At 61.1% G+C, this 57,671-nt stretch carries 49 protein-coding genes (2 of these 49 running past the window's edge); 24 read left to right on the top strand and 25 right to left on the bottom strand.

Features of this window, described 5'->3' with window-relative positions:
• A protein-coding gene (locus J2045_RS17270; RefSeq protein ID WP_307374996.1) for a transcriptional regulator NanR crosses the window boundary here: on the bottom strand, positions 1-280 show its start. It extends 437 nt beyond the left edge of the window; 280 of the gene's 717 nt are visible here — the first part of the coding sequence; it begins with the start codon at positions 278-280; its stop codon lies beyond the left edge, outside the window.
• A 148-nt stretch (positions 281-428) separates the two neighbouring features.
• On the opposite strand from J2045_RS17270, the gene oiaX reads away from it, so the two are divergent.
• From oiaX to derI, 4 genes are read left to right on the top strand one after another with little or no spacing between them, the layout of a single operon-like run.
• Positions 429-1,685: a 3-oxo-isoapionate-4-phosphate decarboxylase OiaX gene (gene oiaX, locus J2045_RS17265; RefSeq protein WP_307374994.1), complete on the top strand. Its 1,257-nt coding sequence runs from the start codon at positions 429-431 to the stop codon at positions 1,683-1,685.
• 3 nt (positions 1,686-1,688) lie between these two features.
• On the top strand, positions 1,689-3,041 hold the full coding sequence (locus J2045_RS17260) for a four-carbon acid sugar kinase family protein (RefSeq protein WP_307374992.1): 1,353 nt from the start codon (positions 1,689-1,691) through the stop codon (positions 3,039-3,041).
• Positions 3,038-3,805 (top strand): triose-phosphate isomerase, encoded by a 768-nt coding sequence (locus tag J2045_RS17255; protein ID WP_307374990.1) that lies wholly within the window; start codon positions 3,038-3,040, stop codon positions 3,803-3,805. The genes J2045_RS17260 and J2045_RS17255 overlap by 4 nt, the downstream gene beginning before the upstream one ends.
• A gap of 13 nt (positions 3,806-3,818) precedes the next feature.
• Positions 3,819-4,274, top strand: a complete 456-nt coding sequence (gene derI / locus J2045_RS17250; protein ID WP_166599811.1) for a D-erythrulose-4-phosphate isomerase — start codon at positions 3,819-3,821, stop codon at positions 4,272-4,274.
• A 141-nt stretch (positions 4,275-4,415) separates the two neighbouring features.
• Here the strand turns inward: derI and J2045_RS17245 are convergent, their stop codons facing one another.
• The gene (locus J2045_RS17245; RefSeq protein ID WP_307374987.1) at positions 4,416-5,255 is read right to left on the bottom strand and encodes a hypothetical protein; all 840 of its coding nucleotides are present in this window, start codon (positions 5,253-5,255) and stop codon (positions 4,416-4,418) included.
• A gap of 482 nt (positions 5,256-5,737) precedes the next feature.
• Here J2045_RS17245 and J2045_RS17240 point away from each other — a divergent pair, with 482 nt between their 5' ends.
• The 9 genes from J2045_RS17240 (at position 5,738) to J2045_RS17200 (ending at position 15,816) form a co-directional block, all read left to right on the top strand.
• Positions 5,738-7,012: an MHYT domain-containing protein gene (locus J2045_RS17240; protein WP_307374985.1), complete on the top strand. Its 1,275-nt coding sequence runs from the start codon at positions 5,738-5,740 to the stop codon at positions 7,010-7,012.
• A 174-nt stretch (positions 7,013-7,186) separates the two neighbouring features.
• Positions 7,187-8,053 carry an FAD binding domain-containing protein gene (locus tag J2045_RS17235; RefSeq protein ID WP_307374983.1) on the top strand — a complete coding sequence of 289 codons (867 nt, stop codon included), beginning with the start codon at positions 7,187-7,189 and terminating at the stop codon, positions 8,051-8,053.
• 11 nt (positions 8,054-8,064) lie between these two features.
• On the top strand, positions 8,065-8,565 hold the full coding sequence (locus J2045_RS17230) for a (2Fe-2S)-binding protein (RefSeq protein ID WP_069041398.1): 501 nt from the start codon (positions 8,065-8,067) through the stop codon (positions 8,563-8,565).
• A complete protein-coding gene (locus J2045_RS17225) occupies positions 8,562-10,991 on the top strand; it encodes an aerobic carbon-monoxide dehydrogenase large subunit (protein ID WP_307374981.1) in 2,430 nt (809 codons plus the stop codon). The genes J2045_RS17230 and J2045_RS17225 overlap by 4 nt, the downstream gene beginning before the upstream one ends.
• Positions 10,992-11,005: 14 nt before the next feature.
• Entirely contained in the window at positions 11,006-11,887 is an 882-nt protein-coding gene (locus J2045_RS17220) for an AAA family ATPase (protein WP_307374979.1), read from the top strand.
• A 1-nt stretch (position 11,888) separates the two neighbouring features.
• A complete protein-coding gene (locus J2045_RS17215; RefSeq protein WP_307374977.1) occupies positions 11,889-13,076 on the top strand; it encodes a vWA domain-containing protein in 1,188 nt (395 codons plus the stop codon).
• Positions 13,077-13,078: 2 nt separating this feature from the next.
• Complete coding sequence (locus J2045_RS17210; protein WP_307374975.1) at positions 13,079-13,897, top strand: XdhC family protein; 819 nt, start codon at positions 13,079-13,081, stop codon at positions 13,895-13,897.
• Positions 13,898-13,910: 13 nt separating this feature from the next.
• The gene (locus tag J2045_RS17205) at positions 13,911-14,468 is read left to right on the top strand and encodes an SRPBCC family protein (protein ID WP_307374973.1); all 558 of its coding nucleotides are present in this window, start codon (positions 13,911-13,913) and stop codon (positions 14,466-14,468) included.
• 484 nt (positions 14,469-14,952) lie between these two features.
• Positions 14,953-15,816: a GNAT family N-acetyltransferase gene (locus tag J2045_RS17200; RefSeq protein ID WP_307374971.1), complete on the top strand. Its 864-nt coding sequence runs from the start codon at positions 14,953-14,955 to the stop codon at positions 15,814-15,816.
• A 48-nt stretch (positions 15,817-15,864) separates the two neighbouring features.
• Here J2045_RS17200 and J2045_RS17195 read toward each other — a convergent pair whose 3' ends face one another.
• Positions 15,865-17,181, bottom strand: a complete 1,317-nt coding sequence (locus J2045_RS17195) for an NAD(P)/FAD-dependent oxidoreductase (RefSeq protein WP_307374968.1) — start codon at positions 17,179-17,181, stop codon at positions 15,865-15,867.
• A 209-nt stretch (positions 17,182-17,390) separates the two neighbouring features.
• Between J2045_RS17195 and J2045_RS17190 the strand changes: the two genes are divergently transcribed.
• The gene (locus tag J2045_RS17190) at positions 17,391-17,867 is read left to right on the top strand and encodes an Lrp/AsnC family transcriptional regulator (protein WP_166599821.1); all 477 of its coding nucleotides are present in this window, start codon (positions 17,391-17,393) and stop codon (positions 17,865-17,867) included.
• A 53-nt stretch (positions 17,868-17,920) separates the two neighbouring features.
• On the opposite strand, the gene J2045_RS17185 is transcribed toward J2045_RS17190, so the two are convergent.
• The 7 genes from J2045_RS17185 to J2045_RS17155 form a co-directional block, all read right to left on the bottom strand.
• Positions 17,921-19,597 (bottom strand): ABC transporter ATP-binding protein, encoded by a 1,677-nt coding sequence (locus J2045_RS17185; RefSeq protein WP_307374965.1) that lies wholly within the window; start codon positions 19,595-19,597, stop codon positions 17,921-17,923.
• Positions 19,597-20,436, bottom strand: coding sequence for an ABC transporter permease (locus J2045_RS17180; RefSeq protein ID WP_307374963.1), 840 nt, complete (start codon positions 20,434-20,436; stop codon positions 19,597-19,599). Before J2045_RS17180 ends, J2045_RS17185 begins: the two co-directional genes overlap by 1 nt.
• Entirely contained in the window at positions 20,433-21,386 is a 954-nt protein-coding gene (locus J2045_RS17175; protein WP_307374962.1) for an ABC transporter permease, read from the bottom strand. The genes J2045_RS17180 and J2045_RS17175 overlap by 4 nt, the downstream gene beginning before the upstream one ends.
• A 72-nt stretch (positions 21,387-21,458) precedes the next feature.
• A complete protein-coding gene (locus tag J2045_RS17170) occupies positions 21,459-23,072 on the bottom strand; it encodes an ABC transporter substrate-binding protein (RefSeq protein ID WP_307374960.1) in 1,614 nt (537 codons plus the stop codon).
• A gap of 358 nt (positions 23,073-23,430) precedes the next feature.
• Positions 23,431-24,345, bottom strand: coding sequence for a 2-hydroxyacid dehydrogenase (locus tag J2045_RS17165; protein ID WP_307374957.1), 915 nt, complete (start codon positions 24,343-24,345; stop codon positions 23,431-23,433).
• A gap of 3 nt (positions 24,346-24,348) precedes the next feature.
• Complete coding sequence (locus J2045_RS17160) at positions 24,349-25,725, bottom strand: aspartate aminotransferase family protein (protein WP_307374955.1); 1,377 nt, start codon at positions 25,723-25,725, stop codon at positions 24,349-24,351.
• Positions 25,726-25,773: 48 nt separating this feature from the next.
• Positions 25,774-26,631: a GNAT family N-acetyltransferase gene (locus tag J2045_RS17155; protein WP_307374953.1), complete on the bottom strand. Its 858-nt coding sequence runs from the start codon at positions 26,629-26,631 to the stop codon at positions 25,774-25,776.
• Between the two features lie 342 nt (positions 26,632-26,973).
• On the opposite strand from J2045_RS17155, the gene J2045_RS17150 reads away from it, so the two are divergent.
• Both J2045_RS17150 and J2045_RS17145 read left to right on the top strand, forming a co-directional pair.
• Positions 26,974-27,639 (top strand): haloacid dehalogenase type II, encoded by a 666-nt coding sequence (locus J2045_RS17150; protein WP_166599829.1) that lies wholly within the window; start codon positions 26,974-26,976, stop codon positions 27,637-27,639.
• A gap of 39 nt (positions 27,640-27,678) precedes the next feature.
• Entirely contained in the window at positions 27,679-28,956 is a 1,278-nt protein-coding gene (locus tag J2045_RS17145; RefSeq protein WP_307374951.1) for an NAD(P)/FAD-dependent oxidoreductase, read from the top strand.
• 69 nt (positions 28,957-29,025) lie between these two features.
• Here the strand turns inward: J2045_RS17145 and J2045_RS17140 are convergent, their stop codons facing one another.
• Genes J2045_RS17140 through J2045_RS17130 form a run of 3 tightly spaced genes read right to left on the bottom strand, consistent with a single transcriptional unit; the run spans position 29,026 to position 33,016 of the window.
• Positions 29,026-30,501, bottom strand: a complete 1,476-nt coding sequence (locus tag J2045_RS17140) for an NAD-dependent succinate-semialdehyde dehydrogenase (protein ID WP_370873156.1) — start codon at positions 30,499-30,501, stop codon at positions 29,026-29,028.
• A 10-nt stretch (positions 30,502-30,511) separates the two neighbouring features.
• Complete coding sequence (locus J2045_RS17135) at positions 30,512-31,546, bottom strand: tartrate dehydrogenase (RefSeq protein WP_307374949.1); 1,035 nt, start codon at positions 31,544-31,546, stop codon at positions 30,512-30,514.
• A 6-nt stretch (positions 31,547-31,552) separates the two neighbouring features.
• A complete protein-coding gene (locus J2045_RS17130; protein ID WP_307374947.1) occupies positions 31,553-33,016 on the bottom strand; it encodes an aldehyde dehydrogenase family protein in 1,464 nt (487 codons plus the stop codon).
• A gap of 272 nt (positions 33,017-33,288) precedes the next feature.
• On the opposite strand from J2045_RS17130, the gene argE reads away from it, so the two are divergent.
• Positions 33,289-34,455, top strand: coding sequence for an acetylornithine deacetylase (gene argE, locus J2045_RS17125; RefSeq protein WP_307374945.1), 1,167 nt, complete (start codon positions 33,289-33,291; stop codon positions 34,453-34,455).
• 18 nt (positions 34,456-34,473) lie between these two features.
• On the opposite strand, the gene J2045_RS17120 is transcribed toward argE, so the two are convergent.
• Positions 34,474-34,827 (bottom strand): cupin domain-containing protein, encoded by a 354-nt coding sequence (locus J2045_RS17120; protein WP_307374943.1) that lies wholly within the window; start codon positions 34,825-34,827, stop codon positions 34,474-34,476.
• A gap of 670 nt (positions 34,828-35,497) precedes the next feature.
• Between J2045_RS17120 and J2045_RS17115 the strand changes: the two genes are divergently transcribed.
• The 3 genes from J2045_RS17115 (at position 35,498) to J2045_RS17105 (ending at position 38,615) form a co-directional block, all read left to right on the top strand.
• Positions 35,498-36,574, top strand: coding sequence for a sensor histidine kinase (locus tag J2045_RS17115; RefSeq protein ID WP_307374941.1), 1,077 nt, complete (start codon positions 35,498-35,500; stop codon positions 36,572-36,574).
• A gap of 135 nt (positions 36,575-36,709) precedes the next feature.
• Positions 36,710-37,516: a transglutaminase-like domain-containing protein gene (locus tag J2045_RS17110; protein WP_307374939.1), complete on the top strand. Its 807-nt coding sequence runs from the start codon at positions 36,710-36,712 to the stop codon at positions 37,514-37,516.
• Positions 37,517-37,568: 52 nt separating this feature from the next.
• Positions 37,569-38,615 (top strand): AI-2E family transporter, encoded by a 1,047-nt coding sequence (locus J2045_RS17105; RefSeq protein WP_307374937.1) that lies wholly within the window; start codon positions 37,569-37,571, stop codon positions 38,613-38,615.
• 139 nt (positions 38,616-38,754) lie between these two features.
• On the opposite strand, the gene J2045_RS17100 is transcribed toward J2045_RS17105, so the two are convergent.
• The 5 genes from J2045_RS17100 to J2045_RS17080 all read right to left on the bottom strand — a co-directional run bounded on the left by J2045_RS17100 (position 38,755) and on the right by J2045_RS17080 (position 44,483).
• Complete coding sequence (locus J2045_RS17100; protein ID WP_307374935.1) at positions 38,755-39,828, bottom strand: ABC transporter ATP-binding protein; 1,074 nt, start codon at positions 39,826-39,828, stop codon at positions 38,755-38,757.
• Between the two features lie 18 nt (positions 39,829-39,846).
• Positions 39,847-41,361 carry a DUF5060 domain-containing protein gene (locus J2045_RS17095; RefSeq protein ID WP_307374933.1) on the bottom strand — a complete coding sequence of 505 codons (1,515 nt, stop codon included), beginning with the start codon at positions 41,359-41,361 and terminating at the stop codon, positions 39,847-39,849.
• A gap of 22 nt (positions 41,362-41,383) precedes the next feature.
• Complete coding sequence (locus J2045_RS17090; RefSeq protein ID WP_307374931.1) at positions 41,384-42,256, bottom strand: carbohydrate ABC transporter permease; 873 nt, start codon at positions 42,254-42,256, stop codon at positions 41,384-41,386.
• The gene (locus J2045_RS17085; RefSeq protein WP_307374929.1) at positions 42,253-43,152 is read right to left on the bottom strand and encodes a carbohydrate ABC transporter permease; all 900 of its coding nucleotides are present in this window, start codon (positions 43,150-43,152) and stop codon (positions 42,253-42,255) included. Before J2045_RS17085 ends, J2045_RS17090 begins: the two co-directional genes overlap by 4 nt.
• An 86-nt stretch (positions 43,153-43,238) precedes the next feature.
• A complete protein-coding gene (locus J2045_RS17080) occupies positions 43,239-44,483 on the bottom strand; it encodes an ABC transporter substrate-binding protein (protein WP_307374928.1) in 1,245 nt (414 codons plus the stop codon).
• A 292-nt stretch (positions 44,484-44,775) separates the two neighbouring features.
• On the opposite strand from J2045_RS17080, the gene J2045_RS17075 reads away from it, so the two are divergent.
• On the top strand, positions 44,776-45,969 hold the full coding sequence (locus J2045_RS17075; protein ID WP_307374926.1) for an ROK family transcriptional regulator: 1,194 nt from the start codon (positions 44,776-44,778) through the stop codon (positions 45,967-45,969).
• 177 nt (positions 45,970-46,146) lie between these two features.
• Here the strand turns inward: J2045_RS17075 and J2045_RS17070 are convergent, their stop codons facing one another.
• The 5 genes from J2045_RS17070 to J2045_RS17050 form a co-directional block, all read right to left on the bottom strand.
• A complete protein-coding gene (locus J2045_RS17070; RefSeq protein ID WP_307374924.1) occupies positions 46,147-47,127 on the bottom strand; it encodes an ABC transporter ATP-binding protein in 981 nt (326 codons plus the stop codon).
• 4 nt (positions 47,128-47,131) lie between these two features.
• The gene (locus J2045_RS17065) at positions 47,132-47,956 is read right to left on the bottom strand and encodes a carbohydrate ABC transporter permease (RefSeq protein WP_307374922.1); all 825 of its coding nucleotides are present in this window, start codon (positions 47,954-47,956) and stop codon (positions 47,132-47,134) included.
• Entirely contained in the window at positions 47,953-48,816 is an 864-nt protein-coding gene (locus J2045_RS17060) for a carbohydrate ABC transporter permease (protein ID WP_307374920.1), read from the bottom strand. Before J2045_RS17060 ends, J2045_RS17065 begins: the two co-directional genes overlap by 4 nt.
• Positions 48,817-48,880: 64 nt before the next feature.
• Complete coding sequence (locus J2045_RS17055) at positions 48,881-50,131, bottom strand: ABC transporter substrate-binding protein (protein ID WP_370873159.1); 1,251 nt, start codon at positions 50,129-50,131, stop codon at positions 48,881-48,883.
• A 91-nt stretch (positions 50,132-50,222) separates the two neighbouring features.
• Positions 50,223-52,547 carry a family 78 glycoside hydrolase catalytic domain gene (locus tag J2045_RS17050; RefSeq protein ID WP_307374916.1) on the bottom strand — a complete coding sequence of 775 codons (2,325 nt, stop codon included), beginning with the start codon at positions 52,545-52,547 and terminating at the stop codon, positions 50,223-50,225.
• Between the two features lie 151 nt (positions 52,548-52,698).
• Between J2045_RS17050 and J2045_RS17045 the strand changes: the two genes are divergently transcribed.
• Entirely contained in the window at positions 52,699-53,724 is a 1,026-nt protein-coding gene (locus J2045_RS17045; protein ID WP_370873155.1) for a LacI family DNA-binding transcriptional regulator, read from the top strand.
• Positions 53,725-54,080: 356 nt separating this feature from the next.
• On the opposite strand, the gene J2045_RS17040 is transcribed toward J2045_RS17045, so the two are convergent.
• Positions 54,081-55,274: an alginate lyase family protein gene (locus tag J2045_RS17040; RefSeq protein ID WP_307374912.1), complete on the bottom strand. Its 1,194-nt coding sequence runs from the start codon at positions 55,272-55,274 to the stop codon at positions 54,081-54,083.
• Positions 55,275-56,052: 778 nt separating this feature from the next.
• Here J2045_RS17040 and J2045_RS17035 point away from each other — a divergent pair.
• The gene (locus J2045_RS17035) at positions 56,053-57,369 is read left to right on the top strand and encodes a nucleotide sugar dehydrogenase (protein ID WP_307374910.1); all 1,317 of its coding nucleotides are present in this window, start codon (positions 56,053-56,055) and stop codon (positions 57,367-57,369) included.
• Positions 57,370-57,375: 6 nt separating this feature from the next.
• On the top strand, positions 57,376-57,671 hold the start of the coding sequence (locus J2045_RS17030) for a glycosyltransferase (RefSeq protein WP_307374908.1). It continues 1,234 nt past the right edge of the window; the window shows 296 of its 1,530 coding nt (coding positions 1-296); it begins with the start codon at positions 57,376-57,378; the stop codon falls past the right edge of the window.

The raw sequence follows: 57,671 nt of genomic DNA, 5'->3' as shown, positions 1-57,671 counted from the left end.
GCTTTGCCGGAAGGTCGACCTGGCGGATGATGGATTCCGCCGTGATGCGCAGCACCTTGGCGCGTTCGCCTTGAGAAATTTCCACCAGTCCCTTGCTGGCCAGCGCCTGCATGGCCTCGCGGATCGCCGGGCGACCGACGCCATAGCGTTCCATCAGCTCGCGCTCGGACGGCATTTCATCGCCGGCGCTCAGCTCGCCGCTTTCGATCAGAAACTTGAGCCGGGCAAAAACCTCGTCGGCAATTTTCCTGCGCAGGATGGGTTCGGAAACGATGCTCATGGGCCACCTGATGTCAACGCTTCTGAATAGCAGTTGAAGCCACTGGCGCAACGACTTTTTCTTGCCGCAGCTTGCAATCACATAAATACTCATTATACCAGTTGATAAGCTTCTACAAGCTGAGTGCAGGGATACGGAGGAGGAAGACGTGATCCGTTTGACATACCGGATTGAAACGGCAGGCTCCGCTGAAGCCATGGGCACCAAGATCGCCAGCGACCAGTCCACCGGGACATTCGTTGCCCTGCCGGGAGAAACCGAGGAGCTGAAGGCGCGTGTTGCCGCTCGCGTCACGGCAGTGCGTCCACTGTCGCCCGTATCCGTTGCCTCTTTGCCCGATGAGGCCGGTACGGCCACGAGCTTCAACCGCGCCGATGTCGAAATCGAGTTTCCCTTGGATGCGGTGGGCACCGATCTTTCCGCGCTGATGACGATTGCCATCGGCGGTGTGTTTTCGATCAAGGGCATGACGGGCATCCGCATTGTTGACATGCAGCTGCCGCCGGAATTTGCTGCAGCCCATCTGGGCCCACAATTCGGCGTTTCCGGCAGCCTTGCGCTGACCGGCGTCAACGGACGGCCGATCATCGGTACCATCGTCAAGCCGGCGCTTGGCCTTCGTCCGCACGAGACGGCGGAGATGGTCGCAGAACTGCTCGAGGCGGGCGTCGATTTCATCAAGGACGACGAGAAACTGATGAGCCCCGCCTATTCTCCACTGAAGGAGAGGGTGGCGGCCATCATGCCGCGTATTCTCGATCACGAGCAGAAGACCGGCAAGAAGGTGATGTATGCCTTCGGCATCAGCCATGCCGATCCGGACGAGATGATGCGCAATCACGATCTGGTTCTGGCTGCCGGCGGCAATTGCGCCGTCGTCAATATCCAGTCCATCGGCTTCGGCGGCATGTCCTTTCTGCGCAAGCGTTCCGGTCTTGTGCTGCATGCGCATCGCAATGGCTGGGATATCCTGACGCGCCACCGGGGGCTCGGCTTCGAGTTCTCGGTCTGGCAGCAGTTCTGGCGCCTGCTCGGCGTCGATCAGTTCCAGATCAACGGCATCCGCGTCAAATACTGGGAGCCGGACGAAAGCTTTGCACGCTCCTACCACGCGGTGACTACGCCGATGTTTTCGCCGGATGATGTCGTGCTGCCGGTGATTGGCTCCGGCCAATGGGGAGGGCAGGCGCCGGATACGATTGCCGTGACCGGCGGCTCGACGGATCTGCTCTATCTCTGCGGCGGTGGCATTGTCAGCCATCCTGGTGGTCCGGGCGCGGGGGTTCGGGCGGTTCGTCAGGCCTGGGAAGCCGCGGGCGCCGGCATTCCACTTGCGGTTTACGCCAAGGATCATCCGGAGCTTGCCCAATCCATCGACAAATTCTCCGACGGCAAGGCGGCATAACCCATGACCCGTCCGCTGATTTCCTATTATGGCGATGATTTCACCGGTTCGACCGATGTGATGGAGGCGCTCGCCTCGCATGGTATCGAGACGGTGCTCTTTCTGCAAAAGCCAGATGAGGCGTTGATGCAGCGTTTTGCCGGTGCGCGCGCCTATGGTCTGGCTGGCACCAGCCGCAGCCAGTCACCGGACTGGATGGACAGCCACCTGCGCTCAGGCTTCCAGTGGCTGAAGACGCTGAATGCTGAACTCTGCCACTACAAGGTCTGCTCCACGTTCGATTCCTCGGTGCAGGTGGGAAATATCGGTCGGGCCATCGAGATCGGCAGGGCGGTCTTCGGGGCAGGGATGGTGCCGTTGATCGTCGGCGCACCGCAGATCCGGCGCTATACGGCGTTTGGCGAATTGTTCGCCGCCTATCAGGGCCGCAACTATCGTATCGACCGGCATCCGGTCATGTCTCGCCATCCGGTAACGCCGATGCAAGAGGCCAATATCCTGCTTCATCTTGCGCAGCAGACCGGGCTTTCATCCACGCTTCTGGACAATGTGGCGCTTCTGGCGGGCGAGGGGCCGGAAAAGGCCGATATCCTGCTCATCGATGTCCTCGATACAGCAACGCAAAGGGCTGCCGGATCCTTGCTCTGGAACCAGCTGCGCCAGACGGGCAGTGCTTTCGTCTGCGGTTCGTCCGGCGTGGAATATGCCCTGATCCCGGCCTGGAGCGCGGCAGGGTTGATCGGAGAAAAGCCAGTCTTTGCGTCGCCCGGTCCCGTCGATCGGCTGGCCGTGGTGTCGGGCAGCGTATCGCCCACCACCGAACGGCAGATCCGCCATGCGCTTGGCCATGGTTTTGATGGCGTCGCGCTCGATCCAGTGTCGCTCTCCGGTGAGGACGGCGAGGCGCGGATCGCCGATGCCGTTCGCGCCGGGCTGGCGTCCCTCGACGCGGGCAGAAGCGTCGTTCTCTACACGGCCCTTGGACCTGCGGCGGACCAGGGGGCCGTGCTCGATCAATCCGGTGATGCCCGCCATCGGCTGGGGCGGGCTCTCGGGCGTATCCAGGTGGAGCTGGTTGCCCGTGCCGGTCTTTCCCGGGCCGTGGTGGCGGGCGGTGATACGTCGAGCCATGCGCTCGGGGAAATGGGCATTGCCGCACTCACCTTGAAACTGCCTTTGCCGCAGACCCCCGGCTCGCCACTCTGCGTGGCGCATGGCGGACCCGTCGATGGGCTCCAGATCGCGCTCAAGGGCGGGCAGGTGGGCAATGACGATTATTTTTCAATGATCCGGGCCGGGGGATCCTCCCATAACCCACTGGACGAACGCGCAAAACAATCGGGAACCGCCGCATGACCCAAGCGCATCTTTGGATCGGCACCAGCTGGAAGATGAACAAGACACTCGCTGAGGCGCAGGCCTTTGCCGAGGGCCTGAAGGCTGCCGATGCCGGGCGTGATCCGCGCATCCAGCGTTTCGTCATTCCGCCCTTCACCGCCGTGCGCGAGGTGAAGGCCATGCTTGCCGGGTCCTCCGTCAAGGTCGGCGCACAGAACATGCATTGGGCCGATGACGGCGCCTGGACGGGTGAGATCTCACCGCCGATGCTGAAGGATTGCAACCTCGAGATTGTCGAGCTTGGCCATTCGGAACGCCGGGCGCATTTCGGCGAAACGGATGAAACCGTAGGGCTGAAGGTCGAGGCTGCGGTGCGCCACGGGCTCGTCCCGTTGATCTGCATCGGGGAGACGCTTGCCGAACGGGAAGCCGGTCGCGCCATAGAAGTTCTCGAAACGCAGGTTCGCGGCGCGCTCGCCAGACTCACCGGGCCACAGAAACAGGCCGAAATTCTGCTGGCCTATGAGCCGGTCTGGGCGATCGGCGTCAACGGCATTCCCGCCACCTCGGAATATGCCGATGCTCGCCAGGCCGAGATCATTGCGGTGGCGCAAGATGTCCTCGGGCGCAAGGCGCCCTGCCTCTATGGCGGCTCCGTCAATGCGCAGAACTGCGAAGAGCTGATCACCTGCCCGCATATCTACGGGCTTTTCATCGGGCGCTCTGCCTGGAATGTCGAGGGTTATCTCGACATCCTCTCCAGATGCGCCGCCAACTTGTGAGGAGGAGCATATCATGAAGATCGCAGTTGCAGGAGACAGCGCCGGGGAAGGGCTGGCCCGGATCCTTGCTGATCACCTCAAGGACAAGCATGAGGTGTCTGAAGTCTCTCGCACCGAAGCTGGTGCCGACGCCTTCTACGCCGATATTTCAGACCGCGTGGCAAGCGAGGTTCTTGCCGGAAAATACGACCGTGCCATCCTCGTCTGCGGCACGGGCATCGGCGTCTGCATTTCTGCCAACAAGGTACCTGGCATCCGCGCAGCATTGACGCATGACACCTATTCGGCAGAACGGGCGGCCCTCTCCAACAATGCGCAGATCATCACCATGGGTGCGCGTGTCATTGGTTCGGAACTGGCCAAGACCATTGTCGATGCCTTCCTGGCGCAGGTGTTCGACCAAAACGGTCGCTCCGCATCGAATGTTCAGGCGATCAACAATGTGGATGCAAAATACCATCTGCGCTGAGACGACGGGTCTGAACGGGGATCATTAAGCCACGGACGGAGCCAGGCTTTGCCGCGGGTTGATCTGTTTCAGGCGAGCAAGACTGCGCAAGTGCAGCTTGCGCAGTCTTGCTGTTGAACTGGGCCTTGTTGGGGCTGGCATCTACTGCCAGAGGGGCGGCGTATCAGAGGCATTGTCGGGTTTCGGCTTGGGTTTTGGTTTGTTCTCGGGCATGCCGAGATGGTGGGCTTCGTGCCCTGTCGCCTTGTGGATGCCTTCTACCTCGCGGCACCCGACGAAGCAGCGGACTGCGCAGCTCATGACCGGCGTCCCTGAACCGATGTCTTCTGATGGTTTTGGCGTGTCTTCCCCGCCTTCATCAGCCTCGCCGGCAAGCCGTGGCTCAAATCCCCACAGTGTTTCGATCACCTTGCCGATGTCGCCAGCTGGTTCCCAGGTGATGATGCTCTGGCCCTTGGCCTCGTCTGTCACTTCTATCATCATCGCGCCGACATCCCCGGCGTCGAAGAAGGTTTTGTTGCGAAAACCGATCGCCAGAACCGACTGCAGTTCGGCGGCCATGATAAGCTTGCGAATGGCAGCCAGAACGGTCTGCTGTTCAAGGATTTCGGCAATTCTCTCAGGCGACGTGAAAACGGATGTGCGCGAATACTCCGCACTTGCCAGCCCGAAATCTGTGACTGCAAGCATGTTCGGCAGGACATCGGAGGCCGCTTCGCGTGGTGCCGGTGCCGTGATCAGCGCCCTGCCGCCAGCGGCGCGAGCTTCGAATTCCAGCATCATCACTCCCGGTTCCAGCAGGTGATGCCGGTGCAGGAGACGCAAGCAGAGCACATCCTGCAGCCCCGCCATTACCACCAGGCGGCCAATTTCCTGCATCACGGCGCTCGTTTGGTCGAAATTGGTCCAGAGTTCTCTGTCGGCTTCGATCGGCCCGGCAAACTGGTTATAGCTTTCGGGTAGTACTTGCCTGATCTCCATGCGTAGACTCCCTTTGGTGTCAAACCGAGTTGGTGCTTAAGGTGTCCGTCTCATCTCCGCTGTTCTGCTCCCATCGTGCCTCACGTTTTAACAGTAGCTCATATTTGCCTTTGCCACCATGTTGTCTTTCTGATGCGACATCGGGCAAAGGGGTGAACCGGGTGGGCGGACTGAGATCAGCCACTGATGGAGAGTGTAGAGGTTTTGACAAAGCTCTTTTTGAGCGGGTCGGCCATACCCTTCGCCAGGGGGAGAGCATGCTGAAGGCCTGATCTCGATGGTCCGCGATACATTTTGGTCGGCTGCCGGGTCCGCGCCTAATGATTGTTATCTGGCTCGACAAAACAATCGGCGAATGGATAGATTGATGCGAGGTCGTTTGGAGGAGAACCGAACGCAGGTCAGCAAATGTCGCAGTATCGATCCATTTGTGTCATCGCAAGTGGGGCGCATCTGCATTTCTGAAGGGTGCAGTGGCAGCTATGACGGAACTTATCGCTTCGTTTAGTTACAGTCCTGTGCTTGTCGCTCTTTCGGTGGTGGTGGCCGTCCAGGCGGGTTATGTCGGCATCAGCCTTGCTCTTCTCATCCCCGGTGCATTCGCCAACCGGCGCCGCCTGTTGATCGCCGGTTCGGCGATGACGCTTGCGGTCGGCATCTGGAGCATGCATTTCATCGGCATGCTGGCAATTACGACCTCTGTCGCCATCGCCTACGCCGTCTTGCCAACACTTCTCTCATTCCTCATTTGCAGCCTCGTGATTGGCGTCGCCATTTACCTGGCGAGCCTGCGCTCGCAGCGCCTGCTGGTGATTGCAGCCGTGCTCATGGGGATCGGCATCACCACGATGCATTATGTCGGCATGACCGCCGTGCATTCGGTCTATCATCTGACACACGATCCCGCCTATGTGCTTGCCAGCATCATGATTGCAATCGCGGCATCCGGCCTTGCGCTCTGGCTTGCTTTCTCTGCCGACCGGCGACCGCCGCTTCTGCTCTGTGCCGTGGTGTTCGGATGCGCGGTGTCTGGCATGCACTATATGGCAATGGCCGGGACGGCACTGCAGCCGGCCGTTGCCGAGGCTGCAAACACAGAATCCTTGATGTCCCGAGACATGTTGGCAGCCATTGTCAGCGTGGTCGCCTGTAGCATCTCGGCTGTGTTCATGCTGGCGCTGATCCCGACGCAGGCGAAGGATGCCAGCAGCGAAACAGCCTCGCATGCGGTACCGTCCGTGCCAGACGCCGTGGCAGCGGACAGCCTCCGCTCGGGCAATTTACCACTCGACACCACACCACCCCCGCTACCGGCGATTCGGGTGATGACGGATACGGATCAAACGAGCGATGCCACGTCGCCGGTTGTCCCGAACCTGTCTACGGGCGCTCTTTTGTTGCCGATCGAAAAGAACGGCAAGCGCTTTCACATTTCGGCGGATGATATCGTGTCGGTGCATTCCAACGCGCATTACACCTATGTTTTCAACGGTCGCGACGACCTTTTCTGTCCATTGTCGATCTCCGACATCGCAGCGCGTTTGCCTGAGGCCATGTTTCCCCGGATTCATCGCAGCTATATCGTCAACCTCCGCTTTGTCGTCCGTATCAAGAAGGCCGGAGATTCGGGCGTGGTCGAACTGGATACGCCCATCAGGCGTACCGTGCCGGTGAGCCGGGCGAGGCTGACGGCTTTCCGCTCGGAGCTGGCCGCCTTCAAGGCGTCCACCAGCAGTGAGTCTGAAAGCGCGAGTTAAGTCAGTTATCCTGCCGCAGTTCGTGCGCCTTCTGCTGCATTTCGTGCAAATCGGGGCGATTGGTGCGCTTGCCGTTGTCTCGCAGGACCAGTCATCGCCTGCTGTCAACGCGCGGCGCGGTTCATTGTTCTTCGATCCCTGTCGCTTGAGACGAAGCTTTGGGAGGAGCGACGGATGATACCTGGCACGTTCGATTACCATCGGCCGACGACAGTCGAAAGCGCTGTCGCATTGTTGTTGCAACTCGGCGAGGATGCCCGGCCGCTGGCTGGCGGTCACAGTCTGATACCGTTGATGAAGACACGGCTGGCGGCGCCAGAGCATCTGGTCGACCTTTCGGCAATCGAGGGACTTCGCCGTCTGGAAGTGGTCGGCCCTGACGTGATCATCGGCGCGATGACAACGCAGCATTCGGTCATCACCAGCACCTTGCTCGCAGAACTCGTTCCAATCCTGCGCGAGACAGCCCTCGTCATCGCCGACCCGCAGATCCGTTACAAGGGCACGATCGGCGGCAACTGCGCCAATGGTGATCCCGGCAATGACATGCCGGCGCTGATGCAGTGTCTCGGGGCCAGCTACCAGCTGACCGGCACCGGTGGCAGCCGCCAGGTCCCGGCGCGGGAATTCTATCTCGGCGCCTATGAGACCGCTCTGGAACCCGGCGAGATCCTCACCGAGGTCCGCATTCCGATCCCGCCTGCGGGTCATGGCTACGGCTATGAGAAACTCAAGCGCAAGGTCGGAGACTATGCGACGGCGGCGGCGGCGGTGGTGATCACCATGGCGGGAGGCACCTGCACCAGTGCCTCGATCGGCCTGACCAATGTGTCGGAAACGCCGCTCTGGGCGTCCGAGGCAGCTGGCATTCTGGTTGGCAGCACGCTCGATGCGGCAACCGTCAATGCGGCAGTCGCTGCGGCCGAGGCGATCACCAATCCGGCCTCTGACATGCGTGGGCCTTCCGAATACCGCACCAAGATGGCCGGCATCATGCTGCGCCGGGCACTCGAGCGGGCACAGACCCGCGCCAAGGGTTGAGGAGGGAAACCATGACAAAGTCGCATATCAAGGTCACCATCAATGGCAAGGCTGTCGAGGCTCTTGTCGAACCGCGCACCCTCCTGATCCATTTCTTGCGGGAGCAGCAGAACCTGACGGGTGCCCATATCGGCTGCGACACCGGCCATTGCGGTGCCTGCACGGTCGATATGGACGACATGTCGGTGAAAAGCTGCATGACCTTCGCAGTCCAGGCCGATGGCGCCAGCATCACCACGATCGAAGGTGTGGCCAATCCGGACGGAACGCTCAGCGCTCTGCAGGAGGGCTTCCGCATGATGCACGGCCTGCAATGCGGATATTGCACGCCGGGCATGATCTTGCGCGCCCATCGCCTGCTGCAGGAAAACGCCAACCCGACCGAGGAGGAAATCCGCTACGGCATCGCCGGCAATCTCTGTCGTTGCACGGGCTATGTGAACATCGTCAAGGCCATCCAGTATGCGGCGGCCAAGATCAATGGAACACCGTTTCAGGAGGCCGCGGAATGAACGAGCAAGTCAAGATTGACACCGATCGCGCCGAGCGGACCGAAAAGCTGCAGGGCATGGGCTGCAAGCGCAAGCGCGTCGAGGACATCCGTTTCACACAAGGCAAGGGCTCCTATGTCGACGACCTGAAGCTTCCGGGCATGCTGTTCGGCGATTTCGTCCGCTCGCCCCACGCCCATGCGCGCATCGTCAGCATCGACACCTCGCGGGCGAAAGCCCTGCCGGGCGTGATTGCCGTGCTGACAGCGGCGGACCTGAAGCCGCTTGGCCTGCACTACATGCCGACGCTTGCCGGCGACGTCCAGGCGGTTCTGGCTGAAGAGAAAGTGCTGTTCCAGAACCAGGAAGTCGCTTTCGTCATCGCTGAGGATCGCTACATCGCCTCTGATGCGACCGAACTCGTGGATGTCGTCTATGAAGCGCTGCCCTGCATCGTAGACCCGTTCAAGTCGATGCTGCCGGATGCGCCGATCCTGCGCGAGGACATCCAGGACAAGATGGTGGGCGCCCATGGGCCGCGCAAACATCCCAACCACATCTTCGAATGGCAGATCGGCGACAAGCAGGCGACCGACGACGTCTTTGCCAAGGCGGATGTGACGATCAAGGAAATGCTGGTCGATCACCGCACCCATCCGTCGCCGCTCGAAACCTGCCAGTCGGTCGCCTCGTTCGACAAGGTCAAGGGCGAGCTGACGCTCTGGGGCACCTTCCAGGCCCCGCATGTCATCCGCACCGTCGTTTCGCTGATTTCAGGCCTGCCGGAACACAAGATCCATGTGATCGCGCCGGATATCGGCGGCGGTTTCGGCAACAAGGTCGGCGCCTATGCCGGCTATGTCTGTTCGGTCGTCGGATCGATCGTCCTGGGCGTGCCGGTCAAATGGGTGGAAGACCGCATGGAGAACCTCTCCACCACGTCCTTTGCCCGCGACTATCACATGACCACGGAACTGGCCGCCACAAAGGACGGCAAGATCCTCGGCATGCGCGTGCATGTTCTGGCCGATCACGGCGCCTTCGATGCCTGCGCCGACCCGTCCAAGTGGCCGGCCGGTTTCATGAACATCTGCACCGGCTCTTATGACATCCCGGTCGCACATCTGTTGGTCGATGGTGTCTATACAAACAAAGCGTCAGGCGGTGTCGCCTATCGCTGTTCGTTCCGGGTAACGGAGGCGGTGTTTGCCATCGAGCGCGCCATCGAAGTCTTGGCCCAGAAGCTTGGCATGGATGCCGCCGAGCTGCGGATCAAGAACTTCATCAAGGCCGAGCAGTTTCCCTATCACTCGGCGCTCGGCTGGGAATATGACAGCGGCGATTATCACACCGCCATGAAGAAGGCGATGGACGCCATCGACTATAAGGCCTTGCGTGCGGAGCAGGCGGAAAAGCGGGAGGCTTTCAAGCGCGGCGAAACGCGCGAGTTGATGGGTATCGGCATCTCCTTTTTCACCGAAATCGTCGGTGCGGGACCGGCCAAGAACTGCGACATTCTCGGCATTGCGATGTTTGATTCCGCCGAGATCCGCATCCATCCGACCGGCTCCGTGATTGCCCGGATGGGCACCAAGAGCCAGGGGCAAGGGCATGAGACGACCTATGCCCAGATCATTGCCACCGAACTTGGCATCCCCGCCGATGACATCATGATCGAGGAGGGCAATACCGATACGGCTCCTTACGGTCTCGGCACCTACGGCTCGCGCTCGACCCCGGTTGCCGGCGCTGCCACGGCAGTGGCTGCCCGCAAGATCAAGGCCAAGGCGCAGATGATCGCCGCCCATATGCTCGAAGTGCATGAGGGGGATCTAGAGTGGGATATCGACCGCTTCCGCGTCAAGGGCCTGCCGGAGAAGTTCAAGACGATGAAGGAGATCGCCTGGTCGGCCTACAATGCCCCGCCGCCGAACCTCGAGCCCGGCTTGGAGGCGGTGAACTATTACGAACCGCCGAACATGACCTATCCCTTCGGTGCCTATTTCTGTGTCATGGATATCGATGTCGACACGGGCGTCGCCAAGACACGGCGCTTCTATGCGCTGGATGATTGCGGCACGCGCATCAATCCGATGATCATCGAGGGGCAGGTGCATGGCGGGCTGACGGAAGCCTTCGCCTGTGCCATGGGCCAGGAGATCCGTTACGACGAGATGGGCAATGTCATGGGGGCGTCCTTCATGGACTTCTTCCTGCCAACCGCAGTGGAGACGCCGAAGTGGGAAACGGACTTCACCGTGACACCTTCGCCGCATCATCCGATCGGTGCAAAGGGCGTGGGTGAAAGCCCGCATGTCGGCGGCGTGCCGTGCTTCTCCAATGCGGTCAACGACGCCTATGCCTTCCTCGATGCCGGCCATATCCAGATGCCGCACGATGCCTGGCGGCTGTGGCAGGTCGGCGAACGTCTCGGGTTGCACGGATAAGGCCGGATCAGTCAATGGCAGTGACACTTCCACAGGAGAGGATTGCCGCGCAGATGGCCGCGGTCGGGTATGTTCCCGACCGCGACCTGTCGACAGCACTTTGGCTGATGGACAGCCTGTCACGGCCGCTGCTTCTCGAAGGCGAGGCAGGTGTCGGCAAGACGGAGGTTGCGCGCGCCTTGGCGCTCGCTCACGATACCAAGCTGATCCGGTTACAATGTTATGAAGGACTGGACCAGAGTTCGGCCCTCTATGAATGGAACTACCAGCGGCAGTTGCTGGCGATCAAGGCGCGCGAGGGCCTCAATGCCGATGAGGTCGAAGAGGCGATCTTCTCCGAAAAATACCTGCTTGAACGGCCTCTACTGGCCGCCATCCGGCAGGCCAAGGCACCGGTTCTCCTGATCGACGAGGTGGATCGGGCGGACGAGGAGTTCGAGGCCTTTCTTCTGGAGCTTCTGTCGGATTTTCAGGTGTCGATACCGGAATTCGGGACGATTGCGGCGACGACCATCCCGCGGGTTATCCTGACGAGCAACGGGACCCGCGAATTGTCCGATGCGCTCAGGCGGCGGTGCCTCTACCACTATGTCGATTTTCCCGATGTCGACCGCGAGGCGCGGATCATCCTGTCGCGGCTGCCGGGCATTGATGCGGCACTGGCGCTGCAGATCGCTTCGATGGTCGGCCTCATCCGCAAGGAGGACCTGCGCAAGACACCGGGTGTCGCCGAAACGCTCGATTGGGCCGCAACGCTTGCCGGCCTCGACATCCGGCATCTGCATGACGAGCCCGATGCGGTTCATGAGACATTGATGTGTCTGATCAAGACAGCAGAGGACAAGGCCCGCATGTCGCGCCAAGTTACCGAGCGACTGCTCGGAAAGGTGGCCTGAGATGGGCGCGCTGCGGATGGCCGAGCCTGACCTGGGCGAGTTGATGCGGACAAAGCTCTCTGGCTTCGTGGCGACGCTGCGCGACAATGGTTTCATTGTCGGTCTTGCAGAATATCGTGATGCACTGACGGTGATGGCAAGCGACAGTGCAAGCCGTCCGTGGCGGCTGCGCCCGGCGCTCAGATCGCTTTTCTGCAGCCGGCATTCCGACTGGACGATGTTCGATGAGATTTTCGATGCCTTCTGGCTGAAGCGCGGGATGAAATCGGCGACGCGGATGTCCGGCGCGCCGCAAAAGGCCCCTGACGGTGTACAGGCCGCCGCAACCGGTGCGCGCGGTCAAGGCAACCAGGAACACGCCGATCATGTCCAGCGCGGTGAGGGCGCGGAAGCCGTCGAGACCGGCGAAACCCGTCGCGAGGGCGCGTCCCGCGCCGAGTTCATCGGCAAGACCGACTTCCGGCACCTGACGCATCCGGACGATCTCGCCGAGGCGCATCGCCTGGCTGAGCGCCTGGCGGTTTCGATGCGTGCGCGGATGACGCGGCGCATGCGGGCGCGGCGCCAAGGCCAGCGGCTCGATCTCCGGCGCACGATCCACAAGAGCATCGCGAATGGCGGCACGCCGATGCAGCTGGTGTTTCGGAAGCGCCGGGAAAAGCCGTTGCGGCTGGTCGTGCTTCTCGATGGTTCCGGCTCGATGAGCCTCTACTCGGCGGTGTTCCTGCGCTTCATGCATGGCGTGCTCGACGCATTTCGCGAGGCCGAGGCATTTCTCTTTCATACGCGCCTCGTTCATATCGCCCCGGCGCTGCGGGAGCGCGATCCGCAGCGTGCCGTCGAGCGGATGGCGCTGATGGGTCAGGGAACCGGCGGCGGAACCCGCATCGGCGATAGCTTAGCCACCTTCAACAGATGGCATGCGAAACGCTGCATCCATTCGCGCACATGCGTCATGATCGTGTCTGATGGTTACGACACCGGGCCGGCCGAACGGCTGGGCGACGAGATGCGGGCGCTCCGGCGGCGGTGCCGGCGGATCGCCTGGTTGAACCCGATGATCGGTTGGCAGGACTATGCCCCGGAGGCGGCCGGCATGAAGGCAGCACTTCCTTACGTCGATCTCTTTGCGCCGGCTCACAACCTGGAGAGCCTCAAGGCGCTCGAACCCTATCTGGCGAGGATCTGAGCATGCAGGACACCTCCGATATTCTCGATCTGGTCAGTCAGACCAAGGCGCGTGGAGAGCCCTTTGCCATCGCAACGGTCGTCCGCACCGTCTCCGTGACGGCCGCCAAAGCGGGCGCCAAGGCAGTCGTTTTGGCGGACGGAAGCATTTCTGCCGGCTGGATCGGCGGCGGTTGCGCCCGTGGTGCCGTGTTGAAGGCTGCGGGTGAGGCCATCCGCGACGGTCAACCCCGGCTGATCAGCATCCAGCCGAAAGACCTGCTCGAGGTGCAACAGGTCAAACCCGGCGACATGAAGGAGGGCGTGTTCTACGCCCGCAACATGTGCCCGAGCCAGGGCACGATGGATGTGTTCGTCGAACCCGTCCTGCCGCGCCCGCATCTTGCCATCCTTGGCGCCTCTCCGGTGGCTGTGGCCCTTGCCGACATTGCCCGGCGCATGGGGTTCTTCGTGACAATCTGCACGCCGCAGGCCGATCATGCGGCGTTTGGCATCACCGACCGGATGGTCGATGGTTTCGACCTGCCGACCGACGGCTCACAGCAAGGTTATGTTGTCATTGCAACCCAGGGGCGCGGCGACAGCGCAGCACTGAAGGCGGTTCTTGGAACCCAGAGCCGCTACACCGGCTTCGTCGGATCGCGCAAGAAATTTGCGGCGCTGAGACGCGATCTGGAAGCCGACGGTCTCGATGCGAGGTCAATGGATGACATGCGCTCACCGGCAGGTCTCGACCTCGGCTCCATCACGCCAGATGAAATTGCCTTCTCGATCGTGGCGGAAATGATCGAGATCAGACGGCGCGGCCAAAGAAACGCATAAAGGGAGAACAGCTATGGATATGAACGGATCACAACGCATCGAGGCGTCGCGCGAAGCCGTCTATGCGGGCCTGAACGATGTGGACATCTTACGCCAGTGCATACCCGGCTGCGAATCCATCGAGAAGACATCCGAAACCGAGATGGTCGCCAAGGTGACGCTGCGGATCGGCCCGGTCAAGGCGAGCTTTGCCGGCACTGTCACCCTGTCCGATCTGGATCCGCCGAACGGCTATACGATCTCCGGCGAGGGATCGGGCGGCATGGCCGGTTTTGCCAAGGGGGGCGCCAATGTCACGCTCGAACCGGATGGCGATGCAACAATCCTGCACTACGTCGTGAAAGCCGAAATTGGCGGCAAGCTTGCGCAGATGGGCAGCAGGCTGATCGACAGTACGGCGAAGAAACTCGCCGGCGACTTCTTTGCAAAATTCGGTGAAGTTGTTGGCAAACCCTCTGACGTCGAGGCACCTCCGGAAGAGCAGGCAGCCAGCAAAGGCTGGATGAGCCGGATCCTCGGCAGCAGTGCCACAGCCTTCCTCGCCATCGTTCTGGCGCCTGGTCTTCTCTGATCGGCATGCGGACGTCACTCCGGGGGGGCGCCTGCCGAAGCTTGCGTGTCTCCCGCCTAACGTCGCTGATCTTCTCGGCTATGTCGCTCGGCAGGCCGATCAGGTTGCCGCAACCAGTTGCTGGGCAGGTTTGTCATGACGGCGATATAACCGTCGCTTAACCGCCAAATCTTCCTCACCGCTTCTGCACCTTGAGGGCTTTCCTGCCTTTAGGTTGGCTTGGGTTGCTTGGCCTGCAGTCGACCGAGGCCGGGGAGATGATCGGCGTCGTCGGTGCCCTCCCTGCGTCGCTTGAGAGCACTCAATGTGACCTGACCGTGCCGCAGCAGACATGGTCACGAATGACAGCATCACGCCACTTCAAAGTGCCTGGGGCCTGCACGTCTGCGCTGCTTCAGAATCAAATGCTGAAATATGTGATTCCGCAGCAGCATCTTTCGTCGGTGGCCGCTAAGGTTGCGGATAAACAGATAGGATTTCCAACGTGCAAGCCGATCTCACCAAGGCGCTCGACAGTTACGAGCTTACCTGTACGGACATGCTGCCGGACGATGTTCCGCGGCTGCACGAACTGTCGATCGCGGTCAATTGGCCCCACCGCCCGAAGGACTGGGAACTGGCCCTGAGCCTTGGCCGAGGATATGTCGCGCGCGACGAAATCGGCCGCGTGCTCGGATCGGCGATGTGGTTTCCGATGGGCGAGACACTCGCCTCGGTCGGCATGGTCATCACGTCCCCCCGGCTTCAGGACCATGGGGCGGGCCGCTGGCTCATGCAGCATGTTTTGTCCGATACGGCGGGGCGCAGCAAGGTGTTGAACGCCACCAAGGCGGCATACCGGCTCTATCTCTCGCTCGGGTTTTCACCACGTGCAACCGTGTTCCAGCACAATGGCATCGCCTCCAGGGTGCCGGACGGGTCGGATCATGCACTGCCGATGCTCGCCGACCACGCCGAGGCGATCGTGGCGCTTGATGCGCTGGCCTACGGCGTTGCTCGCCGGCCGGTCTTCGAGCGGCTTTTCCCGGTGTCAGAGGGCACCGTGATCCTGCGCGATGGCGTGGTACGCGGCTTTGCCCTCTGTCGCGAATTCGGTCGCGGTCGGGTGATTGGCCCTGTCGTCGCCGAGACCGAAGAGGATGCCATCGCCCTTGTCCGTCCGCATGTGATTGCCCACAAGGATCGGTTCCTGCGCATGGACACGCGCGCCGAAGACGGGCCGCTGCGCCGCTTTCTCGACGAGGCGGGGATCGCCTTCTACGACACGGTCACGACGATGACTCAGGGTGAGGTTCCATCCGGCGGTCCCGTCACCACTTTCGGTCTGGTCAACCAGGCACTGGGCTGATCGACAGTCGACCGACCGCCTATCCAAGCTGCTCGCCGCCCTCGGTCATCAGAAGTCCGCGACCTTGCCCCATGAACTCTCGTGGAAGCGGGAGGGATGGTAGGAAGACGCGTCCAGGGCGGGGATCTTGCCCATGACGAGATCGGCGATCATTTCGCCGGCCCCGGTGCCGATTCCGAAGCCGTGGCCACTGAAACCGGCAGCGAGCACGAAGCCCGGAATATCCGTCTCGCCGATGGCCGGCACGCCGTCGGGGGTGCTGTCTATGTAACCTGCCCACGCGGCGGTGACCTGACTGGCTTGAAGTGCCGGAATCAGGTCTCGCGCCCGCTTGAGCGTTTCGTTGATCTGCGACTGGTCCGGCTTCGGGTCCAGAATGCGCATGCGCTCCATTGGCGTTTCCCGGTCAAGCGACCAGCGGCTGAGCGTTTCATGTCCGGAGCGGATGCCCTCGAGGCCACCGACTGCCAGCGATCGGTGGCGCTTGAGGAACATCGGAATGAAGGTGCTGCCGAAGCGCAGCATCTGGCCGGTCGGGTCGACGCGGGCCTTGCCAGAAATGGCGAGAGTATGGCCGCCGTGGCGGGCGGTGAGGGAGACCTGAGCGGTGTGCAGCGCATCCGGCAAGCCCTCGGCATGACTCACAGACAGGATCGAGGCCCGGACCGAGGCTTGCGGAAACCGGATCCCGAGCTGGCGGCAGAAACTGGAGGCCCAGGCGCCGCCTGCCATGATGGCGGTGGGTGTGCGGATGGTGCCGCGCTCGGTGACGACGCCGCAGACCTTGCCGCCAGCAAGCTCCAGCCCGCGCACCGCGCAGTTCTGCAGCACCCGCCCACCATGCGTTTCGATGGCTCTGGCAATCAGGGGCACGGCGCGTGAGGGGTCGGCGATGCCATCCGTTGGCGAGAAGACGCCGCCCTTCCAGCGCTTGCCGGTGGCTTTGGCCCGTCCGGTCGCCTGTTCGGCGGTGAGCATGTGGGTCTCGACATTCTGTGTGCGGGCGAAGTCGCGCCAGCGCGCCCAGCCTTCCAGTTCGGCCTCGTTGTTGGACAGATACAGCAGGCCAGAGCGACGGAAACCAAGTTCGGGACCGATCTCTTCGGCCATCGCGTCCCACAAGGCGAGACTGCGGGTCGCCATCGGCAATTCGCGCGCGTCACGGTTCTGCTGACGGCACCAGCCCCAGTTCCGGCTCGACTGTTCTGCGCCAGGGCGTCCCTTTTCGACCAGGACCACCTTCACGCCGCGTCGGGCCAGATAATAGGCCGTGCAGGTTCCGACGATGCCGGCGCCGATAACGACGACATCGGCCTCCGGGGGCGTGTCGTCGGCGGTCTCGATGGTGAGAAGGGGTGCGCGCATGGATAGGCTCCTTTGGTCGTCACCCTACCGCCGCATTGTCAGGTCTGGCTGCTGCAGTGACTTTGGAACGCAGCATATTATGCTGAATTGATGCACGGAATTTCGACTTGTTTACAAAAGAAGCGGAGAGTTGGAGCGAATTTAAGCTATTCTTCGGTTGCGCGCTCGGCATTTCATGCTTAGCCTGCGCTGCAGCATGAGGGTTATCAATGAAGCTGGACCGCATCGACATCCGAATCCTGCATGAGTTGCAGAAAAATGGGCGCATCACCAATGTGGAACTGGCCGAGCTTGTGCATCTGTCGCCAAGCCCCTGCCTGATGCGGGTCAAGAAGCTGCAGCAGGCGGGCTATATCATCGGTTATGCTGCCCAGATCGACCTCGCCAAACTCGGACCGACCCTCACGGTCTTCACCGAAATCACCTTGAAGAACCACCGCAAGATGGACTTTGACCGGTTCCAGCAGGCTGCGGAGAAGGTCGAGGAGATCATCGAATGCCACCTGATCTCGGGTGGCTACGATTATCTCCTGAAATTCGTCACCGCCAGTATCGGCGACTACCAGGCGATCATGGAACGGATGATCGACATGGACATGGGCATCGACAAGTATTTCAGCTTTGTGGTGATGAAGTCACCCTTCGTGAAGTCCCATCTGCCGCTCAAGACGATCTTCCCGATGTAGCCGCGGCCGTTGCCTTCAAATCCTGCCGACAAGCCCGTTGCATCGCCTCGGTTTCATCCGCTGCGATCGGAGGTTTTGGCGCTCTCGGAAAAATCGGCCGGCAGTCCGTCCAGCCAGCCGGGATCAAGCTTGGGTACCGACGCGAAGAGCAATTTCGAATAGGGATGCCGAGCGCCTGCCGGCAACTGGTCATTGGCCAGCAGTTCAACCATTTCCCCATGCTGCATCACCATCACCTGGTCGCAGATCGATTGCACGGTCGAGAGGTCGTGGCTGATGAACACATAGGACAGGCCGAGTTCGCGCTGCAGGTCCTTCAGCAGGTCGATGATGGCGGCGGCGACGACGGTGTCGAGGGCCGATGTGATCTCGTCGCACAGGATAAGATCCGGCTTGGCGGCGAGTGCCCTGGCAAAGTTGACGCGCTGCTTCTGTCCACCGGACAATTCGCCCGGCATGCGGTGGCGCAGGGTGCGGGGCAGTTGGACCATGTCGAGCAGTTCGCCGACGCGGGCTTCCTGTGCAGCACCCGTCTCACCATGATAGAAGGCGAGGGGGCGGCCCAGAATGTCGGCGACGGAGCGCTGTGGATTGAGCGCGGTATCGGCCAGCTGGAAGACGATCTGCATCCGGCGCAGTTCTTCCTTGCTCCGCAAACCGGCCTTCGGATCCAGTTCCCGCCCGTCAAGTTGCACATGGCCGCGCACCGCCGGCAGCAACCCGGCGATCACCCGTGCGAGCGTCGACTTGCCCGAGCCGCTCTCGCCGATGAGGCCGAGATTGTGGCCTCGCTCCAGCTTGCAGCTCACATCCCGAAGGACCGTCTTGTAGGGGAGTCCGTCCGCTTGGATCGGTCCGTAGCCGGCATAGATGCCGGAAACCTCGAGAAGCGCACGTCGAATCGGGGTTTCCTGGGCTGCCGGTGTCGGTGCCACGAACGGCGTCGGCTGGAAGGCAGCGAGCAGTTGGCGGGTGTAGGGATGGTTGGCGGATTCGAGGATCTGCCGGGTGGAACCCTCTTCCTGGATTTCCCCGCCCTTCAACACGATGATGCGATCGGCGATCTGGGCGACAACCGCCAGATCATGCGAGACATAGACCCCGGCCATGCCGCCATTGCGCATCACGGACTTGAATGCGCGCAGGACTTCGATCTGGGTCGTGACGTCGAGGGCCGTGGTCGGTTCGTCGAAGATGACGAGCCTAGGGTCGCCGATCAGGGCCATCGCTGCGGCCAGGCGCTGCAACTGGCCGCCTGAGACCTGATGTGGATAGCGGTCCCCGATCGTGTCCGGATCCGGCAGAGCGAGGGCGTGGAAGAGCTCGATCGCCTTGGCCTTCGCCTCGGCGCGGGACATCAACCTGTGAATGCCCGCGACTTCGATGACCTGATCAATGAGGCGGTGGGACGGATTGAAGGCGGCGGCGGCACTTTGCGGGACATAGGCCACATCCGTGCCCCGGAGCTTCTGGCGGTCGCGCTCCGGCATGGAAACGAGGTCCTGTCCGCCGAGCAGTACCTTGCCGCCGCTGATCTGGCAGCCGCTGCGGGTGTAGCCCATCAGGGTCAGGGCGATGGTGGTCTTGCCGGAACCGCTTTCGCCGATCAGGGCGACAATCTCGCCCTCGTTGATGGTGAAGCTGACACCCTTGATGATCTCGACGCGGCGGCCGGCGTCGGTGCGCGCTTCCACGTGGAGGTCCTGGATTGCGACAAGTGGTTCGGTCATCAGGCGCGGTCCCGGATCTTGACTGGCAGATTGTCGATCAGGAGGTTGACGCTGATCGTGAGGCTGGCGATGGCGAGGCAGGGGGCAATGACGGCGGGCGCTGCAAAGGCCAGGCCGCCGATGTTTTCCTTGACCAGGGACCCCCAGTCGGCGTTCGGCGGTTGTACGCCGAGACCGAGGAAGGAGAGCCCGGACAGCAACAGCACGATGAAGACGAAGCGCAGGCCGAGATCGGCGAGCACCGGGCCGGTGATGTTCGGCAGGATCTCCTGGAAGATCAGATAGGGTGTCCTTTCGCCACGGGCGCGTGCCACGGTAACGTAGTCCATCGTGTTGCAGTTGACCGCGAGGGCCCGGGCAAAGCGGTAGGAGCCGGGGGTGTAGATGACAGCCAGCAGGATCACCAGCACCGGGATCGATGAGCCGATCGCGGCGACCATCACCAGACCGAACAGCTTGGACGGGATCGAGTTCAGGGCGTCGAGCACCCGGCTGAGAATGGCGTCGAACCAGCCTCCGGTCACGGCGGCCGTCATGCCCAGCACCACGCCGGAAAAGCAGGCGATGCACACCGCACCGAAGGAGATGCCGACGGTGTAGCGTGTTCCGAGCAGGATCCGGGAGAAGATGTCACGGCCAAGATAGTCTGAGCCCAGCCAGAGCTGTTCGGACATCGGGCCGAAGAAGTCGAAATCGACGATGTCGCCGGGGGCATGCGGCGCGAAGGTCGGGCCGATGACCGCGATCACGGCCCAGCACAGGATGATCAGGCCGGAGACGATGCCGGTCGCGTTCATCCGCATGCCGAAGCGGGGCGAGGAAACGGGTGTCTGGCTCATTTGCGCAGCCTCGGATTGGAGAGAATGGCAATGATGTCGGCGATGGTGATCAGCAGCAGGAAGCCGAAGCAGAAGATCATGGCGCAGCTCTGGATCAGCGGCAGGTCGCGGGTTGAGACCGCATCGACCATCAGCTTGGCGATGCCGGGATAGTTGAAGATCGTCTCGACGATGATCACGCCGCCCAGGAGGTAGGAGAGGGAGAGGGCAATGGCATTGGCGATCGGGCCGATGGCATTGGGCAAGGCATGGCGCAGCACCATGCGGGCGCGGGATGCACCCTTCAGCAGGGCCATTTCGACATAGGGCATCTTCAATGCGTCGATAACGGCGGCGCGGGTCATGCGGATCATCTGGGCCGAGATCACGCAGGTGAGCGTGATGACAGGCATGGCAAAGACCTTCAGCAATTGCCCGAAACTTTGGACATCATTGGCGAGTGAGAGGGCGGGCAACCACCGGAGCCAGACAGCGAAGACGAGCACCGCGAAGGTGGCGATCAGAAATTCCGGAACGGAGATGACCGAGACGACGGCCGTCGTGACCATGCGATCATAGGCGGAGCCGCGATACATGGCGGTGGTGATGCCAAGAAAGAGAGCAAGCGGGACTGCGATCGCCGTCGTGACAGCTGCCAGACGCAGGGTGTTGGCTAGCCGACCGCCGATCATGTCCGCGATCGGCATGTTGTTGGCATAGGAGATACCGAAGTCACCCTGCACCATGCCCAGGAGCCACTGGCCGTAACGGACAAGGGCTGGGGAATCGAGATGCATGGCTTCGCGCAGGCCGGCCACCGCCTCGGGTGTCGCGGCCTGGCCGAGCAGGATCTCCACGACATCGCCCGGCAGCAGCAGGGTCGCACCGAAGACGACGAAGGATACGATCAGGAGCGTGAGCAGCGTCACGCTAAGCCGGCCAAGGACCAGCAGTGTCATTTGTCCCGGCATTCTGGCTGTCCTCTGATCCAGGCGGAGGGGAGAACCGGAGGCCTATGCCTCCGGTCCGATCCTTGCAGCATGTCAGGCTTCAATCCAGACATATTCCGCCATGGCGTAGCCCATCTGCCCACCGAGCGGATTGGGCTCGAGGCCCTTCACCTTGGTCTGCTTGGCGTCCACATTGGAGAGGTAAACCGGAATGACGGTACCTGCCTCGTTGGCCACCATCGACTGCATCTCGCCATAGATCGTCTTGCGCTTTGCGGTATCCAGTTCGCCGCGCGCCTCGAGCAGCATGGCATCGAACTTCGGCGACTTGAACTGGCTTTCGTTCCACGGCGCATCCGAGGCATAAAGCAGGGAGAACAGAATGTCCGGGGTCGGGCGCGGGTTGATGTTGCCGAAATGAACCGGGGCCTTCAGCCAGTAATTCGACCAGTAGCCATCCGATGGAACGCGCTGGATGTCGAAGGTCATGCCGATCTTGCTGCCGGCCTGCTGCAGCACGGTTGCCATTTCGACCGATGCCGTGGCGGCATCAGAGGCCACGATCGGAATGGTCTGCCCAAGGAGACCGGCCTTCTCAAAGTGGAACTTCGCCTTCTCCGGATCGAAGGCCCGCGGCTTCAGGTCCGCGTTGTGGTAGGCATTCATCGGCGAGATCGGCTGGTCGTTGGCAATTTCGGCCAGGCCGCGCATCACCGACTTCTGAATGAGTTCGCGGTCGAAGAGCGACTTCACGCCCTCGATCAGGTCGAACTTGCTGCCGGGCTCCATGTCCATGCGGAAATTCAGGTTGGTGTAGTTGCCAGCGGTCGACTTGACCAGGTCGACGCCGCTTGCGTTCTCCAGCAGGCGCATGGACTGCGGCTTGATCGACGCGCCGACATGAATGTCGCCCGAGAGCACGGCGTTGACGCGGGCCATCTCGTCGGAGATCGCGAAATACTCGAAGCTGTCGACATGGGCGCCGCCGGGCTTGAAGTAGTTTTCATTGCGGCTCATCAGCGAGCGGACGCCCGGTTCGAAGCTTTCAAGTTTGAAGGCGCCGGTACCGATCCCCTTGGTGAAGTCGGTGGTGCCGTCCTGCACGATCATGAAATGGTGCATGGCCATGATGGTGGGCAGGTCGGCATTCGGCGCTGCGAGGGTGATCTCAACGGTCAGCGGGTCCACTGCCTTGATCTGTTCCATCTGCTTGGCAATCGCGTTGACCTTGGAGCCGGTCGCCTCGTCGAGGTGGCGCTTCAGCGAGTATACAACGTCGGCCGAGGTCAGGGACTTGCCGTCATGGAAGGTCACGCCCGACTTGAGCTTGACTGTCCAGACCTTGGCATCGCTGCTCTCGATACTGTCAGCGAGTTCCATGTGGAGGATGCCGCCGTCAGTCAGGAAGGTCAGCCGGCTGTAGAGCGCGCAGCAGCGGACATAGTCCGTCGAGAGTGAGGCCTTGGCCGGATCGAGCGTGTCCGATGTCGATGAGGACCAGCCGGCCGCCTTGAAATGCCCACCCTTTACCGGGGTCGCGGCGAGGGCAGAGGTTGCGCGGGCGAAGAGCGAACCACCTGCGGCGAGCCCGATGCCTCCGGCGAGAAACATGCGTAGCATGTCCCGACGTGTCGCGCCGAGACGAATTGCGTTTTCGACCATGGCGTCGTCTGCGCCGGTCCAGTTGGTAATGTCGTTTCTGCTCATCGTGGTTCCCCTTTTTTTGAGTATGCGCAGTTTCAACCTGTTGCCGGATCCTCCCGACCCTGGCGGTGTCGGATGGCCGTCGCTCGGGTGCTGGCGTTCTACGCCATCAGCCCCGTCGTCTTGTGAACCTGATCTCCCTTCAGCATTCGCCCGCCGTTTGGACAGGTGCGATCGCCGTCAGCAGCATTTTCTATCAATGGTTCGGCTCCCAAGGTCTCAGTGGCGAGAGCGCCTGAAATCCCTTGCTGAGCTCGTCTTTCGAGTAGAAGTGTGAGGCCCTTTGTTGCCTTGAATGCTCTGAATATCCTCCTCCTGCGGCAGAAAATGCCGTTTTTGGTGGGTGAATGCGATGTAGGCCTCAATAACCTCGTGCCCTGTCGATGAGGCCGGATATCGGCAAGCCGGCCTTGTGCGCCCGTATCCCGGCGATGACATGCCTTGCCCCATCATCCGCGCGGGTCTGACAGGCAATATGCGGCGTCAGCACAATCTGCTGATGTTCCCAGAAGGGATGTGCCGCCGGCAGGGGCTCTGGGTCCGTCACGTCCAGCCACGCGCTGGAGAGCTGACCGCTGGCGAGGGCTTCGAGCAGCGCCTGGTGATCGAGCTGGCGACCGCGTCCGGCGTGAACGAGGGCCGCGCCTCCCGGTAGGTTGGCGAAGAGCTCTGCATCAAGAATGCCGGTTGTCTCCGCCGTGAGCGGCAGCAAGCAGATCAAAATGTCGGTGCGCGAGAGGAAGGCGGAAAGATCAGTGAAGGTTTCCACACCCGGGATCTGCTGCGCGCTGCGGCTCCATCCGGCCAGCGGAAAGCCGAAGGGTGCAAGGGCCTGCAGTACGGCCTTGCCCAGCTGGCCGAGACCCATCACGCCGACCCTTCTTTCGCGCGCCGGAATGTTGCGTCCCGACTGCCACAGGTTTGCGGACTTCTGGCTGATGTAACGCGGCAGGTCTCGGTGCAGGCCGAGCACCGCGAGGGTGACATATTCCTGCATCTGCTCGGCCAGGCCCGGTTCCAGCATCCGGACCACGCCGACTTCCGGCGGCAGGGCCACAAGGTCAAGCTGGTCGACACCGGCACCAACGGAGAACAGGAGCTTGAGATTGGGGAAACGGTTCGCCACATCCGCAGGCGCTGTCCAGGCGACGAGATATTCCACGTTCGTCGGGTCCGGGGCTGTATTGCGGTGGAAGGGCAGGTCGGGCAGTTCTGCGGCGAAATGTGCGGCGAAGATCTCGCCGCGCTGCGCCTCTGAGGTATAGAGGACCGCCATGTCTCAGGCCATCGCCGCGCGGACATCCGGGTCCGCCAGGGTCTGGTCGAGCGTCTTGCGGGTGCGCTCGATGATCTCGGCGATTTCATCTTCCGAGCAGCAGAGTGGCGGGGCGTAGCCGAGCACACCTTGCGCAAACGCGCGGATGACGAGGCCGTTATCCCAGGCTCGATCGAAAATCCGGGTCGAGGCCTTGGCGCTCGCCGGCAGCGGGGTCTTCCGTTCCTTGTCTGTGACCAGCTCCACCGCGGCCAGCATGCCGCGACCACGCACGTCGCCGACCAGCGGATGATCCGACAGCGAGGCGAGGCCCTGCTGGAGCAAGGCGCCGGCCTTGCGGCCATTGTCGAACAGGCCGTTTTCATAGAGGTCGAGCACCGCAAGCCCGACAGCCGCGCTGACGGGATGGGCGGAATAGGTGAAGCCGTGGCCGATCGCGGCGGGGCCTGCGGCATCGGCCATCACCTGATACATATGGTCCGACAGGAAGACCGCGCCCATCGGCACGTAACCTGACGTCAGACCCTTGGCGGTGGTCATCATGTCGGGCACGATGTCCTCCTCCAGGCAGGCGAAGATGGGGCCGGTGCGGCCGAAGCCGGTGATGACCTCGTCGGCGATGAACAGAATGTCCATGGCCCTGCAGGCATCGCGCATGGCCTTGACCCAACCCTCCGGCGGCACAAGCACGCCGCCTGACCCCTGGATCGGCTCCAGATAGAAGGCCGCCACCTTGTCTGCGCCGCCCAGTTCCTCGACCTTGGCCTTGAGGGCCGCCAGCGAGGCGGCGATGATCGCCTCCGGGCTGTTACCCACCGGGTTGCGATAGCTGTAATGCGAGGGAATCTTGTGCTGCCAGGTATAGGGCACACCGAATCCGGCATGGAAGGCGGGCAGGGCAGTGAGGCCGGAGCCGACCGTGGTGGAGCCGTGATATCCCTGCTCAACGGAGATGAAGTGTTCCTTCTGCGGCTGACCCTTGGCCTGCCAGTAATAGCGCACGAAGCGGACGGTGGTATCCACCGCATCCGAACCGCCGAGCGTGAAGAAGACGTGGCTGAGATCCCCTGGTGCATGTTCGGCAAGGCGCGAAGCCAGACGGATGGCCGGTTCCGAGCCCAGGCCGAAATAGCCGGTCGCATAGGGAAGCTCGCGCAATTGCTTCGTCGCGGCCTCGATGATGCTCTCGTGTCCATAACCGGCATTGACGCACCAGAGACCGGCAAAGCCGTCGAGCAGGGTGCGACCGCGGGCATCCGTGACTGTTGCCCCCTTTGCCGATTTCAAAACACGGACACCGGCGGCTTCATGGCCGCGCCAGCTGGCGACGGGATGGATGAGATGGGCACGGTCGAGTTCGACCAGCGAATTCGCAAGCATGGGACGTCCTTTCTCTCCGGCAGCCCATCTGGCCACCGGCATAACCGTTCAGCCGAGCGCCTGTGCGGCGAGGGCAAATGTGTGAACCGGAACAGAAGCATCAGCGGTGGCCCCAAGCCGCATGGCGATGCCGCCGCCCGCATGGGCAAGGCCGTGCTCTGCCAGGAAGGGGGCAAGGCCGGTCTCTGCGCCCGTGTCCACCCGCAGGAAGCGGCCTTCGCATTCCGTCAGCATATATGACAGGAGCAGCCGGGCCTGATCTGCATCGCGGGCGATCACGGGGCCGGCTACCTCGCCGCGCCCGAAGGGGCGCAGGGCCGCATAGGCGGTGATCTGGCCGTTCTCGCGGATGGCAAGGATCGTGCCGAGGCGGAGCAGTTCGCTGATCAGCACCGTCCGGTCCATGCCGGTGGCGGCCTTGTCGAGTTGAGCCAGAACGGAAGCATCCGAGGCGCTTGCCAGATGCAGCCCGTCAACAGCGTTTGCGGCGGGGGCGGGCACATGCTCCGGTGCCTGTGCCATACCCTGATGCTGAAGGATTTCGCCCACGGCCCGAAAGCCGAGCTTTTCGTAAAGCGGCAGGCCTTCGAGGGTGGCGACGAGCCGCCATTCTCTTGGGTGCAGCAGGCTCATCACGCTGGTCATCATCTTGCGTCCAAGACCTCTGCCGCGCATGCGCCCGTCCACGATGATCATGTTGATCGTCGCGGTGTCGCCGAAGGGCGTGGCAAGGGCGGTGGCAACGACTTCGCCGTTCTCGATGGCAACGACGCCTTTCGACAGGCTCAGGAAGAGGCTCCAGTCTTCGGCCCTGTGCGGCCATTTCTCAGCCTGCGACAGGCGCAGGGCCCCGGCAAGATGTCTGGGCTCCATCGGCTGGATGGTGAAGGTGTCATCGGTCAGCATGTGAACCTGCGCTGGAGAACGGTTGATGTCTTCAGCCTAAGTCGTGTCCCAACGAAGATGCCGCGCTTGCTCTCCACACTGGCGGTATCTTCCGCTGTTCGTTCACCTCTTCGAAGCATGATCTGCCAAGCGGATGAAGCAGGCGGGGGCACCGCGGGGGGGCGGTGCCTTGCCCCGCCGCAATAAGGTGCCGTCATGGCTACCCGATACGGCGGAATGTGCTTCGGGACGGGGTGAAAGCGGCGGTGGCTTTTCCAAGGGCTGTCTAGGATAGGTTCAAAGGCCCGGTTCGGCCTCCGCTTCCACCTTCCGCCATCCGGCATCTGCAGCACGGGGATAAAGATGACCTTCCGCCCGAAATACGTGACCTTCGACTGCTACGGCACCCTGATCAACTTCGACATGGCTGGTGCCGCTCGGCGCATCTATGGCGATATGCTGGACGAAGCCCGCATGACCGTGTTCATCCGCGACTTTGCGGCCTATCGCATGGATGAAGTGCTGGGTGCCTGGAAGCCCTATGCCGATGTTGTACACAACGCCTTGAAGCGCAGCTGCAAGCGCAATGGCGTGATCTTTCGCGAGGAAGATGCGTTGCGTGTCTATCATGAGGTTCCGACCTGGGGCCCGCATCCGGATGTGCCGGAAGGTCTGGCCAAACTGGCCAGGGAGATCCCTCTCGTCATCCTCTCCAACGCCATGAACAGCCAGATCATGTCGAATGTCGAAAAACTCGGCGCGCCCTTCCACAAGGTGATCACCGCCGAAGATGCCGGCAGCTACAAGCCGCAGATGAACGGCTTCGAATACATGTTCGACGTGCTGGGCTGCGGTCCTGAGGACGTGACCCATGTGTCGTCCTCTTTCCGTTATGACCTGATGACGGCTTACGACCTCGGCATCAAGTCCAAGGTCTGGGTCAACCGCCGGCACGAGCCCGCCAATCCCTTCTACGAATACACCGAGATCAAGGACATTTCCGGCCTGCCCGGCGTGTTCGGTATCTGAAATTCGGCGGCGATCCGCGCAAGCTCCGGGAACTGATCCATGAAATTCGCATCCTATTGGCAGGATACGGCGCCCGCTTTCACAGGGGGCTCTACGACATCCCCGTCCGGGCACTATGATGTAGCCGTGATCGGGGCCGGTTTCACCGGCCTTGGCGCGGCGCGGCGTCTGGCCATGGAGGGCCGCCGGGTCATCGTGCTGGAGGCGGAAACGGTTGGCTTCGGCGCCTCGGGCCGCAATGGTGGGCATCTCAACAATGGGGTGGCCCACAGCTTCACCGGCGCCATCGCCACCTATGGCGTGGAGACGGCTAAGGCCATGTACAAGGCCTTTGACGATGGCATCGACACCATAGAGCGGATCATCGCCGAAGAGGGCATTGATTGCAATTTCCGTCGCGCCGGCAAGCTGAAGCTCGCCTCCAAGCCGCAGCACTATGAAGGACTTGCCCGCAACCTCGAAGCCATCAACCGCACGGTCGATCCCGATACGGCGATGCTAACCAGAGCGGAGCTTGCGGGCGAGATCGGTTCGGACATCTTCCACGGTGCCATGCTGCAGAAGAAGAGCGCCATGATGCATATGGGCCGCTTCGTCGTGGGGCTGGCGGAAGCGGCCGCGCGGCACGGGGCGGAGATCCATGAGAAGACGCCGGTCACCGGTCGCCGTCAGACTACTGCCGGCCATGAGCTGGAAACGCCCGAGGGCATCGTGCGGGCGACGAAGGTGGTGCTGGCGACCGGTGCCTATACGCCGAAAACCTTCAGCTACTTCCGTCGCCGCATCGTGCCGGTCGGCAGTTTCCTTTTGGCCACCCGCCCACTGACGGAGACGGAGGTCCAGTCTGTGATGCCGGGCAATCGCACCTGCGTCACCTCGCTCAATGTCGGAAATTACTTCCGCCTCGCCCCCGACAACCGCCTGATCTTCGGTGGACGCGCGCGTTTCTCAGCCACCTCGAACCAGACCTCGGACGAGAAAAGCGGCCGCATCCTCAAGGACGCGCTCCAGGGTATCTTCCCGCAGCTGGGCGATATCGCTGTTGACTATTGCTGGGGCGGCCTCGTCGACATGACCAAGGACCGCTTTCCCCGCGCCGGTGAGGCGGACGGTGTTCACTTCGCCATGGGCTATTCCGGCCACGGGGCGCAGATCGCCACCCATATGGGCGAAATCATCGCCGACCAGATCCTCGGTCGCGTCCGGAGCAATCCCTGGGCCGAGCTCCCCTGGCCCGCCATTCCCGGCCATCTTGGCCAGCCGTGGTTCCTGCCGCTGGTGGGGGCCTACTACAAGTTCAAGGACCGGATCGGTTAGTCAGGTCCGGGCAGGCAAAGCCGGGGCAAGCATTGAAAAGGGGCGGGCCTTGAGCCCGCCCCTTTCGTTTCAGAGCCCGCCGATGTGGAAGGCCTTGGTCTCCAGATATTCCTCGATGCCTTCTCGTGCGCCCTCGCGGCCAAGGCCGGATTGCTTGATGCCGCCGAAGGGGGAAACGGCCATGGAGATGGCGCCGGTGTTCAGGCCGACCATGCCCGATTCCAGCGCTTCGCCCACGCGCCAGGCGCGGGCCATGTCGCGGGTGTAGAAATAGGCGGCAAGGCCGAAGGGGGTGTCGTTGGCGATGGCCACGGCTTCTTCTTCCGTCTCGAAGCGGAAGAGCGGGGCGACCGGGCCGAATGTTTCCTCGCTTGCCAACTGCATGTCCGTGGTGCAGCCGGTCAGTACCGCCGGGGCGGCAAACTGGCTGCCTTCCGGCGTTGCGGCCTTAGCGGCGATGCTTGCGCCCTTGGCGACGGCGTCGGCCACGTGGCGCTCGATCTTTTCCACCGCCGCGCGGTTGATCATCGGTCCGATGGCCACGCCCGCCTCAAGACCTGAGCCCACCTTCATGGCGGCCACACGCGCTGAGAGCTTCGCGGCGAAGGCATCGTAGATGCCGGATTGGACGAGAATGCGGTTGGAGCAGACGCAGGTCTGGCCACCATTGCGAAACTTGGAGGCGATCGCCCCGTCAACGGCGGCATCCAGATCCGCATCGTCAAAGACGAGGAAGGGTGCATTGCCGCCAAGCTCCAGGCTCAGCCGTTTCACCGTCGGCGCACACTGGGCCATCAAGAGCGAGCCCACGCGTGTGGAGCCGGTAAACGACAGCTTGCGGACCACCGGGCTGGCCGTGAGTTCGGCTCCGATCTCTGCCGGCAGGCCGGTGAGGATGTTGATCACACCTGCCGGAATGCCCGCCCGCTCGGCCAGCACGGCGAGCGCCAGCGCCGAATAAGGGGTAAAGTCGGAGGGCTTGATCACCACGGTGCAGCCGGCAGCCAGCGCCGGGGCCACCTTGCGGGTGATCATGGCATTGGGGAAGTTCCACGGGGTGATGATCGCCGATACACCCACCGGCTCCTTGAGGGCCAGGATCTTCCGATCTGATGTGGGCGAGGGGATGATGCCCCCCTCGATGCGCCGGGCTTCCTCGGCAAACCACTTCACGAAAGAGGCGCCATAGGTGATCTCACCCTTGGCCTCGGCCAGCGGCTTGCCCTGTTCGAGCGTCAGGATCAGCGCAAGATCATCGGCATGGGCTTCCATCAGGGTGAACCAGCGCTCGAGCTTTGCCGCCCGTTCGGCATTCGGCACCTGGCGCCAGCTGCGGAAGGCCACATCTGCCGCTTCTATGGCGCGGCGGGTGTCCTCAGCGGACATGTCCGGCACCGTGCCGATCGCCTTGCCGGTGGCCGGATTGGTGATCTCGATGGTCCTGCCCGTCGAGGCATCGCACCAGACACCGCCAATCACGCTTTGCTGGCGGAAGAGGTCCTTGTCCTTGAGGCTTGGCAGAAGGTCGGCGAGTGCTATCGTCATGTCGGTTTCCTCAATCCAGAGCCGCAAGAACGGCGTGGGTAATGTCATCGGTCTTGTCGCGGCCCGGCACAGTGCCGATACCGCGTGCGGTGGTCGTTTCCATCGCGGCCATGATGCGTGAGGCGGCTTCGGGCTCACCCAGATGCTCCAGCATCATCGCGGCAGACCAGATGGCGGCCAGCGGATTGGCGATGCCGAGATGGGCAATATCGGGTGCGGAGCCATGCACCGGCTCGAACATCGACGGGGCGGTGCGGTCGGGGTTGATGTTGGCAGAGGCGGCAAAGCCGAGACCGCCCTGAATAGCTGCACCTAGATCCGTCAGGATGTCGCCGAAAAGGTTGGACGCGACCACCACATCGAGGCTTTGCGGGTCCATCACCATGCGTGCCGCGATGGCATCGATGTGATAGTGGCTGACCGTCACGTCGGGATAGTCTGCGGCGACCTCCTTCGTCACCTCGTCCCAGAACACCATCGAGTATTTCTGCGCATTGGATTTGGTGACCGAAGCCAGCTTGCCGCTGCGCTTGCGGGCCTGCTCGAAGCCGAAGCGCAGTATGCGCTCGACGCCGGCGCGGGTGAAGATGGCGGTCTCGACGGCCACCTCGTCCTTCGTGCCCTGATGCACGCGCCCGCCGGCGCCCGAATATTCGCCTTCGGTGTTCTCGCGGATGCAGAGAATGTCGAAGCCGCCCTTGCGCAGCGGGCCTTCCACACCGGGCAGAAGCCGGTGCGGGCGGATATTGGCATATTGCACGAACGCCTTGCGGATCGGCAGCAGCAGGCCATGCAGGGAGACCGAATCCGGCACCTTTTCGGGCCAGCCGACCGCACCCAGATAGATGGCGTCAAATCCACGCAGAGTCTCGATGCCATCCTGCGGCATCATCTGCCCGGTCTGCAGATAGAAATCGCAGGACCAGGGGAAGGTGACGGTTTCAAGCCTGCCCGGCAGGGCCTTTCCAGCAACGGCAAGCGCTGCCTGCGTGACCGTGATACCGATCCCGTCACCGGGAATGAGGGCGATGCGATAGGGTGCCATGGGTTCTCACAGGTCGATGAGCACGCTCTTCGAGCGGCGGTTGGCGTGGTAGGCGTCGCGGCCGAGATCCTTGCCGATGCCGGAGGACTTGTAGCCCCCCGTCGGCAGGATGTGGTCGCGCGAGCGCCCGTAACGATTGATCCAGATGGTGCCCGCCTCGATGCGCTCCAGGCTCTTCAGAGCCCGGGAGAGGTCACGGGTATAGATCCCGGCGGCAAGGCCATAGGTGGGATGTTCCGCCAGCGTGAAGGCCTCTTCGTCGGTCTCAAAAGTCTGCAAGGTCAGCACCGGCCCGAACACTTCCTCGCGCACGGCGGTGTTGTCTTGGGCAACATTGGTGAGCAGCGTCGGCTGGTAGAAGTAACCCGGGTAGTCCATCTCGCGCGCGCCGGCGAGCACCTCTGCACCCTCGCTGATCGCCGCCTGCACAAGGCTATGCACGCGAGCGCGCTGGCGGCCAGAAATGCAGGGGGAATAGGTGGTTGTCTCGTCCCAGCCATGTCCGGGCTGGTGGCCGCTCATCAGTGTTATCAGTCGCTCCGCCAGTTCACCGGCGATGCTGGCATGGGCGATTACCCGGCTGCCCGCGACGCAGGCCTGGCCGCCGTTGAACAGGATCGAGCGAGCGATGCAATCAGCGGCCAGCGCGATGTCGGCATCGGCAAAGACGAGCTGCGGGCTCTTGCCGCCAAGCTCCAGTGTCATCGGCTTGATGCCGGTGCGCGCGATATTCGCCATGATGGCCGCCCCTGCGCCGGTGGAGCCGGTGAAGCTGACTTTGGCGATATCCGGGTGGCCGGTCAGCGCATTGCCGGTGACAGGGCCATCGCCGAGCACCACGTTGACGAGCCCGGCGGGAATGCCTGCCTCGACGGAGAGTTCTGCCATGCGCAGCGTGGCGAAGGGCGTCATTTCGGAGGGTTTCAGCACCACCGCATTTCCTGCGGCGAGCGCGGGCGCCATCTTCCACCCGGCCATGGAGAGGGGGAAATTCCACGGCGTGATGGCGCCGACGACACCATAGGGCTCCGTCACGATCATGCCGAACTGGCCCCCGGCAGTCGGCACGACGGCGCCGCCCTCCTTGTCGGCGAGCTCGGCAAAGAAGCGGATCTGCTCCGCCGTTACGGCAATGTCACCGGCGATCAACTGGTTTATCAGGCGGGTAGACGGCACGGCTTCCAGCTGCGCCAGTTCCAGCCCATGCTGTTCGATCAGATCCGCCCAGCGAAGCAGTGCATTGGTCCGCTCACGCGGGCGGCAGGTGCCCCAGCCACTCTCCTTCTGCGCCTTGCGGGCGGTGCTGACCGCCCGGTCCACCATGGCCGCATCAGCGACCGGGCAGCCGGCGAATTCGATGCCATCCGAGGGGCGGTGCATGGCCAAGACAGGCGCATCCTCCACGAAGCTGCCGCCGATGAAGTGGCCGGACCGGAAGGGGATGGAGGCGGGATCGAAGGAGAGGGACATTGTTCGGGCTCCGGTAAGTCTGCGGCGATCCTAGTGGTGGGCGCCCGCAACCATCCGCCATTTGTCCGGAGCGGGCGGCGGATTGCTCTGTTCGCAAGGCTGCGCACGCAATTCTGTGCGGCGGCCCTTCCGCCGGGCGTGGCGCCAGGGAAGGGATGGGGCAGCTTTGCCGCAGGATCTCCTGCGCCAAGGCGCCTCTTCGGCATGAACTGCGCGGCAAAGCGCGGATGATGGTCGACAACACGTGATTGATTGAAAAGGGGATCTTGCGAATGGGTGTTTCTGGTGCAGCTCTTTCGGTCGAGGCGCTGCTGGCCGATCTCGTGTCCTTCCCCTTGCTGCCGGGTGCGGGGAATGACGCGATTGCCCAGTATGTGCGGGGCTATCTCGCCTCCCAGGGGGGGGAGTGTGCCGTACTGCCCGGACCGGAAGGCGATCGGGTGAACCTCTTTGCCACCATCGGCCCGAGGGACATGCCCGGTTATGTGCTCTCGGGCCATATGGATGTTGTCTCGGTCGAGGGGCAGGTGTGGTCAGCAGATCCTTTCCGCCTGAGTGATCACGGCGGGCGGCTGACGGCTCGCGGCACCACCGATATGAAAGGCTTTCTCGCCTGCATGCTGGCGTCGGTTCCCGTGTTCAAGGCGGCAGGCCTCAAACGTCCGGTGCATCTCGCTTTTTCCTATGACGAGGAAATCGGCTGTCGCGGCGTTCCGCATATGATTGCAAAATTACCGGACCTCTGCGCGCCGCCTGCAGGCTGTATCGTCGGCGAGCCCTCCGACATGCGACCGGTGCTCTCCCACAAGGGAAAACAGGCGATCGAGATCACCTTCACCGGCAAGGCGGCGCACAGCTCGCAGCCGGCGCAGGGCGAGAACGCCCTCTATCCAGCAGCGGAGCTGCTGCTGTTTATCCGCGACCTTTCGGCGCGCATGGAAGCGGAAGGCCCGTTCGACCCGCGTTTTTCACCGCCGTCCTCGACAGTCGTGGCTGGCATCGTGTCGGGCGGGAGCGCGGTCAACATCATTCCTGATCTGTGCCGTCTCGCCTTCGAGGTGCGCTCGGTGCCAGGCGTGGCGCCTCAGGACGTGAGCGCCAAGGTTCTGGAAGAACTGGATGCACTGGTCACATTGGCCAAGGCGGAAGGGCGATTGCTATCGGCCAACTGGAAGGAGCTTTCGAGTTATCCTGCGCTGGCGCCGACCCAGGATGCGGACTTCGTCGCGCTTGTGGAACGGCTGTCGGACGGTGCGGCGATACCGTCGGTGAGCTACGGCACGGAGGCCGGCCTGTTCCAGGCGGCGGGTATTCCCTCGATCATCTGCGGCCCGGGCTCGATCACCCGCGCCCACCGTCCAGACGAGTACATCCTCCGGGAGGAACTCGCGGCCTGCATGACCATGCTGGAACGGCTGGCGAGAGAACTGGCGGCCTGAAGGGCCGCCAGTGGCCGCTCAATAGCAGACCACGTAGATCTTGCGCACGGTCTCGATTGTCCGCCAGGTGCCGACGAAGCCGGGTTTCATGACGAAGCTGTCGCCGGCCCGATAGGTGATCGGCTGTTGTCCAGTCTCGGTGATCTCCACCACGCCCTCGATGATGTGGCAGAATTCGAAGGTCTCGCCCTTGATGGAATGGGTGAGGCCCGGCGTTGCCTGCCAGACACCCGACTTGATCTTTCCGTCTCGCGACTCGTCCATCGCCCAGGTCGAGAACTCTGGGTTGCCTGAGATCAACCGTTCGGGTGCGGGAAGGGCATGGGTGGGGGCGAAAGTCGGGTTGTGGTCAAGGGTCTTGATAAGGCTCATGGTTGCTCCGGATCGTGATTTGTCTCCGCATCATTAGAGCCGGTTGCGGCGCTCGTGTTGTGCTATCCATCGTCGGGCAGCAGGGCGTTATGCTGAATTGTGGTCGCCACTCCCAAGATCCTGCGGCAGCAGCTTGGCAGCGAACTCTGAACCATCAAATTGGCTTGCAGCGGCTCTGTGGAGTGACACCCGCAACGGATCGGTCCATGGCATGCCAGCGCAAGATTTGAAGCCTGCTCCCCAAGCGCCGAGCAATGCTGATTGCGTGCTTCATCTCCTTCTCTTCCAGCCGGCAGTCCCACATCGACCCCGCGCTGCCGCAGGTCGCCACGAGATGGATGGCGCAGCGGTCGACGGTTTCAGGCTTGCAGGGTTTGCGTTTGGATCGTTTTGCGGCCGAATGAGCGAGAACAAGACGTGCATCCGGACCCTGAGCCGTTTCCGCATTTTTTGCCGGAGCGGGCCTCAATCCAACAGGATTGACGCAACTTTGTTCGGGATTCGAAGTTGCCTAAGTCCGCGTGCAAGGCGTCGGTTCATGCCGCGGCGATAAGGGCGAATGATTGAGTGTGATTGTTATGGCCAAGTGGAACAACGAGGCGTAGTCTTTCTTGGTGTGCGGGGCCACAGGTCAATTGCGATCGTCCGCCTTGCGATGGAGGGATAGCCGATGCAGCAATTCGGAGACCCGAGTGACGCGAAAAGGCTAGCACTTGCCATCGTTGAAAGCATACCGGAACCCTTCGTCGTTCTCGACAGTCATTTGCGGCTGGTAGCCGCGAACAGCGCCTTCTTCGAAACCTTCGAGATCGATCCGGTACGTTCGCACGGGATCAGCCTGTTTGATCTGGACGAGCGGCAATGGGATCTCCCGGTCCTTCGCCAGCGTCTTGCCGCAGCCATCCCGGATCACCCCGAGATATCGGCGTTCGAATTCGACAGGGACGTCGCAAAGATCGGGCGCCGCACGCTGCTGATGTCGGCGCGAACCGTTGACTACGGGGGATCATCGGCCCCGAACACGCTGCTCGCGTTTCGCGACATCACCGAGGCAAGGCGGGCCGAGGCGGAGAAACAGGCCCTGCTGGACCGCACCGAGGAATTGCTCGCCCAGCAACGCGTTCTCTTTCAGGAAATGCAGCACCGGGTGGCCAACAGCCTGCAGATCATCGCCAGCATTCTGATGCTCAAGGCACGCGCCGTGACGTCGGAGGAAAGCCGTCGTCATCTCGAAGACGCCCACCAGCGCGTGATGTCGGTCGCCACGGTGCAGAACTACCTGCACCTGACGGATGGCGTCGACGAAATCGAAGTTTCGGCCTATCTGCAGAAGCTATGTGATGGCCTTGCGAAGTCCATCATTGTGGACAGTCGGCCGATTGTCATCGACCTGCACGCGTCCGAAAGCACGATCCCGTCCCGTAATGCCGTCAGCATCGGTCTGATCGTGACCGAACTCGTCATCAACGCCATCAAATATGCCTTCCCGGTATCCACGGGGTCTGAACGGGTCCTAGTCAGTTACGAGACACGCGACACTGACTGGCGCCTGGTCGTCGCTGACAACGGTGTCGGTCGCAGCGAGACCGAGAAGCCGGCTGAGCCCGGATCTGGCCTGGGATCTTTGATCATCGAGGCTCTGGCGAAACAACTCGATGCGCGGGTCGAGATTGCATCCAGCGACAAGGGCATGAGTGTCACCGTGGCCCATGCGACGTTCCATTCGACCTCGAGCACCGCAGCCTGAGGCTTTGCCTGCTGTACGGCGGGGTGACGCTGACGACCTCCTCCATCCTCAAAACGGAGATGGATCGGAACGCCGACGCGATTCAGCCGTTGCGATCAAGAGACTGGTTTGGCGACATTGCAGAAAGACGGGGCCATGAAGATCCGTGCAGGGTTTCACATCGAATACGAATGTCAGAACGAGACGCCGATGCTGCTCGTCCTCAAGGTTCACCCATCAAGGGAACGGGACCTTTGCAGCGAGCAAACCCTTTCCTTCAACCGCATGATCCCCCAGCGCGATTATCTCGATGCTTATGGCAATGCCTGCAGCCGGATTATGGCACCTGCCGGCAGGATGGCGATCTCGGCCCAATTCGACGTGAGCGACAGCGGCTTGGCGGAATTCCTGCCCGAACAGGCCGTTCAGCTTCCAATTCAGGATTTGCCCGACGATGTCCTGGTTTTCCTGCTGGGGAGCCGCTACTGCGACACCGACCGTCTGGCCGATTTTGCCTGGAAGCAGTTTTCTGCGACGCCTTTGGGCTGGCCGCGGGTCAAGGCCATCCTCGACTTCGTTCATGGCCATCTCGTCTTTGATTATGACAGGGCCGACCCAACGCGCACGGCTCATGGCGGTTTCATCGACAGGACAGGTGTATGCCGCGATTTTGCACATCTCACCATCACGCTCTGCCGATGCCTCAACATCCCAGCCCGCTATTGTACCGGTTATCTCGGCGATATCGGCGTGCCGAGAGATCCGCATCCCATGGATTTCAGTGCGTGGTGCGAGGTCTATCTCGGCGGTCGTTGGTGGACCGTCGATGCCCGCCATAATGTCCCGCGCATCGGACGGATCTTGATGGCGAGGGGGCGTGATGCCACGGATGTCGCGCTCTCGACAGCCTTTGGGCCAGCAACGCTGACGCATTTCGAAGTCGTCACGGAAGAAGTCGACTGATGGCCATCCGGCACTCGGCGCAAGGCCGAGCCGACAAGAGGAAGGTGCCCAAATGACCATCCAGCGAGCAAGCTTCTATGTGCTCCTTCTCATTACAACGATTGCCTTCGTGTGGCTTCTCATTCCTTACTATACGGCGGTTCTATGGGCCGTGATACTCGCGATCCTTTTCTTCCCCGTTCACAAGCGGCTGGAGCGGTGGCTGGGTGGTCGCGCAACGGTCGCGGCATTGCTGACGCTGCTCCTTTGCATCTGCCTCGTCATCCTGCCGGCGCTGGTCATCCTGGTGTCCCTCATTCAGGAAGGGACGAGCCTTTATCAGCGCATCAGCAGCAATGAAATCGACCTGAACGCCCATCTTCTGCGTTTGCAGGCAGTGCTTCCGGATTTTGTAGGCACCTGGCTGACTTCGCTGAAGCTTGATGGCTTTGCCGAGTTGTGGGCACGCCTCTCGTCCGGCCTGATGGAAGCTGGCCAGTCAATTGCCGGCGGGGTGTTGAGCTTCGGTCAGAACACGCTGCAATTTTTCATCAGCATGGGGCTGATGCTCTATCTTCTGTTCTTCCTGTTTCGGGATGGCGCATCTCTTGGAAAGACCCTGCGCCACTCCATTCCGCTCAGCGACGACTATACGCGACAGTTCGTCGACAAGTTCGCGGCCGTTGTCCGCGCCACGGTCCGGGGCAATGTGATCATCGCCATCGTCCAAGGCGTCATCGGAGGCTTGACCTTCTGGGCCTTGGGGATAGAAGCGGCACTCCTTTGGGGTGTGGTCATGATTTTTCTGTCGATGCTGCCGGCCATCGGTGCCGCGATCGTCTGGGTGCCGGCCGCCATCTGGCTGTTTCTCGTCGGTGCCTGGATCAAGGGGATCGTGATGATCGCGGTCGGTACTCTCGTCATAGGACTGATCGACAACCTGCTGCGCCCGCCGCTGGTCGGGCAGGGCGCGAGGCTGCCGGACTATGTCGTCCTCATTTCCACTGTCGGCGGAATTTCACTCTTTGGTCTTAGCGGTTTCGTCATCGGGCCACTGATTGCGGCACTTTTTATTTCGGCATGGTCACTGTTTACTCTACAACAACAGGAACCGGCATGAGCTCCGGCCAAGTCAGGCATTGAGAAGAGAGCGAACTGGGGCGCAGTAACAGGTTCAAGCTGCCAGTACCGATCGGTCGGTAAACTGCATGTGTCGAGGGCGAGAAACAACCGCAGACTGGCGCCACGGGCGACCGGTTCTACGCTTTCTCCAAGCGCAACTGGCTTGTCCGGTCGAAGAAGTGGATATTTTCGGAGCGTAAGGAGAGGCGCACCGTCTCGCCGGGCACCAGCATCATGCGCTCGCGAAGCACGCAGGTGATTTCCTGGCTGCCCAGTTGCACCACCAGATGCGTTTCCGATCCTGTTGGTTCCACCACCAGCACCTGGGCTGCAATCCCGTCCGGATCCCCAAGGCGGATATCCTCCGGTCGGATGCCGACCATCACAGGCTCGCCATCGGCCCTGCTCGGTGCCATCGACACCGGAATACGGCCAACGCCTTCAAGCTGCAGTGTCGGCATGTCGCCTCCGGTCACCACGCCCTCCAGGAAGTTCATGGCCGGTGAGCCGAGAAAGCCGGCAACAAAGACATTGCGGGGATTGTCGTAGAGGTCGAGCGGCGAGCCGATCTGCTCGATATGGCCACCCTGCATGACGACGATCTTGTCGGCCATGGTCATCGCCTCGATCTGGTCATGCGTCACATAGATGATCGTCGTCTTCAACCGTTGGTGCAGAGCCTTGATCTCGGCGCGCATCTTGACGCGCAGCTTGGCGTCGAGATTGGAGAGCGGTTCGTCGAACAGGAAAACCTTCGGGTCGCGCACGATGGCGCGGCCCATGGCGACGCGCTGCCGCTGCCCGCCCGATAGCTGGGCGGGCTTGCGCTGCAGGAGGGGTTCAAGGCCCAGAATGCCGGCAGCCTTGTCCACCTTGGACTTGATTTCCTCGCGCTTGGCTCCGGCAAGCTCCAGCGCAAAGCCCATATTCTGGGCCACGGTCATCTGCGGGTAGAGAGCGTAGTTCTGAAACACCATGGCAATGTCGCGGTCCTTCGGCTCAAGCCCGTTCACCACGCGCCCGTCGATGCTGACCGTGCCGCTGGTGATCGATTCGAGGCCCGCTACCATGCGCAGCAGTGTTGATTTTCCGCAGCCGGAGGGGCCAACGAGAATAACGAACTCGCCATCGGCAATGTCGATATCGATGCCGTGTAGCACCGCATAGGCGCCAAAGGATTTGCGAACGTCGCGGATCTGGACGGTTGACATGCTGCTTCCTCCCAGCGCCTAGCGCTTCGGCCTGACGCGGATCGCCAGGTGCGGCTTGCCGGGCAATTCCACGGCAAAGGCCGCGTCCGGCCGGCGCGGGCGCAAGGAAGCGCCATGGCGGGTCGGGTGGTTGGCCGGCGCATCGACGAGCGTTGCCGGCGTCACCGTCATCTCCCAGGTGTCGATGATGTCGACATCATAGTCGCCGGGAACCTGCGGCAGGCCGGGCGACCAGATCACCGGTTGGTGCTCGCCGAGATAAACATAGGTGACATCGCCATCGCTCGCGCCTGAAACGCGGCTCCAGGGCCAGTTTGCCTCGCGTGCAATCGGCGTCAGCCCCGCCCTGCAATCCTCCTCCATCAGGTCGCGCAGGAAGCCGATGCGCTTCCAGGCTTCCCCATAGAGGACACCGCCCTTTGCCCACCAGAGGATGTCATCTGGATGCATGAAGGTCTCGCCATGTCCGGCATAACCACCGCGCAGCATGGTGATCCAGTAGCGGTGTACCAGTTCCTGGGCCGAGATATTGCCCCAGGAGAGCATGATATTGCCCTCATATTCCGGCTCGTCATTGATCACGGGTTTGCCATAGGCCTCCCGCCATTCCTGGGTGCGCTTCACGTCCCAGTTCTGGATGCAGACATGGCTGACCCAGGGCCGACGGTGATCGTAATTGGCGTTCACATCGCCATTGTGGATCGATTTCAGGTGATGATAGGGGTCGTTTTCCTCGATGATCTGGAAATAGCGGTCCCATTGCGCCATCGGCTTGGTGTTGAGGAGGAAGTCATATTCGTTGGCGAGCGACCACCAGACATTGCGGTAGGCCGCCAGCCTTGCCGTGAGATAGGCGACATAGCGATAGTCCTGTTCGGCGCTCATGTCGCAATAGCCCCAGCGGTCATAGGGGTGGAAGATGATGATGTCGGCTTCGATGCCGAGTTCGCCCAGCGCCTTCACCTGATTTTCGAAATGCCGGAAGCTTTCCGGGTTCGGCCGATCGAAATCGAGTTCACCCTCGGCATCGCGCTCATAAATGTCATGCAACGGCTCGTTGATGTTGAACGGGTAGTCCTTGGGAAACACGCCCATGCGCATCTTGTTGAAGCGGGCCTCCTTCAGTGTCGCGAGCGTCTGCGCCTGCAGCGCCAGCGGCTGATGCGTCCAGGCATAGCAGGTGGTGCCGAAGGGCAGGAACGGCGTGCCATCGACATGGGCGAAATGGAACTTGTTGGCCACCTGGACGGGGCCATGCACCGACGGGCGGGGCGGGCCGGCGGTGAAGGCGCCCGTGCGTCCATCCAGCTCCGCCGCCGAGGAGCGCGTGGTAAACTGCCATTCCCCTTCATTGTCGGGCATGAAACGGATCCTGTAGACGCCGTCTCCATCATAAAAACCTGGCACGCGCACGCTGCGGCTCTTCTGGCTGAAGAAGGCTTCCAGCTCGACAGAGATGAAAGGGTTGCCGGAGGATGGGCCTTCGAACATGGCTTCGAAGATATCCCATTTGGCGATCGTGGAATTGGTCATCTGTATGTCCTTGATGTGTAAATTAGCCCTTGACCGCGCCGGAGGTGAGACCCGACACGAAGTAGCGCTGGAAGATGAGGTAGACGATGGCGGCCGGCAGGACCGTCATCACGATGGCCGCGTTGAGCTGCCCGTAATCTCTGGAAAACTGGCCCTGGAAGGCCGAAAGACCGAGTGGCAGGGTCCACATTTCGCGGTCCTGCAGAAGCACCAGCGCCATGGCGAATTCGTTCCAGGTTGCCACGAAATCGAGGATCAGCAGGGCGGCGAGCACCGGCAGCGATACCGGCAGGAAGATCCGCCGAAAGATGACGAAATGCGATGCGCCATCGATGCGGGCAGCCTCGCTCAACTCCTTGGGTATGCCGCGAAAGAAGCTCTGCAGGATGAAGACTTGATAGGGAACGCCAAATGCAAGATAGGGCAGGATGACGCCGGGATAGGTGTCGATCAGGTGCAGCCCGTTCACCAGCGTGAAGAGCGGCGCCAGCATGACCTGGAACGGGATCATTGTCCCGAACAGGATCGCGAGCAGCAGCAGCTTTCGTCCAGTAAATTCGATCTTGGCCAGCGCATAGGCGGCCATGGCCGAAATCATGAGGCCGAGCGGCACCTTGATGGTGGTGATGATGACGCTGTTGAAGAAGGTCGTGTTGAACCGCCCCCGGTCCCAGGCGCTGGCGTAATTGCTGAACTTCGGATCGACCGGCGGGGCAAATGCGCTGGAATTCATCACGGCTGCGGTCGATTTAAGCGAGGTGAAGGTGATGAAGACGAAAGGCGCGATCCAGATGACGGCGACTATGGCAAGCGTGATCCAGAGGCCCACCAGAACCCAGTCGCGCTTCGGTTTGTCCATCGGATGAAAGTCGACGACGGGAGACGCACGGGTCATTCCTCGGTCTCCTCGTTTTTCTGGGTCCATCGCAGATAGGGAATGACAACCGAAAGGGTGATGAGCAGCAGCACGACCGAGATGGCGCTGCCGCGTCCGAAATCGAAAATCTGCATGGACTGGGTGAAGGCCCAGAGCGCCAGCATCTGCGTCGACTGGGCAGGCCCGCCGCCGGTCAGGCCGTAGATGATGTCGAAGGCCTTCAGCGATGAGATGATTGCCAGCACGAGAACGATGGTGATCGTAGGTTTGAGCGCCGGAAGCGTCACATAGCGAAAGACGTTCCAGCGTCCGGCACCATCGATGCGGGCGGCTTCGATCAGCGTCTTGCTGACGCCCTGAAGGCCGGCCAGAAACAGGACCATGGAGAAGCCGACGCTTTGCCAGACATAGGCAACGAAGGCCGAGTAGAGCGCAATATCGCGGTCCCCAAGCCAGTCCTGATTCCAGGCATCCAGACCAAGCGAGGTCAGAAGCTGGCCGAACAGGCCGAAAAAGGGATCATACATCCATCGCCACATCGTCGCGACAGCGATCGGTGCGATGATGACCGGCAGATAAAAAATGGCGCGCAGGCCGTTTCGCCCGAGGATTGGCTGGTTGAGACCAAGGGCAAGAAGCAGTCCGATCAACGGCGGAAAGATCGTTGAAAGGACCGTCCAGATGATGGTGTTGCGAAAGGCTCCCCAGAACACCGGATCACGCATGAAGATATCGGCATAATTGCTGACGCCGACGAAAGTCCTGTTGGCGTCGAGGCCGTTCCAGCGCTGGAAGCTCAAGGCAATCACGTCGAGCATCGGGTAGATGGCGAAGACGAGGTAGATGACAAGCGCCGGCGCGATCAGCAGGGCGGCCTGTGTTCTCTGGTGGGTCAGGATGGATCTGGACGTCACAAGACACTCCATGCACTCGGCAGGCACTGCGCACAGCGGCAAGGGGTAGCGCCGGCCCGCAACCGGGCCAGGCGCCATGTTGCTGTCTATCGACGGTTGTCGATGAAGGCCTGAAGCTTGCTGCCGGCGTCTGCCGCAGCCCCATTCCCGCTCGCCACTTCGTTGATCACCCGGAAATATTCGGTGGTGACGTCAAGCGGGAAAGCCTGGTCGCCGTTCATGTAGACCTGGCTGTAGGCTGCGAAGATGTCGACCCATTTCTGGTCCATCGGGCGCAGGTTCTCATAGGCGACGTTCTTGTTGATCGAGGTGGTGCTGAACTTGCCAAGGCTTTCCTGCTGTACCGGCGTCGACACGAAGTAATCGAGGAATTTTGCCGCCAGATCCGGGTTTTTGCTCTTGCTGCTGATGTAGTGATACTCGGCAAAGCCGTAGAGCCGGTTGGTGCCCGTCGGGAATGGGAAAATGTCGTAATCGTCGAGATTGCCGGCTTCCGCCAGCTGCTGCACCAGCCAGTCGCCTTCCAGCATCATGGCCGCGCGACCGGCAAGGAAGAGATTGAAGGAGCGGGCGTTGTCGATGCCCATGAAGGGGCTCAGGATGTAGTTCTTGCTCCACTTGTCGAGCTCTTCGAAGGAAGCGGTGGCGCAGGGTTCCGTCTTCCAGTTTGCCTGCATGTTCTTCAACGCATCGTGTTTTTCCATGCCGCACTTGGATTCGAGGATCACGTCCATCAGGCGCATGACATGCCAGTTCACCGTGCCGCCAAAAGTGATGGCGGGAATGCCGGCCGCCTTCAGCTTCTCGGCGGCGGCGACCAGCTGGTCGTAATCCGCCGGCAGTTCGGTGATGCCGGCCTGTGCGAACAATGCCTTGTTGTAATAGAGCGCCTCGCCCTTGAAGGTGAAGGGCACGCCATGGCGACCGCCTTCGTAGATCTTGGAGAAGGAGGCGGCTGCAGGCACGAGCATGTCGTCCCACTTGTATTGCGCATAATATTTGTCGAGCGGCAGGCTGAGGCCCGCCTTGATGTATTCGCCGCCAAGACCGAGGCCCGCCCAGCTGAAATAGATGTCGGGTCCCTTGTCGGAGCCCGCCGCGACACGCAGGGCGGTCTTGTGGTCGTCGACGCCGCGCGTCACGATCTCGACATTGACGCCGGGATTGGCGGCTTCAAAATCGGCGGCAATTTTCTGCATGGCGGAATTTGACGCTTCCGAAGCAAAATTCAGCGTCCAGAAAGTCACATCCTCAGCGGATGCCAGGTTTGTAAACAGTGTCAGCGTGGCGAGCACCGTGCTCGTCCGGAGCGCGTTGGCGACCAGATTCATAACATTTCCTCCCGTTTTGGTAGTCTCTTCCTCACCACTTTTTAGATCGCTGTACCCTCTCTTTGTCAATATTAATTATGTCATCCATGACAAAACTATCGCCAATTTTACCCATTCGACCGCTTCTTTATGTCGCGTTCGTGTCTTTGGGGGCTTGGAGAGCTCGTTTTGTAAAAATGGTGCCAGGCCTTCCTTCACAAATGACATTAGTCCCATTAAATGGGAGCACGCGCGTGCCTGATGTCGATGTGAGCAGGGCGGGCAAGCGCGGGGTGGATGGGAACGAGGCGATATGGCCAACATGATTAGTGGGGGGCTGCATGGCCTTCTCGACGAGCGTCAGGTTGATACTCCTGTGGCGAGGGTCGTGCGGGCGTTGAGCGGCCATGGGGCCGTCAGCGCGGCGCAGATCGCGCGCACCACCGGACTGGCCCGATCCACCGTCTCCACTATCCTTGCCGACCTGAAGCGATCGAGCCTGGTCGTGGAGGTCGAGACGCGAAGCCCCGGCATCGGTCGTCCGGCGCTCGCTCATTCGCTGAATCCAGAAGCCGGAACTTGTCTCGGTGTCCATCTCGGACGAAACGAGATCCGGGTCGTTCTCGCCGATGTCGCGCACAGCGTGCTTGCCGACATCGCCATTCCGCTGGAAAGCAATTACCGGCCGGAAAAGGCGACACGGATTGCCAAGCAGGCAATCGACAACATTTATAAGGAGCACAGTCTTCCTTATTCTGGACTGCTTGGTGTCGGTTTCGCGGTGTCGGCACCGATCACGCCGAGCGGAAAGATTATGCGCGGCTCGCAACTCCCCGGCTGGCAGGGCGTCGATCTGCGTGCGACATTCGAGCCGGTGCTGCAGAAGCCGATCTTTGCCGACAATGAAAGCAACTGCGCCGCCCTGGCGGAAATGATGTGGGGGGCGGCGGCAGGCTTTGACAATTTTGTCCTGTTCAAGCTCGACCTGGGGATCGGGGGGGCGATTGTTGCCAATGGCAAGGTGCTGACCGGTGTTGCCGGTACGGCTGGTGAATTCGGCCACATGGTCCTCGATCCGCGCGGCGACCTCTGCAGCTGTGGCAATCGCGGCTGCCTGGAGCTTTACTGCAGCGGCATGGCAATCCTCGGCGTTGCCGAACGGCGCCTGTCCCGCAGCCTCGGGATGGCGGAGTTCATCAAGATCGCGCAAGGCGGCGATGTCGGCTTTCAGCGGCTGCTGGAGGATGCGGCCGAGGCCGCCGGTCGTGGCCTGGCGACGGTCGGCACCATCATCAACCCGGGGCTTTTCGTCATCAGTGGCAGTCTCGCCACAGCCGGCGAACTCATCATGGCGCCGATAAGGTCGACCTATGCGCGGCACACGCTGGTCAAGCCGGGTGACGGCGAGGGGGCCAATCCGCAATTCGTCACCGGCAAGTTCCTTGAAAACGACAACTGCATGGGAGCGGTCGGGCTGGTGCTCCGACACCACGGACGTCTGTCCTGACCGATAGCCGGGCGCAGGTTCTGCCGGTACGTGAGAATCGACTGTTTCCAACTTGTGGCACCTCCGCCCGATGGGAGAGGGACCCTATCGGGCCGCTCTCAGATGAAAGCCACTGCCGCCTCACCGCGCGTTCCCTTGGGTTCCTGCCGGCGCCTCGAGGCAATCAGGAACCAGGGGTCATGCAAACCGATGCACCTTGCCGTCCTCCGGACTGGCGAAAATCATCTCGGCCTGGGTGATCACGAAATCTCCCGGGACACGGGCGACAATCTGTTGCAGCGCGGGGTTATCGAGATAGACCACCGTGTCCGCCCCCAGACGCTCGATATGGCGCACCCGGCATTCCCATTTGCCGTGCGACCGGGAAAGCACGATGTGTTCCGGGCGGATGCCATAGGTCGAGCAGCCTTCGTCGGCGGCGATCGCGCCGGTGTAGAGGTTCATCTTCGGGGAACCGATGAAACCGGCGACGAAGGGGCTGACGGGGTGGTTGTAGAGCTGCATCGGGTCACCGACCTGCTCGATCTGGCCGCCGTTCAGCACGACGATCTTATCGGCCATGGTCATGGCTTCCACCTGGTCATGGGTGACGTAGATCATCGTTGCGCCGAGCTTGGCATGCAGATCGGTCAGTTCCATCCGCATCTGCGAACGCAGCGCCGCGTCGAGGTTCGACAAGGGTTCGTCGAAGAGAAAAACCTTCGGGTTGCGAATGATGGCGCGCCCGATTGCCACGCGCTGTCGCTGGCCGCCGGACAAAGCCTTCGGCTTGCGGTCAAGAAGGTGCGTGAGCTGCAGGCTTTCTGCCGTTCTCGCGACCTTTTCGGCAATCTCCCCCTTCGGTCTCCCCGCCAATGACAGACCGAACCCAATGTTCTCGCGCACGGTCAGATGCGGATAGAGCGCATAGGACTGGAAAACCATGGCGATGCCACGCTTGGACGGTTCCGCATGGGTGACGTCCTCTCCGTCGATCATGATCTGGCCCGCACTGGATGTCTCAAGGCCCGAGATCATCCGCAACAGCGTGGACTTGCCGCAGCCGGAGGGCCCGACGAAGACGCAGAACTCGCCCTTCTCGACCTTCAGATCGATGCCCTTGATGACCTCGAGGCTGCCGAAGCTCTTGCGGATGTCCTTGAGAACGACACTGGTCATGCGGCTATCCTTTGACGGCACCGGCGGTCATGCCGGCCACGATCTGTCGGTTGAAGAAAATGTAGACGATAAGCGGCGGGATGGTGACGAGCAGGATGTTCATGAAGAGCAGATTGAACTGCGTCTGGAACTGTCCCTGGAAATTATAGAGGGTCAATTGGACCGTGACGTTCTCGCGACCCGGCAGGTAGTAGAGGGGATTGGTGAAGTCGTTGAAGATCGTGATCGATTGCACCACGATGACGGTTACCGTCACCGGCTTCAGGAGCGGCAGGATAACCCGGAAGAAGATCTGCAGCGGCGTTGCGCCATCGATCAGCGCCGCCTCGTCTAGGTCGCGCGGAATGGTCGCGATGAAGCTGCGGAACAGAAGCACCGAGAAGGCCAGGCCATAAGCCCCCTGAATGAAGATCATGCCGGTGATCGTCTTGAACAGGCCGATTGACTGCAACACCCAGATCGTTGGCACGACGGCCGGCGGAATCATAAGCCCGGCCAGAACGAAGCAGTAGATCACCTTGTTCCAGGGGGAGGGACGGCGCTGCAGGACATAGCCGACCATTGCCCCGGACAGGACGAGCAGGGTTACGGCAAAGACGGTGATGACCGTCGAATTGAAATAGGCGAGCAGCAGAAGGTAGTTTCGCGTCTGCAGGACTTGGAGGAAGTTATCCCAGAAGTGCCATTCCACCGGCCAGGAAAATGTCAGGCGCGCGGCGTCCTGCTTCGTCTTTGCTGCCGTCAGCAGGATGAAGACGAAGGGCAGGATGAAGATGATGGATGCTGCGAGAAGCGAGGCAAGGCCCGTATAGAGTTGGCGGCGGGTCACAGGTCGACCTCCCGGCGATTGAACCAGGCCGTCATCGGCAGGATGATGAGACCGATCAGGAGGAAGAGAATGACGTTGCCGGCGGTCGAAAGGCCATAAAAGCCTGCCTGATACTGCTTGTAGATCACGCTCGCCAGAACGTCGGAGGAGAAGCCCGGGCCACCGCGGGTCATGGCCCAGATCAGGTCGAAGCTTCTCAAGCCCCCGATCAGGGAGAGGGTGACGACCGTTACGGTCGCCGGGCGGACCAGCGGAACGGTGACCCGAAAGAACATCTGGCGGCGGGTGGCACCATCGATCCTGGCGGCCTCGTAGTAATCGGGACTGATTGTGGCGAGACCGGCAATGTAGATGAGCGTGGCGAGACCGACACCTTTCCAGAAATCGACAAAGACCACCGAATAGAGGGCCAGTGCCGGGTCGGTGAGCCAGCCGGGGCCTGGCAGCCCCACCGCCTTCAGCGCCACATTGATCATGCCATTGGTCGGATGCATGAGGACCGAGAAGGTGATGCCGATGCCGATCGTCGAGACCAGAACGGGGAAGAACACGATGGTCCGCAGGAAGTTTTGTGCCCAGAGGCCAGAGGTCAGCAGGACGGCCAGCAGAAGGCCGAAAACCGACTTGGTGGCGGAGGTGGCGAAGGCATAGATCAGCGTGTTGACCAGGCCCTGGACCAGGAAGGGTTCGCGCAGGAACTGTCGGTAGTTCTCAAGCCCGATGAACTCTGCCGAAAACAGGTCCCAGCGGGTCAGGCTGAACCACAGGGACGCAAAGGTCGGGACCAGAAACAGGACCGTGAACACGATCGCTGCCGGAAGGATGAACCAATAGGGATAGGGGGACTTCTGCGTCGCCATCTTTTTTCTCCGGATCAGACCCCGCCCGGACACGGTGTCCGGGCGGGGTGCGACTGGCGGGAGGTTACCAGTTGGGCAGGCCGAGTTGTTTGGCTTGTTTTTCGACGTCCTGGTCGTAGAGAGCAGCAGCGTCTGCGGCCGATCGGATCCCCGTGCCGACTTCAACCGTGATCTGCTCGAGCGCTGGCCCTTTGACCGGGGAAAGGAATTCAAGTGCCGGCGCCGTGCGACCGTCGGTTTCGAAATAGGGCAGCATGTCGGACACGGCCTGCGGGATATTGGCAGGCAGCTGGCAATCCTTGATCAGGTAGGGGCCTGATGGCACGGTCTTCGCCATCAGCTCGCAGGCCTCCTTCGAGATCATCCAATCCAGGAACGTCTTGGCCTCTTCAAGGTTTTCGGCATCCGCTGGTACGTAGAGGGCCGACGGCATCCAGATCGTCAGGCCGTTCTTCGCCGCATCGTCGCCGGGTTGGGCGAAAAAGCCCAGATCCGGCAGGTTGGCAGCGAAGTTTTGCGCCACATTGCCGATTCCGAAGGTCAGCATCGGATAGTGCGCCGCTTCGCCGGTGGCCACCATCCTCATGCCGTCGTCAAACTTGGCCGCGCCGAAATCGGCGTTGAAGAATCCGGCCTTGCCCGTCTGCTCCAGATGTTCGAAACCCTTTGCTGCTGCGGGCGTGGTGGCATATTTCGCCCGGTTCTCGGTATAGTCCTTGGCAAAGTTCGGCACCACCGCATTGACGTTATAGAAGTCTGCGAGAACAAAGAGCTGGGAGGTCCATGTGTCGCCATAGGTCTGGGCGATAGCGACCTTGCCTGCGGCCTTGATCTTCTCGCTGTTGGCGATGAATTCGGACCAGGTTTTCGGCACTTCGAGGCCAAGGTCCGCGTAGATCTTGCGATTGTAGAAGATGCCACCGCCCATGGCAGGACCGAAGGGTGCGCCACGCAGGCTGCCATCCGGGGCGGTCACCACCGCCTTGAAACTCTCCTGAATATGTCCCGCGTTCGATAGACCAGACAGGTCGGCCAGCGTCTGCTGCGGCTTGAGCGCCTGGAACAGCGAGCCCGAATTGTATTGGAAGATGTCGGCCATTTCTCCCGTGGCGAGGCGCGTCTTGACCATGTTGTCGCCCTCCGAACCGCCGGGCCGACTTTCAATGTCGAAGGTGATGTCGGGCCGCTTTTCCGCATAGGCTTTCGTCAGGGCATCGAAAAAGGCTACGGATTCGGGGTTGGTGTCGGCAAGGATGGTCAGCGTCACGTCGGCATGGGCGGCGCCTGCCAGCAAGCTGGCTATCGATGCCGTCAAGATCTTGGCTGCAATCATTCTCATGGTCGTTTCCTCCTCTATGGACCACTCGATCACTCACCGACCCCCGAGAATTTTCCGGGGATCGAACTCATATGCGAAAGGCGATGACATGTTTGCCAGCGCTCAAGGCGACGTCTCCCCCTGCAGACACGCTCGCTCCGTCGATGACGACATCTCTGCGCGCCGGCGAGACCTTGAAACGCGCCTCTACCCCCTCCGGCAGGTCGACCCGATAACTGACCTGATCACCGGCGAGCTCCCACTCAACCTCAATTCGGCCCTGCCTGACCTCGTGCCAGGCCTTCACCGGTGAGAGCTTTGGCAGAATGGCCGGGTCAAGCTCAACGCGTTGGAATCCCGCAGCTTCGGCCAGAGGCTTGATGCCGGCGACATCCTCAAAGAGCCATTGGCAGACGGCGCCATAGGCATAGTGATTGTAGCTGTTCATATCCGGATCGTAGATCGAGCCATCCTCGGCAATCGCATCCCAACGCTCCCAGATCGATGTCGCACCGCGATCCACCTGGTATAGCCAGCCTGGGACCTTGCGGTTGAGGAAGACCTTTTCCGCCAAATCCAGCATGTTCAAACGGGTAAGCGCCGGCAATAGGGCAGGGGTCCCGATGAAGCCGGTCCCGATCACGCCGTCCGTCTCCTCAACCACCCGGCGGAAATAGGCCTTTCCGGCCTCATGATACTCTGCCGGGACCAGATCATGCAGGAAGGCGAGCGCCCAGGATGTCTGGTCGTTGTGCGCAATGCGGCCGGACGGCGAGAAGTATTCGCGGACGAAGGCGCGGCGAATCTCTTCGGCGCGCGCTTCAAGCCGGCTGGCTTGCGCGGCGTCGCCGAGAATTCCGGCGATGCGTGATGAAAGCTCCGTGGAGATGAAGTGATAGAGGGTGGCGGCGCAGTCATCGGCCACCGTCGGGCGGGGCTTGCGGTTGTCGCCTACCGGCTGCAGCCAGTCACCAAAGGTAAAGCCGTGATCACCCCACACCGCCGGCGGGCGGATGATCGGGCCGTCCGAGATGCTCCAGAGGTAATCCAGCCACTTGAGCATCGCCGGGAAGCACTCGGCCAGCGCCTCGCGGTTGCCGTAATGGAGGTAGAGTTGCCAGGGAATGATGACGATGGCATCTCCCCAGCCGGTGGAACCAGCCCAGTCGCCCCGCTCATCGATCGGGTGAAGACGGGTCGGGTCGGGCGAGAAATGCGGGACCGCGCCATTTTCCCGCTGATCATGCATGACATCACGCAGGAACTTGATCAGAAAACGTTCGCTGTCGGCCAGCCAGCAGGCCGTACCCGCAAAAACCTGCGCATCGCCGGTCCATCCCAGCCGCTCGTCGCGCTGCGGGCAATCCGTGGGGATCTCGATGAAGTTCGACCGCTGGGACCAGACCGTGTTCTCGACCAGCCGATTGACGGCCGGAATTCCGGTGGTGATGCCACCGGCTGCGACCGGGACCGAACTGATCGGCACCATCTCGACCGAAAGCCGTTCCACGTCACCTTCGAGCGTAATGCGGGCATAGCGAAAGCCCATGAAGGAGAAGAGCGGCGCATAGACTTCCTCGCCGTCCCCGGCCAGAACATAACGCAACTCGGCCCGGGCGCTGCGGTAGTTGCGGTTGTCGAACTCCTCATTGGGGCCCAATATCTCCGCGTGCTCGATCCTCAGTGACGCGCCGGCCGCTCCCTGGGTGCGCAGCCGGATATAGGCGCCCGCATTCTGGCCGAAGTCGTAGATCCTGCGCCCATCCGCGTCCCGCCATTCGGCAACCGGCGCGCGTGGCTCAAACTCCTTGACCGGATCGACTTCATGAGGGACCAGCAGGACCTTGTCGAACGCGATGACGTCAACTGCACTGTCGGCGCATGGCGTGATGCGCGCGTCATAGTCCTCGCCATAATAGATGCCATTGCGCGACACCGGGGTGAAACCGCTTTTCCAGCTTCCATCGGTAACCAGGAGAGGCAGGCCGTTGACCTCAAGCGCGGCGATCGCGCCAATGTGCTCTCCCCAGCAATTGTAGATTGGATTGGAGGCCCACAGAATTTGGCTGCGATACCACCCGTCGCCGAGCCAAATCTCCAGTCGATTGTCCCCCGGCCGCAGCATGTGGGTGACATCATAGGTCTGGTAGGCAATACGGGCATCGTAGCAGGTCCAGCCCGGGGTCAGCAGATCGTTTCCGACACGGACACCGTTGATGAAGGCACGATACAAGCCGAGCGCGGATATCCTGAGGATCGCCCGATCTGGAGCGGCGGGGAGCGCGACCGCGGCGGACACGAAAGTGCCAGCCTGCCCCTGTCCGGCGTCGCAGGCAGGTGAAATCATCTCGGCGGTGGCGAAATGGCCGGGCAGGCGAGATTGCTGCTGCGCGCTTTTGTAGGGCGTGTCCATGGCTTGCCTCCTGCTTCAGAACACCGCTTGCCTCCCCCGGTGTTTCGACGTTTGTATATCGTTCTATGTGTATCCTTCTACAACTTTGTTTGCCGTGCAAGTGAATTTTGACTATGGTGGGCGCAGATGCTATGGATTGTCGGGAATAGCGATGGAAAAACAGATGCTTGGATCTAGGCCGGAGCGAGTGACCATCCGTCATGTCGCCGAACATGCGGGGGTCTCTGTCGCTGCGGTCTCAAAGGTCTTGCGCAACGCCTACGGTGTGTCGGACGCCTTACGGCTCAAGGTCGAGGATGCAATCGAAACCCTGAAATACCGCCCGTCCACCGCCGCCCGCGCCATGCGCGGTCGGACATTCACTGTCGGTATTCTGGTCGTCGAACTCACCAATCCCTTTATTCCCACTCTGCTCGAAGAGATGGATGCTGGCTTGGCGCAGGCAAGCTACAAGTCCATGGTTGCCGTCGGCAGGGCGGCTTCGAAGATCGAGACGTCGATGATCGAGACGATGATCGACAATCGTATGGACGGCCTGATCCTGATCGGCCCGCAGATCTCCGGCAACGTCATGGCGGAATATGCCAAGCAGATTCCAATCGTAGCCCTCGCCCATCATGAACCGAACAGTTCATTCTACGACACGGTCAATTCGGATGATTATTGCGGGGCACAATTGGCGGTCGAGGCCCTTCATGCGCAGGGGCACCAGGACATCGCCATGTTGAGCTATGATCACTCCGGCCAACCAAGCTCAGTGGTCGCCGTGGCCCGTGAGGCTGGCTACCGTGCGGCCATGGAACGGCTGGGACTTGAGGCTTGGATGCGGATTTTGCGGCTCCCCAATCCAAGCCTGTCACGCACACGCGGACTTGCGGAGTTCCTGGCCATGCCGGACAGGCCACGGGCTGTCTTCGCCTGGTCGGATATGGACGCGCTTCGGCTTTTATCTGCGTGCCATGAGCACGGCATTGAAGTGCCGGGCCAGCTTGCCGTCATAGGATACGATGACAGCGCGGTTGCGGGGCTGCCACTGGTGAACCTGTCGAGTATCAACCAGAAGCCGGACGAACTTGGAAGATGCGTCAGCGATCTGATGCTATCCCGCATCGAGGGCCGAACGGAGGCCAGACATGTATTGGTGACGCCTCAGGTCGTGTTTCGCCGGAGCCTGTGAACATCCCCGCTAGTAGCCGTGAAACGACCATTTTGCCTCTGCTCTGATCCGCAAAAGCTGAAGAAAGTCCAGGCTCTCAGATCACGACTAATCGAGATTTCAGTTATATACAACAACGAAATGCGAGAAAGATTGCGTACCAAGTATCAACTCAATCGCAACTAAATCGCATTCTGGAGAAGCAATTTTCGCTTTGGATGCGTCGAGCGAACCTGCTGCTTGGGATGGCTTCTATATGTTGTGCCGACCACTCTATCTGACAAGCCGGAAGAAGGCCATTCAGCATTGTGCTCGCTCGCCTTCCGCCCGACCTGCGCATGCGGTTTAGAAGATGCCTTAATGTGCCTAATTCCAACTTATTGATAAATAGGCAGCGCCTCCAGTTTCAAGGCTGCGGAATAGCTGTTCTCTTGATTTGTTGTCGTTTGGCGTAGTCCCGCCAGCTTTTCGAAATCGGCCGGGTCTTGCAATGCTTGACGTGTGCGCGAGGCTAGTCGCTGGAAGCCATCAAGGCATTTCGATTGCACCGGCTCCCCAGCGTCCTCGGCAAGCTTCATGATCGCGGCCAGAGGTCGAAGAGCGTACACATGGTAGTCGAGTGCTTTTTCGCCGCGCGCAAGTTCAATTGGCAGAAGTCCGAAGCCGTCAACTTGGCAAGCGCCGATTTCGAAACTCATCTTGCCCCATGTCTTGAATTCGGTGTCGTCCAGAAGGAAGCCGATTGCGGCGACGGAAAGGCCCGCCCAATAGCGGTGATTGTTGGTTCGCGATTTCGGGCCGAGGCGCAGGCTGTAAGCCTCGATCGTGTCCTTGGCCACAACCCCGAACCAGTCAGCATACAAGGCCTTCCTCTCTGAGCTGATGCCTACATGTGTTCCAGCAATTCTGACCGCAAGGGCAATTTCGGCTATCCAGCGATCCCTGGACAGGTATGCGTCGCTCGTCTTCATCTCGGTGAGCGACTTTGCCTTTGCCCATCGGTCGGCATTGTGCAGCACGCATTCGGCGCGCGCAGTTGTCGTGCCGATATCCTCCGACGAAGCGTAGGCGAGGGTGGTCAGTGCCCGGACGGCATTGCGGATAGGTTGGACCGTCTTGTCACGCGCAGCGAGGGCATCTTCGTCTATCGTCGACTTGGAGCTGTCAGCCTGATTGTACTTTGATTTGGTCGCAAGGGACTTGGGCGGAGCTTCGATGTTGAGGCACACCGGCGGCTTTTCCACCGAGCTTATGCCGGGAAGCGCTACCGTTGATGTCATCACACTCGTCGTCGACGCGATACTTGCTGTCTGAATTGTATAGTCTCGTCCGGCGTTTGCTGCTGCTCCGGCTAGACCATGTTCTGTCGACGTTTCCGGAACGGCGTCCTGGGCCATGCCAAAGAATTCCCTCACTGCGGAGGGCATCAGACCGAAGATGCCTCCCGCCGATGGTGCCACCTGGATGGTGACGGGCTCGGACTGATCTACGAGCGACTGCGATTGACCAACGCAAGGAACGAGCGTGGCGGCCACCAGTGTTGCAAGGGTATAGAATGGCGTGATCTGCATTTTGTGTCCTCACTATTGCGAGGGACACTATCCGCAAGGTGCCAATATTATTTTGGGATAATCTGTAAAATTCTAAACATATTGATCATTTCCATAATTTTGTATTTCACTTATCCATTTGATAAAATTTTATATGATAAGTTAACTTATTCGATAAGGTGAACATATTTCAGCGACATCATCGCGTCGTGGCTAAATCCAGACGGTTCGCGATCCAGGCTTCTCCGATGTCGGATGGGCGCATTGCTCTCTCCGTCGTTTCAATGATGACGGAATTTACTATCTATGGGTGAGTTAGCTCAGGTGCTTAAAACTGGTCGATTTATGCTGCATAGCAGCACTGTCTCGTTTGCCGGTATAACCCGACCGGAGATCTTCTTCGGCCATGAGTGGGAGTTTTTCACAAAAAAAAGTAAAGCCGTTTTGCTCAAATTTCGGCAATTTCATGCCATCTTTTTAAGCATTTCCTGTCACAAAAGTGACGTATATCGCTGAAAGGACACGAACTTTCTATTTGTTTCGACATAGTTTCTCGCTGAATCTGTGACGTCTGACACTATCGCTTAATTAACAGACATCGGTGAAATTTGACCCTTTCAAAGTTGGGGCCGCGGGTCGGTGCTGCAGCATTGACGTCATATTTAAATGCTGTATTGCAAAAAGAAGGACAGGTGCTGGTTTCGTCTGGAAAGAATGTTATCACTCTCTCTGGTTGTGGCTGAGGATTGGATTTCCTCCAAAACCTGATGCTTGTTTCAGGTGTTAGAAAGGAACTGCCGTGAGCAAAAAAGATTGGCGAGTAAGTATATTTGGCGCAGGCTACGTCGGTGCAGTCTCTGCCGGCTGCCTGGCCAAGGACGGGTTCAAGGTCGTTGCTGTGGACCCCGATCAGTTCAAGGTGGAGTGCCTCTCCGCTGGGCGATCTCCGATTTATGAACCAGGTTTGTCTGACCTGATTGAGGTCGCCGTCGAGAACGGACTGCTGTCAGCCACCAGCGACTACATGTCCGCCATCGCTGATACCGATATTTCATTCTGCTGCCCGGGTACGCCGAGCCGCGAAGATGGGTCGCTCGACACAAGCTACGTAAAGCTGGTTTCGGAGCAGATCGGTATCGCGCTGCGTGAAAAGTCTGATTTCCATATGGTCGTGATGCGATCGACCATTCTGCCGGGCACGGTCGAGTCCGTTGTCATTCCGGCCCTTGAAGAGGCCTCGGGAAAAAGGGTCGGCGTGGATTTCGGTCTCGCCTACTATCCCGAATTCCTGCGCGAAGGCACGGCGATTGCCGACTACTACAGCCCAGGAGCTATCGTGTTTGGCCAGTACGAGGGCGACGAGCGCACGATCCAGGCATTGCATGACCTGTGCGCATCGGTCTCGGTGAAGCCGCATGTCATCCCGATCCGCAGCGCTGAGATCGTGAAATACACCAACAATTGCTGGCATGCCGTGAAGATCTCGTTCGCGAACGAAATCGGCAATCTTTGCAAGTCAGTGGGCATCGACAGCCATATCGTTATGGATGTGGTTTGCGCTGACACGCGGCTCAACATTTCCCGCGCCTACATGAAGCCGGGCTTCGCTTACGGTGGTTCGTGCTTGCCGAAGGACCTGCGCGCCTTGCGCCACTTCGGCAAGATGCAGAACGTCTCCACACCGGTTCTCGATGCAACGGTCGAGGCCAACCAGTACCAGCTCGATCGCGCCTTCCGTCTCGTCAATCGCTCTGGCGCCAAAAAGGTCGGTCTGCTCGGGCTTACCTTCAAGTCTGACACGGACGACCTTCGTGAAAGCCCGCTGGTTATGCTGGCAGAGCGGCTTATCGGGAAGGGATTCGAACTCTCGATCTATGACTCGCAGGTTTCGGCCAGCAATCATGGCGGCCGCAACTATATTGAGCACTTGGCAGGCTTCCTGCGCTCAACGCCGGACGAGGTGGTGTCTGAGAGTGAGGCCATCATCGTCGGTATCAACGGACAGGGCACCAAGGACGCACTCGCCAAGGCCCGTGAGGGCGTAAAGGTGATCGATCTGGTCCGCATTCCCGTGGCCATGCCGTCTGGCGTGCACTACGAAGGGCTCGTCTGGTAAAAGCCGATGACAGAGGTCCTCAAGCACATCGTCTTTGTACTGTTGATCGCGCTGTTCGCGGCTCTCTTGCCGCAGCAGGCTTTCGACGAGAAGGCCCGCGACGCTGTCCTGGTGGTCGGCGTTATCGGGTTGTGGCGCTGGTCTTGGGGACTCCTACACCTGCTTCGAAGCGTATGGTTTCGACTTGTCCGTTTCCCGGCCATGCGCCGGGAGGCGGAATCTTTAGCCCGGACCAAAGGTCTCGGACACGCGTTTTTCCTGATCACGAGCTTCAGGATTGATGCACCGACGACTTACAAGGT

The sequence above is a fragment of the Peteryoungia aggregata LMG 23059 genome, assembly GCF_030814435.1.
In the GTDB taxonomy this organism is placed as follows: Bacteria; Pseudomonadota; Alphaproteobacteria; order Rhizobiales; family Rhizobiaceae; genus Allorhizobium; species Allorhizobium aggregatum.
The sequence above is the reverse complement of the archived record's forward strand: the minus strand, read 5'-3'. Positions and strand labels throughout refer to the sequence as shown.

Bases quoted from the DNA above. Each gene is read 5' to 3' on its own strand.
- J2045_RS17260 (WP_307374992.1), top strand. From the start codon at position 1,689: ATGACCCGTCCGCTGATTTCCTATTATGGCGATGATTTCACCGGTTCG.
- J2045_RS17255 (WP_307374990.1), top strand. From the start codon at position 3,038: ATGACCCAAGCGCATCTTTGGATCGGCACCAGCTGGAAGATGAACAAG.
- derI (WP_166599811.1), top strand. From the start codon at position 3,819: ATGAAGATCGCAGTTGCAGGAGACAGCGCCGGGGAAGGGCTGGCCCGG.
- J2045_RS17245 (WP_307374987.1), bottom strand. From the start codon at position 5,255: ATGGAGATCAGGCAAGTACTACCCGAAAGCTATAACCAGTTTGCCGGG.
- J2045_RS17240 (WP_307374985.1), top strand. From the start codon at position 5,738: ATGACGGAACTTATCGCTTCGTTTAGTTACAGTCCTGTGCTTGTCGCT.
- J2045_RS17235 (WP_307374983.1), top strand. From the start codon at position 7,187: ATGATACCTGGCACGTTCGATTACCATCGGCCGACGACAGTCGAAAGC.
- J2045_RS17230 (WP_069041398.1), top strand. From the start codon at position 8,065: ATGACAAAGTCGCATATCAAGGTCACCATCAATGGCAAGGCTGTCGAG.
- J2045_RS17225 (WP_307374981.1), top strand. From the start codon at position 8,562: ATGAACGAGCAAGTCAAGATTGACACCGATCGCGCCGAGCGGACCGAA.
- J2045_RS17220 (WP_307374979.1), top strand. From the start codon at position 11,006: ATGGCAGTGACACTTCCACAGGAGAGGATTGCCGCGCAGATGGCCGCG.
- J2045_RS17215 (WP_307374977.1), top strand. From the start codon at position 11,889: ATGGGCGCGCTGCGGATGGCCGAGCCTGACCTGGGCGAGTTGATGCGG.
- J2045_RS17210 (WP_307374975.1), top strand. From the start codon at position 13,079: ATGCAGGACACCTCCGATATTCTCGATCTGGTCAGTCAGACCAAGGCG.
- J2045_RS17205 (WP_307374973.1), top strand. From the start codon at position 13,911: ATGGATATGAACGGATCACAACGCATCGAGGCGTCGCGCGAAGCCGTC.
- J2045_RS17195 (WP_307374968.1), bottom strand. From the start codon at position 17,181: ATGCGCGCACCCCTTCTCACCATCGAGACCGCCGACGACACGCCCCCG.
- J2045_RS17190 (WP_166599821.1), top strand. From the start codon at position 17,391: ATGAAGCTGGACCGCATCGACATCCGAATCCTGCATGAGTTGCAGAAA.
- J2045_RS17185 (WP_307374965.1), bottom strand. From the start codon at position 19,597: ATGACCGAACCACTTGTCGCAATCCAGGACCTCCACGTGGAAGCGCGC.
- J2045_RS17180 (WP_307374963.1), bottom strand. From the start codon at position 20,436: ATGAGCCAGACACCCGTTTCCTCGCCCCGCTTCGGCATGCGGATGAAC.
- J2045_RS17175 (WP_307374962.1), bottom strand. From the start codon at position 21,386: ATGCCGGGACAAATGACACTGCTGGTCCTTGGCCGGCTTAGCGTGACG.
- J2045_RS17170 (WP_307374960.1), bottom strand. From the start codon at position 23,072: ATGAGCAGAAACGACATTACCAACTGGACCGGCGCAGACGACGCCATG.
- J2045_RS17165 (WP_307374957.1), bottom strand. From the start codon at position 24,345: ATGGCGGTCCTCTATACCTCAGAGGCGCAGCGCGGCGAGATCTTCGCC.
- J2045_RS17160 (WP_307374955.1), bottom strand. From the start codon at position 25,725: ATGCTTGCGAATTCGCTGGTCGAACTCGACCGTGCCCATCTCATCCAT.
- J2045_RS17155 (WP_307374953.1), bottom strand. From the start codon at position 26,631: ATGCTGACCGATGACACCTTCACCATCCAGCCGATGGAGCCCAGACAT.
- J2045_RS17150 (WP_166599829.1), top strand. From the start codon at position 26,974: ATGACCTTCCGCCCGAAATACGTGACCTTCGACTGCTACGGCACCCTG.
- J2045_RS17145 (WP_307374951.1), top strand. From the start codon at position 27,679: ATGAAATTCGCATCCTATTGGCAGGATACGGCGCCCGCTTTCACAGGG.
- J2045_RS17140 (WP_370873156.1), bottom strand. From the start codon at position 30,501: ATGACGATAGCACTCGCCGACCTTCTGCCAAGCCTCAAGGACAAGGAC.
- J2045_RS17135 (WP_307374949.1), bottom strand. From the start codon at position 31,546: ATGGCACCCTATCGCATCGCCCTCATTCCCGGTGACGGGATCGGTATC.
- J2045_RS17130 (WP_307374947.1), bottom strand. From the start codon at position 33,016: ATGTCCCTCTCCTTCGATCCCGCCTCCATCCCCTTCCGGTCCGGCCAC.
- argE (WP_307374945.1), top strand. From the start codon at position 33,289: ATGGGTGTTTCTGGTGCAGCTCTTTCGGTCGAGGCGCTGCTGGCCGAT.
- J2045_RS17120 (WP_307374943.1), bottom strand. From the start codon at position 34,827: ATGAGCCTTATCAAGACCCTTGACCACAACCCGACTTTCGCCCCCACC.
- J2045_RS17115 (WP_307374941.1), top strand. From the start codon at position 35,498: ATGCAGCAATTCGGAGACCCGAGTGACGCGAAAAGGCTAGCACTTGCC.
- J2045_RS17110 (WP_307374939.1), top strand. From the start codon at position 36,710: ATGAAGATCCGTGCAGGGTTTCACATCGAATACGAATGTCAGAACGAG.
- J2045_RS17105 (WP_307374937.1), top strand. From the start codon at position 37,569: ATGACCATCCAGCGAGCAAGCTTCTATGTGCTCCTTCTCATTACAACG.
- J2045_RS17100 (WP_307374935.1), bottom strand. From the start codon at position 39,828: ATGTCAACCGTCCAGATCCGCGACGTTCGCAAATCCTTTGGCGCCTAT.
- J2045_RS17095 (WP_307374933.1), bottom strand. From the start codon at position 41,361: ATGACCAATTCCACGATCGCCAAATGGGATATCTTCGAAGCCATGTTC.
- J2045_RS17090 (WP_307374931.1), bottom strand. From the start codon at position 42,256: ATGACCCGTGCGTCTCCCGTCGTCGACTTTCATCCGATGGACAAACCG.
- J2045_RS17080 (WP_307374928.1), bottom strand. From the start codon at position 44,483: ATGAATCTGGTCGCCAACGCGCTCCGGACGAGCACGGTGCTCGCCACG.
- J2045_RS17075 (WP_307374926.1), top strand. From the start codon at position 44,776: ATGGCCAACATGATTAGTGGGGGGCTGCATGGCCTTCTCGACGAGCGT.
- J2045_RS17070 (WP_307374924.1), bottom strand. From the start codon at position 47,127: ATGACCAGTGTCGTTCTCAAGGACATCCGCAAGAGCTTCGGCAGCCTC.
- J2045_RS17060 (WP_307374920.1), bottom strand. From the start codon at position 48,816: ATGGCGACGCAGAAGTCCCCCTATCCCTATTGGTTCATCCTTCCGGCA.
- J2045_RS17050 (WP_307374916.1), bottom strand. From the start codon at position 52,547: ATGGACACGCCCTACAAAAGCGCGCAGCAGCAATCTCGCCTGCCCGGC.
- J2045_RS17045 (WP_370873155.1), top strand. From the start codon at position 52,699: ATGGAAAAACAGATGCTTGGATCTAGGCCGGAGCGAGTGACCATCCGT.
- J2045_RS17040 (WP_307374912.1), bottom strand. From the start codon at position 55,274: ATGCAGATCACGCCATTCTATACCCTTGCAACACTGGTGGCCGCCACG.